Here is a 56,195-nt window from a genome sequence, read left to right on the forward strand (position 1 = left end):
AAACGTTTACTCAATTCCGATCCGAAGATCGGTGACGAGTCGCTTGCCTTGATGATGTGGTGACTGATCACCTCGTCATCGACAAGCGCCCACATGAATTACCTGATCGATTGTTAAAGAGCGTCTCGCTGTTGCCGTGGCTCGTGAAGAGCCGCCGGCGCCCGGCGAGGAAGGCGTATTCTACAGAAGCAGCGTGGCGTGTCAAGCCGTGGCGGGGAGCGTCATATCGATAGAACCGATCTCGTCGCGCCCTGCCAGGCGCCTTGCGACGCACTGCCGAGTGATGCGCATTCTACCGTCTCCGGCGGCTCTGTCAATCGCTTTCTCTTTCGTATCGACAAGAAAAAACCCAACAAAACCAACTGCTTGCACCTCTCTTCACCGCTACCAACGTATGCCCGTCGGCAGCAGCGGATGCGTACTTTACGGCTTTACCTTGAGGCCCGCAAGCCCTCGGCGAAGAAAAACTTATCCACACCCCGCAAGCCGCGAGTGCCTGTGGATAGCCGGCCGCGAACAGCAGCCCGCCAGACGGGCCATGCAGACGACAACGCCCGCGCGAGGCGGGCGTTCGACCAAGGCGTAAAAGATCAGGCCTCGGGGGCGTGCTTCATCTTGCGCATCACCGCCAGCGCCGGCCCCGAGACCACATAGGCTCCGAACAGCAGCAGCAGCATCACCGAGGGCTGCACCGAAATCATCACGAAGCCGAGTACGATGGCTAGTAGCACCACGAAGGGGACCGGCTTCTTGAAGTCGATGTCCTTGAAGCTGTGGTAGCGAATATTACTAACCATCAGCACCCCGGCGGCGGCCACCACCAGCAGCATGAGCAGCTTGAAGCCTACCGCATCGGCATCGAAGCTGTTGAAGGTCCAAACGCTGGCGGCAACGAAGGCCGCCGCCGAGGGACTGGGCAAGCCGATGAACCACTTCTTGTCGGTGCTGCCGATCTGCACGTTGAAGCGGGCCAGGCGTAGGGCGGCGCAGGCCACGTAGAGAAATGCCACAACCCAGCCGGTCTTGCCAATGTCCTGGAGGATCCAGGTAAAAGCAACCAACGCTGGGGCCACGCCGAACGACACCATATCGGAGAGGCTGTCGTATTCGGCGCCGAAGGCGCTCTGGGTATTGGTCATGCGCGCCACCCGGCCGTCGAGGCCATCGAGCACCATGGCGATGAAGATCGCCACTGCGGCGGCGGTGAAGTCACCGTTAATGCCGGCCACCACGGCAAAGAACCCCGAGAACAGCGCCGAGGTGGTGAACAGGTTGGGCAGCAGATAGATACCCCGTCGCCGTACCTTCTTGCCATCCTCTACCGCCTCTTCGATGACTTCGGTCTCGCGCACGAAGGCCGAGGCGATGTCTTCGTCGGCACGCGACGGAGGCACCTGTTCGGCACGATCCTGCTCTGGCGTGTTCGGCTCTTGGCTCATAATTCTCTTTCCATTGCCCAAAAAAAGCGCCGCGGCGCCTTTTCCATTCTACACCCTGACTCGTATTACGATAGCGACAGGGCGCTGTCCAACGGCGGCAAGGCTCCAGCAACGACAAGGGCGCGGATATCCGCGCCCTTGTCAGCATGCAACACCGGTTCGATCAGTTCTTGGACTTGTCGACCAGTTGGTTGGCGGCGATCCACGGCATCATGGAGCGCAGCTTGGCGCCGACCTGCTCGATGTCGTGCTCGGCGTTGAGGCGACGACGCGCGGTCATCGACGGGTAGTTGCTGTTACCCTCGTTGATGAACATTTTGGCGTATTCACCGGTCTGGATGCGCTTGAGCGCATTGCGCATGGCGGCGCGAGACTCGTCGTTGATGATCTCGGGGCCGGTGACGTACTCGCCGTACTCGGCATTGTTGGAGATCGAGTAGTTCATGTTGGCGATGCCGCCCTCGTACATCAGGTCGACGATCAGCTTGAGCTCATGCAGGCACTCGAAGTAGGCCATCTCCGGGGCGTAGCCGGCCTCGGTGAGGGTCTCGAAACCAGCCTTGACCAGCTCGACGGCACCGCCACACAGCACCGCCTGCTCGCCGAACAAATCGGTCTCGGTCTCGTCCTTGAAGGTGGTCTCGATGATCCCACTGCGGCCGCCGCCAACGCCCGCGGCGTAGGAGAGCGCCAGCTCCTTGGCGGAGCCCGAGGCATCCTGGTGGATGGCGATCAGGTCGGGAATACCGCCGCCCTTGACGAACTCGGAGCGCACGGTGTGACCCGGGGCCTTGGGCGCGATCATGATCACGTCCAGATCCTTGCGCGGCTCGATCTGGTTGTAGTGGATGTTGAAGCCGTGGGCGAAGGCCAGGGTGGCGCCTTCCTTGAGATTCGGCTCGACCTCGTTCTCGTAGATCGCCTTCTGGTTCTCGTCCGGGGCCAGGATCATCACCACATCGGCGGTCTTGCACGCCTCGGGCACGGAGGCGACCTTGAGGCCTGCGGCCTCGGCCTTGACTGCGGAGGAGGAACCTTGGCGCAGCGCTACGGTGACGTCGACGCCGGATTCCTTGAGGTTGTTGGCGTGGGCGTGGCCCTGGGAGCCGTAACCGACGATGGTGACCTTCTTGCCCTGGATGAGGGACAGGTCGCAATCCTTATCGTAATAGACGCGCATTGGGATTCTCCTGAGATATTGCGGATATGGAATTCAGCGTTGATGGCCACCCGCACCGTCTGTCGCGGCGCTGGGCGTCGTCGAAACGATGACGACACCTTAAGACAGGCGCAGCGTTGCGTAAAACGCTATATTTGCAATACCACATTGCATCTATTGAAATACATCACATGGACATGCGTCCCCTCAAGCACTTCCTGGCCCTGGCCGACATGCTGCACTTCGGCCGCGCCAGCGATGCCTGCCATATCAGCTCCTCGACGCTGTCGCGTTCGATCCGCCAGCTCGAAGAAAACCTCGGCGCGCCGCTGTTCGAGCGCGACAACCGCCACGTCGCCCTGACCCGCCAAGGGCAGATGTTCCAGCACTATGCCCGCGATGCGCTGGAGCAGTGGGAGGCCATCCGCCACTCGTTGATGAGCGAGGCCCGTGAGCTGGCTGGCGAGATCAGCATCTACTGCTCGGTGACCGCCAGCTACAGTTTCCTCTACGCGCTGCTCAGCGAGTTTCGCCTGCGTCACCCGCGCATCGAGCTCAAGCTGCACACCGGCGACCCCGCCGAGTCGGTGGGGCGGGTACTGGCCGGCGAGGAGGACATGGCGATCACGCCCCGGCCACGCACCCTGCCCGATGGCCTGGCCTTCAAGCCGATGACCACCTCGCCGCTGGTGTTCATCGCCCCTCGCGAAGAGACCAGCTGGATGCCCAGCACGCCGCAGACCCCCAGCGCCGCCCAGTGGGCCGGCGTGCCGATGATTCTCTCCGAGTCAGGCCTGGCCCGGGAGCACTGCGACACCTGGTTCAAGGCGCTGGGCGTCACGCCGCAGATCTATGCCCAGGTCGCCGGCAACGAAGCCATCGTCAGCATGGTCGGCCTGGGCTTCGGGGTCGGCGTGGTGCCCAAGATCGTGCTCGACAACAGCCCGCTGCGCGACCGGGTGGCGGTCCTGCCGGTCAAGCCCGAACTGCCCCACTACGACGTCGGCCTGTGCGTTGCCAAGCGCCGCCTCAAGAGCCCGCTCATCCGTGCGCTTTGGGCGGAAGTGTAAAGAGCGCCTACGAAAAAGCCGCCCCGGAGGGCGGCCTATGGAGCCTATCGAGCGCAGTCGTAAATCAGAGCGACAGCACCTTATCGCCACGCGCTATCCCCGACACCCCGGTGCGCGCCACCTCGAGAATGCCCACCGGCGCCATGGCCTGCAGGAAGGCATCCAGCTTGCCGGCATCGCCGGTGATCTGCACCGTGTAGAGGCTCGGCGTGACGTCGACGACCTGGGCGCGGAAGATGTCGGCGGTGCGCTTGACCTCGTCACGCGCGGCACCCAGCGCCTTGACCTTGACCATCATCAGTTCGCGTTCGATGTGGTTGCCCTCGGTCAGGTCGACCAGCTTGACCACGTCGATCAGCTTGTTGAGATGCTTGGTGATCTGTTCAATCACCCGGTCATCGCCGATCGTGGTGACCGTCAACCGCGACAGGGTCGGGTCTTCGGTGGGCGCCACGTTGAGCGTCTCGATGTTGTAGTTGCGTTGGGCGAACAGCCCCACCACGCGGGACAGCGCGCCGGGCTCGTTTTCCATCAGGATCGAAATGATATGGCGCATCAGGTCCGCTCCGTCTTCGAAAGCAGCATGTCACGCATGGCGCCCAGCGGCACCTGCATCGGATAAACGTGCTCGCGCGGGTCGACATAGATGTCGAGGAACACCAGCTCGTTGTTGTCGGCGAAGGCCCGCTCGAGGGCGGGTTCGAGATCCTCGTGACGCTCTACCTTGATGGCGGTAAACCCGTAGGCTTCGATCAGCTTCTGGAAGTCGGGCAGCGACTCCATGTACGAGTGCGCATGGCGCGACTTGTAGTTGAGGTCCTGCCACTGGCGCACCATGCCCAGCGACCCGTTGTTGAGATTGACGATCTTGACGCCCACCCCGTACTGCTTACAGGTCGACAGCTCCTGCATCATCATCTGGAAGCTGCCCTCGCCGGTGATGCACACCACATCGTCCTGGGGGTAGCTCTTCTTGATGCCCATAGCCGCCGGGAAGCCGAAGCCCATGGTGCCCAGCCCCCCCGAGGTGATGAAACGGTTGGGCTTGTCGAACTTGTAGTACTGCGCGGCAAACATCTGGTGCTGGCCGACGTCGGTAGTCACGAAGGCCTCGCCGCGGGTAATCCTGCACACCGCCTCGATGACCTCCTGCGGCTTGAGCGCCTCGCCGGGCTCGGAGGGCTCGTAGAGCTTGCCGCGGCGCTCCTCGCGCCAGCCGTCGATCTTCTGCCACCACTCGCCGAGGGCGTCGGGATGGGCGATCTCCTTGCCCTGCACCAGGCTGATCATCTCGTTGATCACGCTGGCCGCCGGCCCGACGATGGGCACATCGGCACGCACCGTCTTGGACACCGAACTGGGGTCGATGTCGACGTGCACGATCTTGGCCGTGGGACAGAACTTGGAGGTGTTGTTGGTGACCCGGTCGTCGAAGCGCGCGCCAATGGCGATCACCAGGTCTGCATGGTGCATGGCCATGTTCGACTCGTAGGAGCCGTGCATGCCCAGCCAGCCGAGGCACTGGTCGTCGCTCTGCGGGAAGGCGCCGATGCCCATCAAGGTGGTCGTGATTGGGAAGCCGAGCTGCTTGACCAGGTCGGTGAGCCCCTCGCAGGCGCGACCGGTGATCACCCCGCCGCCGGTATAGAACACCGGCCGCTTGGCCTTGAGCATCAGCTCCACGGCCTTCTTGATCTGGCCGGTATGGCCGCGGGTCACCGGGTTGTAGGAGCGCATCTTGACCTTCTTCGGGTAGACGTACTCGTAGCGCTCGGTGGGCGCGGTCATGTCCTTGGGAATATCCACCACCACCGGACCGGGACGGCCGGTAGAGGCCAGATAGTAGGCCTTCTTGAGGACTTCCGGAATCTCGGACGGATGCCGGATCGAGAAGCTGTGCTTCACGATCGGCCGGGTCACGCCGATGATATCGGTTTCCTGGAAAGCGTCATCGCCGATCAGGTGGCTCATCACCTGGCCGCACAGCACCACCATCGGAATCGAGTCCATATAGGCAGTGGCGATGCCGGTCACGGCGTTGGTCGCGCCGGGTCCGGAGGTCACCAGCACGGTGCCTGGCTTGCCGGACGCGCGAGCATAGCCGTCGGCAGCGTGGGTCGCCGCCTGCTCGTGGCGTACCAGGATGTGCTTGACCTTGTCCTGGCGAAACAGCGCATCGTAGATATGCAGCGCTGCGCCGCCTGGGTAACCATAAATATATTCGACGCCCTCATCCTGCAGGAAGCGGGCGATCATGTCGGCGCCGGAAAGCAGTTCCACGTGTGTTTCTCCCCTGGAGGTCTCGAGTGCGATCCATGTCCCAGTGCGGGTCATGGGGTCGAGTGCGACAGTACGTCGCTGCCGGCAGTGCCGGCACCTGATGCCAAACCCTGGCTAATCAGCCCTGTTGGGGCCTGCACTCTCATTCGGCAGCATCGATCCATGCAGCATGAATCGGCGCTGCCTTTCACGGCGGTTCGCCGTGTCGGGGGCGTTGGCCAGACCGAGCGGTTAGCCCGGGCCGGAAGTCCTTCGGCGGGTAAAGGCCATTCGGCCTACCCTTCGCGCGGTGAGTGGGGATTGCCCGTATGGACCGCGCCCGCAATCAGGAACCGACAAGATTCCAATAGCGCGGCTGGGCTGTCAACCGCCAAACCGCCTTGGGTAGCCCAAGGTCGACAATTGAGCAAGGAGCAGACATTAAAAAGCCCGTCTCGATCAGCGAGACGGGCAAACGAGGTCGGACGCGACCGTTTAAACCATTATCGGCAGCTGCCTCATTTCCTGAAGTGTAGCTGACCCTCCTCGGCGCTGACCTTGATCACGTCGCCGGGCACGAACTTGCCGCCAAGCAGGTCCTGGGCCAGCGGGTTCTCGATGCGGCTCTGGATCGCCCGCTTGAGCGGCCGTGCACCGTAGACCGGGTCGAAGCCGACCACCGCCAGCTGGGCCATGGCATCGTCGCTGACCTCGAGCCCCAGCTCGTGCTCGGCGAGGCGTGCGCGCAGGCGCTCGAGCTGGATCCCGGCGATCGCCTGGATCTGCTCCTGGCCGAGGGCATGGAACACCACCACCTCATCGATGCGGTTGATCAGCTCGGGGCGGAAGTGGTCGGCGACCACCGCCATCACCATCTCCTTCATCTGTGCGTAGCCCTGCTCGCTGTCGTCTTCGCTGGCACCCATGCGCTGGATGATGTCCGAGCCCATGTTGGAGGTCATCACGATGACGGTGTTGCGGAAGTCCACGGTGCGACCCTGGCCGTCGGTCAGGCGGCCGTCTTCGAGCACCTGCAGCAGGATATTGAAGACATCGGCGTGGGCCTTCTCCACCTCGTCGAGCAGCAGCACCGAATAGGGCTTGCGGCGCACCGCCTCGGTCAGGTAGCCGCCCTCCTCGTAGCCGACATAGCCGGGAGGAGCACCGATCAACCTTGCCACCGAGTGCTTCTCCATGAACTCCGACATGTCGATGCGCACCATCGCCTCTTCGGTGTCGAACAGGAAGTTGGCCAGCGACTTGCACAGCTCGGTCTTGCCGACCCCGGTGGGGCCGAGGAACAGGAACGAACCGTTGGGGCGGTTGGGATCGGCCAGCCCGGCCCGCGAACGGCGCACGGCGTTGGCCACCGCAGTGACCGCCTCGTCCTGGCCGATCACCCGCTGGTGCAGGGCCTCTTCCATGCGCAGCAGCTTGTCGCGCTCACCCTCGAGCATCTTGGCCACCGGAATCCCGGTCCAACGCGACACCACCTCGGCGACCTCCTCCTCGGTGACGTTGGAGCGCAGCAGGGTGTGGGTCGAGGTATCTGCCTCGCCGGCCTCACTCTCGGCGATCTTGCGCTCGAGGTCGGGGATCACTCCGTACTGCAGCTCGGACATCTTGCCCAGGTCGCCCTGGCGCTTGGCGGCGTCGAGTTCGACCCGGGCCTTGTCGAGGGCATCCTTGTACTGTGCCGCGCCCTCGATGCTGGCCTTCTCGGATTTCCACACCTCTTCGAGGTCGGCATATTCGCGGGCCAGCTCGTCGATCTGCGCCTCGAGGGTTTCAAGACGCTTCTTCGAGGCCTCGTCGGTCTCCTTCTTGAGGTGCTCGCGCTCCATCTTGAGCTGGATCAGCCGGCGGTCGAGGCGGTCCATCTCCTCGGGCTTGGAGTCGAGTTCCATGCGGATCCGCGACGACGCCTCGTCGATCAGATCGATGGCCTTGTCGGGCAGCTGGCGGTCGGTGATATAGCGCGCCGAGAGCCGCGCCGCGGCAATGATCGCCGAGTCGGTGATATTGAGGCGATGGTGGACCTCGTAGCGCTCCTTGAGGCCGCGCAGGATGGCGATGGTGTCCTCTTCGGAGGGCTCATCCACCAGCACCTTCTGGAAGCGACGCTCGAGGGCTGCGTCCTTCTCGATGTACTTGCGGTACTCGTCGAGGGTGGTGGCGCCCACGCAGTGCAGCTCGCCGCGGGCCAGCGCCGGCTTGAGCATGTTGCCGGCGTCCATGGCACCCTCGGCCTTGCCGGCACCGACCATGGTATGCAGCTCGTCGATGAACAGGATCACCCGCCCCTCTTCCTGGGCCAGCTCGTTGAGCACCGCCTTGAGGCGCTCCTCGAACTCGCCACGGAACTTGGCACCGGCCAGCAGTGCGCCCATATCCAGCGACAGCACACGCTTGTCCTTGAGGCCTTCGGGCACCTCGCCATCGACGATGCGGTTGGCCAGCCCCTCGACGATGGCAGTCTTGCCGACGCCGGGCTCACCGATCAGCACCGGGTTGTTCTTGGTGCGCCGCTGCAACACCTGGATGGTACGGCGGATCTCGTCGTCGCGGCCGATCACCGGGTCGAGCTTGCCCTCGGCGGCCCGCGCGGTGAGGTCGAGGGTGTACTTGTTGAGCGCTTCGCGGTTGTCCTCGGCGTTGGCGTCGTCGACGCGCTGGCCGCCGCGCAGGCTGTCGATGGCGGCTGCCACCGCCTTGCGGGTCAGGCCGGCCTGGGTCAGTGTCTTGGCCAGGCTCCCGCCCATCTCCAGCGCCGCCAACAGCACCAGCTCGCTGGCCACGAACTGGTCGCCGCGCTTCTGGGCCTCGCGGTCGGCGAGGTTGAACAGCCGCACGAAATCGCGGGATGGCTGCACCTCGCCGTCGAACTGGCCCACCTTGGGCAGGTCGTCGACATACTGCACCAACCCCGCACGCAGGCGGCCGCTGTCGCCGCCGGCTTGCTGGATCAAGCCCTTGATGCCACTGTCGCGGGCATCGAGCAGCGCCAGCAGCAGATGGCCAGGGTCGAGTTGGTTGTGGCCACGGCCCACCGCCAGCGATTGGGCATCGGCCACCGCGCTCTGCAGCTTGCCGGTAAATTTATCGGGTCGCATTTACTCTTCCTCCATCGGGGTGACGGCGCGTTCGGACGCACCGCTTGGCCCTGTCAATAACGTCTTGACATCATCAATGGAGTCGGCGGGGGCCGCTTTCAAGAGGCGCGCGGGGAATAACCCTGAGAGTTGATATAGATCAAGAGGGAAGCCCGGTTAGCGCAGCCAGATCACGCTGGCCATGCGGCCGGTCTGGCCGTCGTCGCGGCGGTGGGAGTAGAAGCGCGGCTCGCAGGCGGTGCAGAAGTGCCCGCCGCTGATTTGATGCACCCCGAGGCGCTCGAGACGCAGCCGCGCCAGCTTGTAGATATCGGCCATGTAGTGGCCGAGCCGATAGGGGCTGGGTTCGAAGGCCGATGCCGCCTCCGGCTGTACCGCGACGAAGGCCTCGAACACTTCGGGGCCGACCTCGAACTGGGCGTTGGAGATCGCCGGACCGAGCCACACCAGCAGCTCATCGGGTTCGATATCCAGCGCGGCCATGGTGGCCTCGAGCACGCCGCCGGCGAGGCTGCGCCAACCGGCGTGGGCCAGCCCCACCTTAGTGCCCAGGCGGTCGCAGAAGAACACCGGCAGACAGTCGGCAGTCTGGATCACGCAGGCGTAGCGCTTGTCGTCAGCCACCGCCGCGTCAGCCTGGGGCACCTCGGGATCGTACGCCTGCTGCACCGCCGCGCCGTGCACCTGGTCGAGCCACAGCAGTGGCCGGTCGTCGTCGAGCTGGGCGCGCAGCAGTTCGCGGCAGCGCTCGACCATGGCCGGGTCGTCGCCGACGTGCAGCGCGGTATTGAAGGCCGCGAAAGGCCCCTGGCTAGGGCCGGTCTCGCGGGTGGTGACGAAGGCGCCGACCCGGGTCGGCGCCGGCCAGTCGGGCAGGATCAGCGTCGGGTGTGGGTGCAGATCGTCGGCGGCGTGCATCGCGGGCTCCTCAGCGCATGGTGGCGTGGTCGTCACGCAGATAGTCGAGCAGCATCAGCATGTCGTCGGGCAACTCGGCACGGTACTCGACCCGCTGGCCGCTGGCCGGATGAACGAAGGCCAGCTTGCGGGCGTGCAGCGCCTGGCGCGGAAAGCCGCGCAGCAGCTCCTTGAGCGCATCGTCGGCGCCCGGCGGCAGCTTGAGGCGCCCGCCGTAGAGCGCATCGCCAATCAGCGGGAAGCGCTTGTGGGCCAGGTGCACGCGGATCTGGTGGGTACGCCCGGTCTCGAGCTTGCAACGCACATGGGTATGGTGGCGGAAGCGCTCGGTGACCCGGTAGTGGGTCACCGCCGGTTTGCCGTTGCCAGTCACCGCCTGGCGCTTGCGATCCTTGGGGTGGCGGCCGATGGGCGCATCCACCGTACCGCCTGAGGTCATCACCCCGGTGACCACGGCGTCGTACTCGCGGGACATGCTACGCGCCTGCAGCTGCTCGACCAACGCGGCCTGGGCGGCCAGCGTCTTGGCCACCACCATCAGCCCGGTGGTGTCCTTGTCGAGGCGGTGCACGATGCCGGCACGGGGAATGCTCGCCGCCGCCGGGTGGTGGTAAAGCACGGCATTGAGCAGGGTGCCGTCCGGGTTGCCCGCTGCGGGGTGGACCACCAGCCCCGCCGGCTTATTGATCACCAGCACCTCGGCATCTTCGAAGACGATATCCAGCGCCATGGCCTGAGGCTCGAAGCGAGTGTCGTCCTCGAGCTCGGCGCGCAGCAGCAGCTGCTCGCCGCCATGGAGCTTGTGCTTGGGACGCAGCTGCTCGCCATCGACGGTCAGCGCCCCCTGCTGGATCCAGCCCTTGAGGCGCTCGCGGGAGAAATCGTCAAACAGCTCGGCAGCCGCCTGGTCGAGGCGCTGGCCGGCCATGGCGTCGGGGACGCGGGCGTCACGGTGTAGGGTCTCGGACATGATGAAACGGCGGGGCCTGTGTGTTTTGCAAACGGGTGCGTTATAGTGAGCCGATTGTGGCAGATTGCGAACGATTCTAGCATGGCCACCCGGGTTGTTTGATACGAGGATCAAGATGCGCGTTATGCTTACCGGCACCCGGTTCGGTGCCTTCGCCCTCGCCGTGACCCTGCTCAGCGGCTGTGCCCTGTTCGGCGGCGGCAGTGACGACGAAACGGAGTCAGACGACGACCTGCCCCAGGTGTCGGAACAGGAGCTCTACCAGCAGGCCCGCGCGTCGCTGGAATCGGGCCGCTACTTAGCCGCCGTGGAAGAACTCGAGACGGTAGACAGCCGTTTTCCGTTCGGCGACTACGCCGAGCAGGCCCAGCTCGAGCTGATCTACGCCTACTACGAGACCGACAATTGGGAAGCGGCGCGCGCCGCCGCCGGGCGCTTCATACGCCTGCAGCCGGACCACCCCCAGGTCGACTACGCCTACTACATGCGCGGCCTGTCGGCCTATCAGGCCGGGCGCTTCAGCCTCGAGCGGCTGCGGCTGGTCGACCTGTCGCGCCGCGACCTGGGCGCCTCGCGTGATGCCTACAGCGACTTCAGCGAGCTGATCCAACGCTACCCGGAGAGCGAATACGCCCCGGACGCCCGCCAGCGCATTATCTACCTGCGCAACGTACTGGCCGCCCAGGAGCTCCACGTGGCCGACTTCTACCTGCGCAAGGGCGCCTATCTGGCCGCCGTGCAGCGCGGTCGCTGGGTGATCGAGAACTACCCGGAGGCCACCGCCAACCGCGATGCCCTGGCGGTGATGGTGGAAGGCTACCTGGGTCTCGGCATGCGTGACCGCGCCCGCGAGGTGCTGGCCACCCTGATCGAGAACGACCCGCGCCATGAGCGCCTGAGCGGGCGCACCTTCCGCCCGCTGCATGTCGACGCCGACTCGATTTCGGCCTGACAGCATGGGGCTGCGAGCCAACGAGCCCACGGCATAAAGCAGAGCGCCACCGCCCATTGGGCCGGTGGCGCTTTTTTGGCCCGTAGCCCGTAGCCCGTAGCCCGCGAGCCTACTCCCCCGGCTGCCAGCCATTGACGATCGGGTAGCGGCGGTCACGCCCGAAGCCACGTGGCGTCACGCGCACGCCGACCGGCGCCTGGCGCCGCTTGTACTCGCAGCGATCGACCAACTGCACCACGCGATAGACATCCTCACGGGCGAAGCCCGCCTCGATGATCGCCTCGGCACTCATGTCGCCCTCGATGTAGCGCGCCAGGATGGCGTCGAGGGTATCGTAGTCGGGCAGCGAGTCGCTGTCCTGCTGGTCCGGTGCCAGCTCGGCGGAGGGCGGGCGGGTGATGACCCGCTCGGGGATCGCCGGCTCCTGGATGTTGCGCCAGCGCGCCAGGCGGTAAACCCAGGTCTTGTAGACGTCCTTCAGGGCGTTGTAGCCGCCAACCATATCGCCATAGAGCGTCGCATAGCCCACCGCCATCTCGCTCTTGTTGCCGGTGGTCAGCACCATCAGGCCCTTCTTGTTGGAGATCGCCATCAGCAGCACGCCGCGCACCCGCGACTGCAGGTTCTCCTCGGTGGTATCGCGCTGGGTGCCGGCGAAGCTCTCGGCCAGCGTCTCGCTGAACGCCTCGACCATCGGCGCGATCGGCATCACCTCGTAGTTGACGCCCAGCAGACGGGCCTGTTCGGCGGCGTCCTGCTGGGAGATCTCGGCGGTGTAGTGGTAGGGCATCATCACCGCGTGGACGCGCTCGGGGCCCAGGGCATCCACCGCGATGGCCAGCGACAGCGCCGAGTCGATGCCGCCGGACAGTCCCAGCACCACGCCCTTGAAGCCACTCTTGTTGACGTAGTCGCGCACCCCAGTCACCAACGCACAGTAGAGGCTCTCCTCGGCCTCGACCTCGGGCTCGGTCTCACCGCCGCGGGGTACCCAGCCGGCTTTCTCCTTGACCAGTTGCACCGGCATCAGCCCCACCTGCCAGTGCGGCGCCTGCACCTGCAGCTTGCCCTGGGCGTCGACGCAGGCCGAACCGCCATCGAATACCAGTTCGTCCTGGCCACCGATCTGGTTGACGTAGACCAGCGGCAGCCCCACCTCGGCGGCGCGCTCGGCAAACAGCGCCAGGCGCTCGGCGGGCTTGTCCTGGTGGTACGGTGAGGCGTTGAGAGTCACCAGGATCTCGGCGCCGGCCTGCTTGGCGAGGCGCGCCGGCGCTTCCTGCCACATGTCCTCGCAGATCAGGATGCCGAGCTTGGCGCCCTTGTGCTCATACACCAACGGCTCGCTGCCCGGCGCAAAGTAGCGCTGCTCGTCGAATACCTGATAGTTGGGCAGCGCCTGCTTGGCATACTCGGCTACCCATTCGCCCTGGTAGAGCAGGCCGGCGAGATTGTAGCGCTGCCCCTCGCGCATGCCCGGGTAGCCGACGATCACCAGCACCTCGCGGGACATCTTCTCGGCCATCCGCGCCCGCGCCTCACGCAGCCGCGTCTCCATCGACGGACGCAACAGCAGATCCTCCGGCGGGTAGCCGGTCAGGAACAGCTCCGGCAGCACCACGATATCGGCACCATGCTCGATACGCGCCTCGCGTACCGACTCGATGGCGCGCTCGGTATTGCCGGGAATATCACCGACCAGCGGGTCGAGTTGGGCCATCACCAGCGTCAAGTCTTGCATGGGCGTGAAAATCTCTCGAAACTCATAGATAGCCCATTGTCCCGCATGGCCGCACCGCTGGCAAAGCCGCGACGCGTGCCCGCCTCCCGCAAGGAGTCATAGAAGGATGAACCTGTTGATCATTCGCCTGATCATTTTCGCCGTGCTGTTCTTCGCCGGCCTCAAGCTGTACCGCATGTACCGCGAGTGGAAACTCGACCGCGAGGAGCTGCTGGACCATGATGCAGGCGACAGCGACGCCAACCAGATCGTGCGCTGTACCTACTGCAAGGTGCACCTGCCCGAAAGCGATGCCCTGCGCGAGCGCGGCGAATGGTTCTGCTCCAGCGCCCACCGCGACAAGTATCTCGAGGAGCAGAAGGACGAGTAGCGAGGGGCTTCGAGCACCCAGGGGTGGGGTCGCAGCGTGTCCACAGCGCCCTGTCGCCGGCAAGCCACGGGGCATCGGCGTGAGTGCTGTGTCACGCAGTAGCGCTCAGGCGCCCTTCCAGCCGATAGGGACTCGGGTCGAGGATCGCTTCGCGTCCCAGCAGCTGATCCACCAGCAGCCGCGTCGAGGCCGGCGCCAGCACCAAGCCATTACGGTAGTGGCCGGCATTGACGCTGAGGTTGTCGAGCCCCGGCACGCGGCCGATAAAGGGCGTGCCATCCGGCGAGCCCGGCCGCAGCCCGGCCCAGTGGTGCTCCACCTCGCACTCAGCCAGTGCCGGCACGATACGCGTGGCACTCTCCCACAGCGACTCCCTGGCCGCCCGGTCGGTGCCCTTGTCGAAGCCCGCCTCTTCCAGCGTCGAGCCGGCCAGCACGCGGCCATCGCCACGTGGAATCACGTAGCGGCCATCCATCAGTACCACTCGCTGCACCAGTCCCGGCGGCGCCCTGAACAGGATCATCTGCCCCTTGACCGGGCGCACCGGCAGGCCCACGCCGAGTGACCCGAGCAGCTCGGCGGCCCAGGCGCCACCGCAGACCACCACCTCACCTGCAGTGAAACGCTCAGCGCCAGCATTTACCGCCGTGATACGCCCTGCCGCGTGCGAAAGCCCGGTCACCTCGCAGCCCTCCATGAGACGCACCTTGGGCATCGCCAGCAGGCGTTCGCGCAGCGCCTTGACCAGCCGCGGATTGCGAATGCTGCCCAGCGTCGGCATCCACAGCGCGCCATCGCAGCCCGGCACCGCCGCCGGCTCCTTGGCGTAGAGGAAATCGGCCGCGACTCGCTCCAGCGGCTTGCCCACCGCTCGCGCCCAGCCCAGCGCCCGCGCCTCGTCATCGACGCGCAGGTACAGCAACCCCTTCTGGCGATACTCTGGGTCGATACCCGTCTCTTCCAGCAGCCGCAGCGCAAGCTCGGGGTAGTAGCCTTCCGACCAGGTCGAGAGACGCGAGATCGGCGCCGAATAGCGCCACGGGTAGAGTGGCGAGACGATGCCGCCGCCGGCCCAGGAGGACTCGCGGCCGCACGCGCCGCGCTCGAGCAGGGTCACCTCGTGGCCGGCATCGGCCAACTGCAGCGTGGTCATCATGCCGATGACACCGCCGCCTACGACTAGGAAATCACTCACAGCAGAATCCGATATGGCTTACACAGGCTTGGGCTAGGGTGACAGTAGCGGCACCAGGGATGGAACGCGCCTGCCAGGGAGGCACCCATGCACCCACCGAGCCACCAAGACTATCACGAGACGCCAGCGGCAAACCGCCAGCGCGTACGTCATCTAACTCAGGGGTTTACGCTGATCGAGCTGCTGGTCGTCATCGCCGTGGCGGTGATCATGGCCACCTGGGCCATTCCCAACTACCAGCAGTTTACCGCACGCAATCAGGTCGCCGCTGAGGTGATGCGACTCAAGTCGGCATTGGCAATGACAAGAAGCGCGGCCATCATGCGCCGCAGTCAAGTAACCCTCTGCCCCAGCCCAACCCTACAGTACTGCGACGTCGCCGCTGGCTGGGAGAGTCCCCTCGCGATCTTCGCCGGAAGCGGCGACGATGGGGATGCCGAGTTATTGCGCACTCTAGGCAAAAGCCGCCTAGAGTCGCTGACCTACCGTAAAGACAACCGACCTGTGCGCTATCAAGCGCTGGGGCGGTCAACAGGATATAATGGGACTTTTCGATTGTGTGGCCGAATGGAAACAGGTTCACATGTTATCGTCAATAACACTGGTCGCATCCGTAGTTATAACAGAAGGCCCAGCACTTGCTGAGCAATAAAACATGAATTGCAGCAAGCACTGCAATATTATAAAAAACCTTCCCATATCGAGAGAACAGGTCACCGCCAAGACATCACCTTAAGCTCGTCAGTTTTCTTCATATCACTAATATCTATCAAACCATCTGACACAGGCTCCAAAAGCCGCGCAACAGTGTCGAGAACTTCTACTGAATGGACAAAAGAAAAGTCACCCCCGCCATTCAAGTTAGAAGTAACACTAGCTTGCCCAATGCCAAAGCTCCAATCCCCCTCTCTAGCTCCTGGTGACCCTGCAATAGACGCGTGAACTAACGCCCCTCTTATAGAACCTCCACCACCATTGTATGCCAAGGTTTGGCCAAGAACGACAATAAGGCCCTCATATGTATTATTGCCACTCCAACTAAAATTTCCATCAACAACTAGAATGCCTGACTTTGCCGATGACTCATTATAAGAATATGTTCCACTTTCAGGCTGGACATATGATATCTTTGGGCTATCAGGTGTGCCAAGCACCGCCAGCGCATCCGCATCATTTCCATAATGATCAACAACATTGTCAACCAGCTCTTGCAAAGCGGTGGCGCTGGAGAAAATCGGATACCCACCCTCTATATAGACCACATACTCCCCATCCACGTTTGTCGCATAATTACCAGACTTGTCGGGGCCACCTTCAATCGCAGACATAACTGCAGAGACATCACTTTCTCTTGATACTGAAATAGATGTACCAATATTACCGTCCCCCTCACGCCCCATCTTAAAACGGCCACTACTAAGCGCCTCAAAGTCATATAGATCGCTTGTGACGGTTAATGGGTCAAGGTCACTAAGCGGGACAAGTCCGACACTCACCTGTGCCAAAACAGGATGACTCAAGGCCCCAGTTCCCCCGGCCAAGCCAACAATGTAAACACCCTCGCGCAAGCCAGCATCATTATCACCATCAACATATATAATACTGTAAACACAGACATCTACCTCAGAGCAATCCAAAGAGCTATCACTGTAACCGAAATAACTATGCCAAGTATCATTTGAGAAAATATCGGAATATGAAAAACTTGAACTTGGTGAAAGCTCTTCAGCTATTTCTTCGACACTTTTCTCCGAAAATTCATCACCCCACAAGCTCCTGAAGCTATCCAACCCTAGGGACACGGCTCCTTCTGCGCCCATTTGCGCCGAGGCTTGTGCTTTATAATTTCCGGCTAACCGTTCATCAATCTGCGAGGACTGCATGCTCGATAGACCAAGCATCAACGAAACGACTAATAAGGATAGAACGACTATTAGCGCTGCGCCTTTCTGGTGTTTCATTACCGCACCCCGAGGAGTCATATCGGCTTCATCTACGCTACGCTTACTCATTCGTTACCGCCGCGGTGCGATTAACAGCATGAAATTCGACAGAATCAGGCGCACCATCAGCAGTAGATATAAGTGACAACTTCACTACAAGAACTCCCCGATCCCGTAAATTATCGTCTATGATGAACGCCACATCATTATCTTCAAAACCGGCAACCACCTGATCGAAATCGCCGGCCTGCACAGAGTCACCACACCTCTGGCCCATTTCTAGCGCCCGTCCCAACTTTGGCCCAACCTCTGTGCTACTGATTCTGTAAGCTTTATGGACATCGCCAGATCCAGGACAGCTAACAAGATCTCCCCTGTTAGGCACTATCAAGGTTAGCATCTCACCGTTCCAGTTAATGCTTGCGGGATCAGCGCGACGAATATCTCTTAGCAAAATCTCAACGGAAAAATTCACTGCCGCCTGCTTTTCGCTTAGCGTTTCCACCTGGCGATTGGTCTGAAAGACTGTCAAAAAAAGCCGCCCAGCTCCCAAAATGATAACCAAGCCAATCACCATGGCAACCATTAGTTCGACCAAGGAGAAGCCGCCATTTCTTTTCATTTTCAACTCCCCGGCAAGCGAATCGTATATTCGAATACCGGGGCATCTTCATTTTCAAACCGGCGATCCGACCAGCCCACGGAAATATCAAACTGGCAACCTCCGCTGTCACTGACAGGGCTGCTATTCAGCTCGGGAAGAAACGCTACCCACTGAGCATGCCAGCTGCTTCCGCCAATGTTCTGCGCTTCCTCCCAACTGGGGCATACCAGCTCATCCGGGGCGTTGGCCATAACTGCCCAAAGCCTTTCCTGGGCATCCTGAGCAGCCAGAGAAGCAAGCGAGCGCTGGTACGCCGCATGCGCACCCTGCAGGGCCTTGAGCTGCATCACGGCCACACCAAGCATCCCGATGGACAGCACCAGCAAGGCAACCAGTGCTTCAATCAGAGTGAAACCCGCCTGCGCTTTGGGTAAATGGCACTGTTTCTTCACTCTTCTACCTTTTCAGGATCATTATCAGAAGCCTTGCCGGTACGCCCCATCACCGTTACCTGCATACGCCTGCAACACGCCGCTATCTTCTACCGCACAGCCTACACGGTGCCCGAGAGCATTAGTCACCGTCGCCAAAATGACGCCAACGGTCAGCATTACCAACACTCACTTGGGCTCCTCACACCCTGGTGATTCAGCGTCAGGTCGCTGTTACATCGATCGGGCTGGGCCGTGGTTGCGGTTAACGTGAAGGTGCTGGCCGTCCTTTCAACAGAAATCGTGTAGATCCCATCTGCTGAGGCATTGGTGAAATCACAGTCCTCATAAGACGCCTGCACGGTATAGCAGCGTTCGAGTTGCTGGGCTGCCTGCATCAGCCCCGACTGGCCGTCGGTACGGCGCGCGTCCTGCACATAGCGCTGGTAGCTGGGATAGGCGATCGACGCCAGGATGGCGATGATCGCCACGGTGATCATCAGCTCGATCAGAGTGAAGCCCCCCTGCCGCGCCGGGCGCAGGGAGGCGAAGCCAGTAGCTTGCCCTGCGCTCACTGCGGTGCCCCCCGCCTGCGGTTGCCCTGCCTCGTCGCACCACCTCTCACTGGAGCCTCCATCGCGCGCCGCGTCTGACAGTCTTCAGGCGCAAAAAACCGGGCAATGTGCCCGGTTTCATGACCAGTCTATTTCGTCAGAATAGCCCACTCCGGGCTAGTACTCATTCGCTAACGATAACACGCTCTCTCAACTCGCGCGGCATGGAAAACGTAATCGTCTCGGCGCGGCCTGAGAGCTCCTCGGGAACGTTGGCGCCAAGCTGCTGCAGCCGCTCGATGACGCCCTTGACCAACACCTCCGGGGCGCTGGCCCCGGCAGTAAGGCCGATGGCAGTGACGCCGTCGAGCCAGGCCGGGTCGACCTGGCTGGCGTCATCGACCAGGTAGGCCGGGGTACCGACCCGCTCGGAGAGTTCGCGCAGGCGGTTGGAGTTGGAGCTGTTGGGGCTGCCCACCACTAGCACCAGATCGCTCTCTGCGGCCAGGCCACGCACCGCGTCCTGGCGGTTCTGGGTGGCGTAGCAGATGTCATCCTTGCGCGGCCCTTCGATCTGGGGGAAGGTCGCGCGCAGGGCATCGATGACCTTGGCGGTGTCATCCATCGACAGCGTGGTCTGGGTGACGAAGGCCAGCCGGCTGGGGTCCTTGACCTGGAGCGCGGCGACGTCGGCCTCGTCCTCGACCAGGTAGATGGCACCGCCGTGGGCGGTGTCATAGCGGCCCATGGTGCCTTCCACTTCGGGGTGGCCGGCGTGGCCGATCAGGATGCACTCCTGGCCGCGCTTGGCGTAGCGCAGCACTTCCAGATGCACCTTGGTCACCAGCGGGCAGGTGGCATCGAATACCTTGAGGCCACGCTGCTCGGCTTCTTCCTGTACCGCGCGTGACACGCCGTGGGCGGAGAAGATCACGATAACGTCGTCGGGCACCTCGTGGAGCTCCTCGACGAAGACCGCACCGCGCTCACGCAGGGTGTCGACCACGAAGCGGTTGTGCACCACCTCATGACGCACGTAGATCGGCGCGCCGAACACATCGAGGGCGCGGTTGACGATATCGATGGCGCGGTCGACGCCGGCGCAGAAGCCGCGGGGGTTGGCCAACTTGATGTGCATGGCGTTCTCTCTTGCCGTGGGCATCAATGAGTGGTGGCCGGGCGAACCTGAATCACCTCGACCTCGAAGGTCAGGGTACGCCCCGCCAGCGGATGATTGAAGTCGACCTCGACCTGCTCGCCGTCGATGCTGGCGATCACCCCGGGCAGCTCGCCGCCGGCAGCATCGGCAAACGACATCACCGTGCCCACCTCGGGCTCGACGTCGTCGAAGTCGTCACGCTTGAGCAGCTGCACGTTCTGCGGATTGTGCTGGCCGAAAGCGTGCTCCGGGGAGATCTGGTAGCTGCCGGTGTCGCCGTCGGTAAGGCCTGCGAGGGGCGCCTCGAAGCCCGGCGGCAGGTTGCCGTCGCCGACCTGAAAGGTGGCCGGGCGCTTGTCGCGGGTCGAGTCGACCACGGTGCCATCCTCGAGCTTGAGGGTGAAGTGCAGGGTGACTTCCATGCCGTCAGCGACGCGATGGACGCTAGCAGGTTGATCGCTCATCTGTGTCTCTCTTGCCGTGGGCGGGGCGCTGCCGTGGACTGGTTGGATGCGCTGGCCGCCGTGAGGTTCAGCGCCGTGCGTCGCGAATCGATTCGAAAATCAGGCCCACGGCACCGAGGGTAATACCGATATCCGCGACGTTGAAGGCCGGGAAGTACCAGCCGGCAGCGTGGAAGGAGAGAAAGTCCACCACGTAGCCGTGCACCAGGCGATCAAAGAGGTTGCCCAGCGCGCCGCCGATGATCAGCGCCAGCGACGGCGCCAACAGCACCTCATGCGCCCTGAGGCGACGCAGCCAGATCGTCAGGCCGATGCTGGCGCCAATGGCGATCAGCGCAAAGAACCAGCGCTGCCAGCCCGGGTGCCCGGCCAGGAAGCTGAACGCCGCGCCGGGATTGTGCAGCAGCGTGAGGTTGAAGAACGGCAACACCTCCACCGGGCGGGCGTAACTCAGCCAGGCGCTGGCGGCGGACTTGGTCGCCAGGTCGAGCACGACCACCGCCGCGGCCAGCCATAGCCAGCGCAGCGGTTTGTGCATCGGAGGGGCGGAGCTCTTGTCGGTCATTTCGGCAGTCTCAGGCATCGTAGCTCTCAGGCATAGCGCCGGGTTTCACCCGGGCCGTCGGGTAGGTTGCTGATACAACGCCCACACAGTTCGGGGTGCTCGGGATGGCTGCCCACGTCCTCGCGGTGGTGCCAACAGCGGTCACACTTGCTGTGCTCGCTGGCGGCCACGGCCACCTTGAGGGTGTCCAGTTCGGTGGCCTCGGCGGCGCTGCCGTCGGCGAGCGGCGCCAGGTGCACGTCGCTGGTCAGCAGCACGAAGCGCAGCTCGTCACCCAGCTTGGCCAGCGTCTGATGCAGGCCGTCGTCGACGTAGAGGGTCACCTCGGCGGCCAGGCCGCTCTTGATCTGCTTGGCGTTGCGCGCGTCTTCCAGGCACTTGTTGACCGCCTGCTTGACCTCGAGCACCTGCTCCCAGAAGTCGCGACCCAGCGGCGCATCGTCGGCCAGGGTGGCGAGGCCCGCGTAGTACTCCTCGAGCAGCACGCTGTCGGCGCGCTTACCGGGGATGTGCTCATAGATCTCCTCGGCGGTAAACGACAGGATCGGCGCCACCCAGCGCGCCAGCGCCTCGACCACATGATAGAGCGCGGTCTGGCAGCTGCGGCGGGCCAGCGAGTCGGTCTGGGTGGTGTACTGGCGATCCTTGATCACGTCGAGGTAGAAGCCGCCCAGCTCGCGAGAGCAGAAGGTGTGCACCTGCTGGTAGACGTCGAGGAAGCGGTACTCGTCATAGGCGGTCTGGATGCGCGCCTGCAGCTGGGCGGCACGGTCGACCACCCACTGGTCCAGCGCCAGCATATCGTCGAAGGCCACCGCATCGCGCTCGGGATCGAAGCCGTTGAGGTTGCTGAGCAGGAAGCGCGCGGTATTGCGGATACGCCGGTAGACGTCGGCGGTACGCTTGAGGATCTCGTCGGAGACCGCCATCTCGCCAGAGTAGTCGGTGGACGCGACCCACAGCCGCAGGATATCGGCACCGAGCTTGTCCATCACTTCTTGGGGCGCGACCACATTGCCCACCGACTTGGACATCTTGCGGCCCTGGGCATCGACGGTGAAACCGTGGGTGAGCAGGCCGCGATACGGCGGGTGGCCGTCGATGGCGCAGCCGGTCAGCAGCGAGGAGTGGAACCAGCCGCGGTGCTGATCGGAACCCTCGAGGTAGAGGTCGGCACGCGGCCCCTCGGCGTGGCCGAGCTGGTGGGAGTCGCGCAGCACGTGCCAGTGGGTGGTGCCGGAGTCGAACCACACGTCGAGGGTATCGGTGACCTTGTCGTAGTCCGCCGCCTCGGCGCCGAGCAGCTCGGCGGGGTCAAGGCGGAACCAGGCGTCGATGCCCTCCTTATCGACGCGGCTTGCCACCTCTTCCATCAGCTCGACGGTGCGCGGGTGCAGCTCACCGCTGGCCTTGTGCAGGAAGAACGGGATCGGCACGCCCCAGTTGCGCTGGCGCGAGATGCACCAGTCCGGCCGGTTGGCGATCATCGAGTGCAGCCGCGCCTTGCCCCAGGCAGGGGTGAACTGGGTGGCCTCGATGCCCTCCAGGGCGCGCTGGCGCAGGGTCTTGCCGTCGTTGCCCTCGAGATCCATGCCCACGAACCACTGCGCCGTGGCACGGTAGATCACCGGCGTCTTGTGGCGCCAGCAGTGCATGTAGCTGTGGGTGATGGTCTTGTGGGCCATCAGCGCGCCGGCATCGGCGAGCTTCTCGACGATCTGCGGATTGGCCTTCCAGATCATCTGGCCGCCGAAGAACGGCAGGTCGTCGGCGTAGACGCCGTTGCCCTGCACCGGACTCTTGATCTCATCGAAGCTCATGCCGTGAGCGCGGCAGGTGACGAAGTCGTCGACCCCGTAGGCCGGCGCCGAGTGCACGATGCCGGTGCTGCCCACCTCGGACTCCACGTAGTTGGCGAGATACACCGGCGACAGCCGATCGTAGAGCGGATGGCGAAAGTCGATCAGGTCCAGCGAGGCGCCCTTGGCGGTGGCGACCACCTCGCCGCTGAGGCCGAAGCGCTCCAGGCAGCTCTCGACCAGGTCGGCGGCCAGCAGCAGCAGGCGCTGGCCAACGTCGACCAGCGCATAGTCGAACTCGGGATGCACGTTGAGCGCCTGGTTGGCGGGGATGGTCCAGGGCGTGGTGGTCCAGATCACGATGGCGGCCGGCTTGGGCAGCTGGCCCAGCCCAAAGGCCGCGGCCAGCTTGTCGTCGTCGGCGCAGGGGAAGGCCACGTCGATGGCGTCGGACTGCTTGTCCTGGTACTCCACCTCGGCCTCGGCCAGCGCCGAGCCGCAGTCGAAGCACCAGTTGACCGGCTTGAGCCCCTTGAACACGTAGCCACCCTTGACCATCTCGGCCAGGGCGCGGATCTCACCGGCCTCGTTGGCAAAATCCATGGTCTTGTAGGGGTGCTTCCAGTCGCCGATCACCCCCAGGCGGATGAAGTCGCGCAGCTGCTCCTGGATCTGCTCACCGGCGTACTCGCGACACAGGCCACGCGCCTTTTCGGGGTCGAGGTGCTTGCCGTGGGTAGTCTCGACCTTGTGCTCGATGGGCAGGCCGTGGCAGTCCCAGCCCGGCACATAGGGCGCATCGAAGCCGGCCAGGCTCTTCGACTTGACGATGATGTCCTTGAGGATCTTGTTGACCGCATGGCCGATATGGATGCTGCCGTTGGCGTAGGGAGGGCCGTCGTGGAGCACGAAGCTCTCGCGGCCGCGGCGCTCGTCGCGCAGCCGCTGATTGATATCCAACTGCTCCCAGCGCGCCACCCGGTCGGGCTCGCGCTTGGGCAGCATGCCGCGCATCGGGAAGTCGGTTTCGGGCAGGTTCAGGGTGTGCTTGTAGTCGCTCATGAGTGTCCGTCAGCGTCGCGCCCGGCAGCCGCATCGGCGGCCGAGGAGTCGTAAGTCGCAGCCTCGCGCGCCAGCGGCGCCGATGCCAGGGGAAGAGTATCGTCGAGCCCGCCTGCATGGCGGGCAAAGTAGCGCCGCGCCTGGGCCTGGTCGCGGGCAATCTGGGCCTTGAGCGGCTCGAGGCCATCGAAGCGTATCTCGCCGCGCAGGCGGGCGCAGGGCACCACCGTCAGCCGCGCACCGTAGAGGTCGCCGTCGAAGTCGAACAGGTGCACCTCGAGTACCGGACGTGTGCTGCCCATGGTGGGACGCCAACCGACATTGGCGACCCCAGGCAGGCGGCGCCCGTCGGGCAGCATCACCGCCACTGCGTAGACCCCGCGCAGCGCCAGCGGCAGGCGCAGCAGCGGCAGATTGGCGGTGGGCACGCCGATGGTGCGCCCCAGCTGCTGGTCGCGCACCACCCGGCCGCTCAGTACATAGGGCCGGCCCAGCATACGCTCGGCCTGGGCGAAGTTGCCGCAGGCCAGCAGGGTGCGTACCCGGGTGCTGGAGACCCGCTCATCGTCCAGCGTGAAGGTACGGGTATGCTCGACGCCCACGCCGCGCTCGGCGCCGACCTCGGCGAGCAGCGTGAAGTCGCCGCTGCGGTCGCAGCCGAAGCGGAAGTCATCGCCTACCACCAGGTGCTTCACATCGAGGCCGTCGAGCAGCACGCGGTCGATGAACTGCTGGGCGGTGAGGCTGCGCAGCGCGTCGTTGAACGGCAGGCAGAGCACGAAGTCGGCGCCGTGCTCATCGAGCAGGGCGACCTTGTCGCGCAGCCGGGTCAGCCGCGGCGGCGCCTGATCGCCGGCGAAGTACTCCCGCGGCTGCGGCTCGAAGACCACCACGGTCACCGGCACGCCAAGCTTGCGAGCGCGCTCGCGGCACTGCTCGAGAATCGCCTGGTGGCCGCGGTGGACGCCATCGAAGTTGCCGATGGTGGCCACGCAGCCGCGATGCTCGTCGCGCAGGTTGTGCAATCCTCGAATCAGTTGCATGCGTTGCTCGCGTACTCCGTGCCGTACCTCAGCGAATAAAACCATCGATTATAGCGGCCCACACTACGGGCGCCTATGCCGCCGCCTAACCATTCAACTTGAACTGGCTGGGCCGCACGCCCAGCGCCAGCAGCCAGGCGAAATAGGCCCCGGCGCCGGCCACTACAAGGGTCGCCAGCCAGCCGACCCGGGTCCAGACGCCCCAGCCCAGCCAGGCCTGCCAGTCCGGCGCCAGCCCCCACAACAGCGCGCCCATCACCGCACAGCCGCCGCCCAGCTGCAACGCGAAGCGCCCCCAGCCGGGCTGGAACGTCAGCACCCCTTCGCGGCGCAGCAGATAGCCCAGCAGCCCGGCGTTCATGAATGCCGACAGCGCCGTGGCCAAGGCCAGGCCGGCATGCGCCAGCGGCCAGATCAGGATCAGGTTGAAGATCATGTTGGCCGCCATGGCGATGATCCCCACCTTGACCGGGGTCTTGGTGTTCTGGCGAGCGAAGAAGCCCGGCGCCAGTACCTTGATCAGCATGAAGGCGACCAACCCCAGCGAGTAGGCGCGCAGGCTCATCGCCGCCATACGGATGTCGTGTTCGGTCATGGCGCCATAGTGGAACAGCGAGATCAACAGCGGCTCGGCCAGCATCACCAGCGCCAGCGCCGCCGGCAGCCCCAGCAGCAGCACCGCGCGGATCGCCCAGTCGAGCATTCGCGAAAAATGCTGCGGCGACTGCTCGGCGTGGCGCTTGGAAAGCGCCGGCAGGATCACCGTACCGATGGCAATGCCGAACACCCCCAGCGGCAGCTCCACCAGGCGGTCCGAATAGTAGAGCCAGGAGACGCTGCCCGGCGTCAGCAGCGAGGCCAGCACGGTATCCAGCAGCAGGTTGATCTGCGATACCGAGACCCCGAACAGCGCCGGCGCCATCAGCAGCAGGATGCGCTTGACGCCGCTGTGGGCGAAGTTGGGCCAGGGCCGCGGCATCAGCCCCAGGCGCACCAGGAACGGCACCTGGAAGGCCAGCTGCGCCATGCCGGCGATCAGTACCCCCCAGGCCAGCGCCATCGCCGGCTCGCTCATCAGCGGCGTCAGCAGCACCGCCGCGCCGATCAGCGACAGGTTGAGCAGCACCGGCGTGAAGGCCGGGATGGCGAAACGGTTCCAGGTGTTGAGCACACTGCCGGAGAAGGCGGTCAGCGAGATCAACAGCAGATAGGGGAAGGTCAGCCGCAGCATGTCGGCGGTCAGCGCCAGCTTGTCCGGGTCGCGCCCGAAGCCCGGCGCAAACACCCACACCAGCCAGGGCGCGGCAAACATCGCCAGCGCCGTGATCAATAGCAGCACCACCGCCAGGCTGCCGGCCACCGCGTCGAGCAGCTCGCGCACCTCCTCGCGACTGTTGCGTGCGGCGTACTCCGAGAGCACCGGGATAAAGGCCTGGTTGAAGGCGCCCTCGGCAAACAGCCGACGCATGAAGTTGGGGATCTTGAAGGCAACGAAGAAGGCATCGGCGCCGTTGCCAGCGCCAAACAGCGCAGCCACGACCACGTCGCGGGCCAGGCCCATGACCCGCGACAGCATGGTCATGGCACTGACGATCAGCCCCGAACGCATCAGCCCGACCCGCGCCGGTGGCTGAGCGCCCGCGGCGGGAGCTGGGTGGGGCGGCGGCTGAGATGAGGAGTCGTCGTTGGCCACGTCGAGGCGTCACTTCCAGGGCTGATGAATAGCAGAACCAGGCACAAAAAAACCGGCCGCAGCCGGTTCTTTTGCAGAGAGCGTCCGGCTTACGCAGCCAGCGCCTTAATTCGCTTGTTCAAGCGGCTCTTCATGCGCGCCGCTTTCTTCTTGGACAGCACGTCCTTGTCGGCGATGCGGTCGATGACCGGCTGCGCCTGCTTGAAGGCGTCCATGGCCTGGGCGTGGTCGCCGCCGTTGATGGCCTTGATGACGCGCTTGACGTAGGTGCGAACCATGCTGCGCTGGCTGGCCTTGAGGACGCGACGGTTCTCGGCCTGACGGGCGCGCTTACGGGCTTGCTTGCTGTTAGCCACTTACTGTCTCCTTGGAGAATTATTTCACCGACTTACGGTAACTAGTTGACCAAGCTGGGATTATGCTACCACTCCCAACCGGTTTGGCCGTACTGGGTTGCACTCAACCACCGGGCCGTGTCTGAGAGGATGGCATATCCTATCATGCTGTTGGCGCGCTTGCTACTGCGAAACCCGCACGGCACGGGCCTCACAGCACCACCAGGTTGTCGCGATGGATCAGCTCCGGGGCTTCCATGTAACCGAGCAGCGCCTCGATCTGATGACTTGGCTTGCCGAGCAGCCGTGCGGCGTCTTCGGCACCGTAGTTGACCAGCCCCTTGGCGACCCGCTCGCCGTGCTCATCGACGCACACCACCATATCGCCGCGCACGAAGCTGCCGCTGACCGCAGTGACCCCCACCGGCAGCAGGCTCGAGCCGCGCCCACGCAGCACCTTGACCGCCCCGGCATCCAGGGTCAGGCTGCCGCGCACCTGCAACTGCCCGGCCAGCCAGCGCTTGCGCGCGGCGAGCGGCGCCTGCTCGGGGCGCAGCAGGGTGCCCAGCCGTTCGCCCTCGATCAGCCGCGTCAGCACCTCAGGCTGGCGGCCACTGGCGATCGCCGTGACCGCGCCGGAGCGCGCCGCCAGCTTGGCCGCCAGTACCTTGGTGGTCATGCCGCCGCGCCCCAGCGCACCGCCGCCGCCGGCCATCGCGGCCAGCGCCGGATCGCCGGCGCGGCCCTCGTGGATCAGCTTGGCGGTCGGGTCGTGGCGCGGATCGGCGTCGAACAACCCCTCCTGGTCGGTGAGGATCACCAGCGCATCCGCCTCGAGCAGGTTGGCGACCAGCGCACCGAGGGTGTCGTTGTCGCCGAAGCGGATCTCGTCGGTGACCACGGTGTCGTTCTCGTTGACCACCGGCACCACCCGCAGATCGACCAGGGTGCGCAGCGCCGAGCGTGCATTGAGGTAGCGCTTGCGGTTGGAGAGGTCATCGTGGGTCAGCAGGATCTGCGCGGTGAGCAGGTCGTGGCGGGCGAAGTGGCCCTCGTAGCACTCGGTGAGGCCGTTCTGACCCACCGCCGCGGCGGCCTGCAGCTCATGCACCGCCGAGGGCCGTGCCTGCCAACCCAGGCGCACCATGCCCGCCGCTACCGCGCCGGACGACACCAGCACCACCTCGATACCGCGGCGATGCAGCTCGGCGATCTGGTCCACCCAGCCGCCGATGGCCGGCTCGTCGAGACCACGGCCGTCGTTGGTCAACAGCGCGCTACCGATCTTGACCACCACGCGGCGGGCGCCGCTCAGCGCCTCACGACCGGGCGTCTGCGGGTTGCTTTCCACTTGGCTCTCCAAGGCGATCATCCTGTAACTCAGAGCAACGACACGGACGAGTTACTGCACGTACTCCACTTCGACATCATAATCGTCGTCGTCGACGTCGTCGTCATCCTCGTCGTGGCGCTTACGCTTGCGGCCCAGCCGCGCCTCGGTGCGCGCCACCGATTCGGCCTCCATGCGCGCGCACATCTCACGCTCGCGCTCGGCGGCGGCTTCGTCTTCGTTCTCGAGGCGGCGCTGCTCGGTCAACCAGCGGTGCGCAGCCTGCACCAACGCCTCGGTGCCGTCGCCGGAGATCGCCGAGATGCGATACACCGGCCCATCCCAGGCGAGCCGCTCGAGAATCGCCTGGGCGGCGGCCTCGCGCTCCTCCTCGGGCAGCAGGTCGAACTTGTTGAGCACCAGCCAGCGCGGCCGCTCGGCCAGCGTCGGCGAAAACTGCTCGAGCTCATGCACGATTGCCTCGGCGGCCTCCACCGGGTCCGACTCGTCGAACGGCGCCACGTCGATCACGTGGAACAGCAGCCGGGTACGGGTCAAATGCTTGAGGAAGCGCAGCCCCAGGCCAGCCCCGTCCGAGGCGCCCTCGATCAGCCCCGGCACATCGGCCATCACGAAGTGCTCGTGCATGCCGAGCTTCACTACCCCGAGATTGGGCACCAAGGTGGTGAAGGGGTAGTTGGCGACCTTGGGCTTGGCCGCGGAAACCGAGCGGATCAGTGTCGACTTGCCGGCATTGGGCATGCCCAGCAGGCCGACGTCGGCCATCACCTTCATTTCCAGGCGCAGGTTGCGCCGCTCGCCCTCGGTGCCCGGCGTGGTGCGCCGCGGCGCGCGGTTGGTCGAGGACTTGAAGTGGATGTTGCCCAGCCCGCGGCGGCCACCCTGGGCGACCAGCACCACCTGGCCGATCTCGGTGACGTCGGCGATCACCTCGAGGGTGTCCTCGTCGATCACCGTGGTGCCCACCGGCACCTTGACATGCAGGTCCTCGCCGGCCTTGCCGCTCATCTGGCGACCCATGCCACCCTGGCCGTTCTGGGCCTTGTAGAAGCGCTGATACTTGAAATCGATCAGGGTATTCAGCGCATCGTCACCGATCAGGTAGACACTGCCGCCGTGGCCGCCATCGCCGCCGTCCGGGCCACCCTTGGGCACGTATTTCTCACGGCGGAAGCTCAGGCAGCCGTTGCCGCCGTTGCCGGCTTCGGCGATGATCGAGGCTTCGTCGACGAACTGCATGTTTCACTCTCCTGACGGGCATGGCCGTCATGATACGCAAAAGGCCCCGCCGTGGCGGGGCCTTTTACAGCAAGTTCATAGCGCTCTCAGGCAGAGACGACGCTGACGAACTTGCGGTTTTTCGGACCCTTGGTCTCGAACTTGATCACGCCATCGTTCAATGCGAACAGGGTGTGATCACGGCCGAGGCCGACGCCATTGCCGGCGTGGAACTTGGTGCCGCGCTGACGCACGATGATGTTGCCAGCTGTCACTACCTGGCCACCAAACAGCTTGACGCCAAGGCGTTTGGATTCGGAATCGCGGCCGTTGCGCGTGGAGCCGGCTGCCTTCTTATGAGCCATTGCAAATACCTCGCTCTATCAGGGGGCGTGTCCGCTTAGGCGGAGATCCCGGTGATCTTGACTTCAGTGAACCACTGGCGGTGGCCCTGACGCTTCATGTGGTGCTTGCGGCGACGGAACTTGATGATGGTCACCTTGTCGCCACGGCCGTGGGACACGACCTCGGCGGCAACCTTGGCGCCATCGACCAGCGGTGCGCCGACCTTGATGTCGTCGCCGTCGCCGACCAGCAGCACCTGGTCGAATTCCAGCGTTTCACCGGTGGCGATTTCCAGCTTCTCGAGCTTCAGGGTTTCGCCTTCCTGAACGCGGTACTGCTTGCCACCGCTCTTGATAACTGCATACATGTCGTAACTCTCCAGACACTCATCGGGGTTGCGCTCTTCATCGGCCTGCGGCGAGTGGCGCCCCTTTCGGCAGCCATCTGACAGGGAGCATGATGAGTTGGGTCGCGGATTATAGCCGCCAGGCACGCGTGACACAAGCCCTGCGGGTGGTGCCCATCCTCGCTTGACGCCCCCATGGGGCGCCCATAGCATAGCCCTCAATCCAAGGTCGGCCCGCTTCCGGGCGACAGGCCCCACCCCTTACAAGCAGCGCGCCCATGCAGCCGACAGCATCGCCCCTTCACGCGACGGTGGCAGAGGATTTCGCCGCCGTCGACCGCACCATCCTGGCCAAGCTCTCCTCACGGGTGCCGCTGGTCGAGTCCATCGCCGGCTATATCGTCGAGAGCGGCGGCAAGCGGCTGCGCCCGCTGCTGGTGCTGCTCGCCGCCCGCGCCCTGGGCTACGACGGTGACAAGCATATCACCCTGGCCACGCTGATCGAGTTCATGCACACCTCGACGCTGCTCCACGACGACGTGGTCGATGAATCGCACATGCGCCGCGGCAAGGCCACCGCCAACGACGCCTGGGGCAATGCCCCCTCGGTGCTGGTTGGCGACTTCCTCTATTCGCGCTCCTTCCAGATGATGGTCGAGGTCGGCTCGATGCGCGTCATGGAGGTGCTCTCAGCGGCGACCTGCACCATCGCCGAGGGCGAGGTGCTGCAGTTGACCAATGTCGGCAACCCCGACATCGACGAGGCCGCCTACTTCGACACCATCCAGGGCAAGACCGCCATGCTGTTCGAGGCCGCCAGCCACAGCGGCGCGATCATCGCCGCGGCCGACGCCGAGCAGGAAGCCGCGCTGCAGCACTACGGCCGCTACCTGGGGCTGGCCTTCCAGCTGGTCGACGACCTGCTCGACTACCAGGGCGACGCCACGGCGATGGGCAAGAACGTCGGCGACGATCTTGCCGAGGGCAAGCCGACCCTGCCGCTGATCCACGCCATGCGCGAGGGCACCCCGGAGCAGGCCAAGCTGATTCGCCAGGCGATCCGCCAGGGCGGCCTCGAGCGCCTCGATGAGGTGCTGGCGATCGTCGATCAGACCGGCGCGCTGACCTATACTCGCCAGCGTGCCGAGGAGATGTCCGCCAAGGCCCTCGAGCAGCTCGAGCGGCTGCCGCCGAGCCGCTATCGCGACAGCATGGCAGAGCTGGCCCAACTGGCCGTGGAACGCACCACCTGAGCCGCCTGGACACTTGCATCACGGCACAAAATCCGTATACTTCCGCATCGTTGAGGCGCTAGCCCAACCGCGTCGGAGCGTAGCTCAGCTTGGTAGAGCGCTGCCTTCGGGAGGCAGAGGTCGTAGGTTCGAATCCTGTCGCTCCGACCAAAGAACATAGAAAAAACCGCCACTTAGCTCATAGCAGCAGTGGCGGTTTTTCGTTACCGGGCCGCCAGGTTCCAAATAGGTTCCACGCATCTGAGTTTCGCGAGTCAAGGACCGTCCCTGCCGCTGCCCCCTGCATCCCCTGACGCGGAACCCTTCGGCGCTTGCCGACATCCGCAAGCTCGGCACGCGCCCGCCTGCCCAGCAGTGGCCTCACGGATCATCCGCCCTGGAGGGAGGTGGTCATCATGACAATCGGGCATGGCCTTCCCGCCCCAAGTTTGATGAGATAGGTGCCAGTCACCACGGCCGCTCGATGCGGCCGGCTCATCGCAAAGGGAAGCGCCAGACCATGATCCTCACCCTCAACCAGCTGGAGCGGCACCTCTTCAGGGCCGCCGACATCCTGCGCGGGCGCATGGACGCCTCGGAGTTCAAGGAATACATCTTCGGCATGCTCTTCCTGAAGCGTTGCTCGGACGTCTTCGAGCAGCGCCAGGAGGAGGTCCGCGAGCAGCTCAAGCAGGCTGGCGCTGGGGAGATCGATATCGCTCACCAGGTCGAGTTCCCCGACTGGTATCGCGCCACCTTCTACGTGCCGCCGCAGTCACGCTGGCAGCACCTGCTGAAGGAGGCCCATCAGGGTGTCGGCAGTGCGCTCAACAAGGCGCTGGCCGGCCTGGAGGAGCACAACCCCAGCCTCGCCGGGGTGCTGGAGCACATCGACTTCACCCGCAAGGTGGGCTCCACCACCCTGCCGGACAAGAAGCTCCGCGACCTGATCGTCCACTTCAGCGAGTACCGGCTGCGCAACGAGGACTTCGAGTTCCCCGACCTGCTCGGCGCCGCCTACGAGTACCTGATCCGCGACTTCGCCGACTCCGCCGGCAAGAAGGGCGGCGAGTTCTACACCCCGCGCCCGGTGGTCCGCATGATGGTGCGGCTGATGGATCCCCAGGAGGGCCACAGCGTCTACGACCCCTGCATGGGTTCGGCGGGGATGTTGATCCATGCCAAGGAGTACCTGGAGGAGCAGGGCGGCGACCCGCGCCGGCTCAACCTCTTCGGTCAGGAGGCCTCCGGCTCGGTGTGGGCCATCGCCAAGATGAACATGCTGCTGCATGGCATAGGCTCCGCCAACCTGAAAAACGACGACACCCTTACCGACCCACAGCACGTGGAGGGCGGGAATCTGGTGCGCTTCGACCGCATCCTCACCAACCCGCCCTTCTCCATCGGCTACACGCCGAGCCAGCACTTCCCGGAGCGATTCCACTACGGCAGCGTGCCGGAAGGGGCCAAGAAGGCCGACCTGATGTTCCTGCAGCATATGGTCGCCTGCCTCAAGTCCGACGGCCGCCTGGCCACCGTCATGCCCCACGGCGTGCTGTTCCGCGGCGGCGACGAGAAGCGCATCCGCGCCAGCATGCTGGAGGACGACCTGGTGGAGGCGGTGATCGGCCTGGCCCCCAACCTCTTCTACGGCACCGGCATCCCGGCGAGCATCATGGTGCTGCGCGCCAAGGGCGCCAAGCCCGAGGAGCGTCAGGGCAAGGTGCTGTTCATCAACGCCGACCGCGAGTTCTTTGAGGGCCGCGCCCAGAACCACCTGCTGCCCGAGCACATAGAGAAGATCGCCAGCACCTACGACGCCTTCGAGGAAGTGCCCGGCTTCGCCCGGGTGGTGCCCATCAAAGAGCTGCGCGACAACGACTACAACCTCAACATCCGCCGCTACGCCGACAATACCCCGCCGCCGGAGCCCCAGGACGTGCGCGCCCACCTCAAGGGCGGCGTGCCGGTGGCCGAGATCGACGCCAAACGCCCGCTCTTCGACGCCCAGGGCCTCGACCCCATGGCGCTCTTTATCCCCAGGGCGAACGACCCCGACTATGTGGACTTCGCCGAGCTCCTGAACGAGAAGCGCGACCTCAAGCCCGCCATCGAGATGGATGCCGGCCTGCAGCACAAGGAGGCCAGCGTGATGACCGCCTTCGAGGCCTGGTGGGCCGAGCACGGCGCCAGCATCACCGGGCTGACCGGCAATGGTGGGCGCCTCACCCAGCTGCGCGATGAGCTGCTGGGCAGCTTCACCGCGGCCCTGGAGCCCACCGCCATGCTCGACCGCTTCGCGGTGCGCGGCATCATCGCGGGCTTCTGGTTCGACAACAAGAACGAGTTCCGCACCCTGCAGGCCCGCGGCTGCCTGGGCGTGGTGGACGCCTGGCGCACCAGTATCGTGAGCCTGCTGGAAGACGAGCAGAGCAAGGTCAACCCGCTGGACCACCGCCTGGTCCACTTCCTGCTGGAGGAGTACGTCGCCGAGCTGGAGGCGCTCGCCGCCCGCAAGGCGGAGCTGGACGCCCAGATCAAGGCCGCCGAGGCCAAGCCCGAGGGCGATGACGCTGACGAAGCCGACGCCGATAGCGGCGAGGACGACGACGCCCCGACGCCAGAGCAGATCAAGGCCTGGAAGAGCCAGCGCACCCAGGTGCGCAAACAGCACAAGGCCAAGGTCGCCAGCTTCGAGGAGCACCTCAACGCCGCCGTGGACGCCCTCGATGAGCCCGCCGCCGCCGAGCTGGTGGGCACTATCCTGCACAACGACCTGAAGGGCATTCTGGAGCGCTATATCCGCCAGCAGCGCCAGCAGGTGATCACCGCCTTCGAGACCTGGTGGGACAAGTACCGCGTCACGCTGACCGATATCGAGACCGAGCGGGATGCCGCGGCGAGAGAGCTGCAGCAGTATCTGGAGGGGCTGGGGTATGTCTGAGTGGACAACCATTGCAGAGCTGGCAGATACAAACCCAGGGTCACTTCCGGCGAATACGGACCGAGGTTTCAGGTTTAGATACATTGACCTCGGCTCCGTAGATGATGGTGCCATCGACTGGCAGAGAGTCCAGTATATTTCCTACAAAGATGCGCCAAGTCGTGCGCGACGTGTCTGCATAACTGGGGATGCTCTGTTTGGCACTGTTCGACCTAACCTACAATCCCACGGCTACGTCCCAGGTGGCCATATAGACCCCTTGGTGGCCTCAACAGGTTTTACTGTTATTCGGGCTCATGAAGACGTGGCTGATGGTAGATATATTTTCTTCTCCCTGCTCAGTGAAAACATCCTCAGGCAGTCAGTTAACGCGGCAGTAGGCTCCAACTATCCCGCCGTCACCGATAGGGACGTGCGTCAGTTTAGGTTGTTCGCTCCTCCTGTCGAGCAACAGTCAAAAATTGCTGATGTTCTTGCATCACTCGACACCCAGATCCAGAAGACCGAGGCGCTGATCGCCAAGCTGGAGAAGGTCAAGGAGGGCCTGCTTCAGGACCTGCTGACCCGCGGTATAGACGAGAATGGCCAGCTTCGCCCCAGCCCTGAGCAGGCACCGGAGCTCTACAAGGATTCGCCGTTGGGGTTGATTCCCATCAGCTGGGAGATTCGCAACTTAGATCAAATTGCAGATGTCGTTGATCCACAGCCAGATCATAGAACACCACCAGCCGTTGAAGATGGGGTTCCATATGTTGGAATTGGTGATTTCGACAGCGAGGGAGCAATTGACACAGCATCTTGCAGGAAAGTTTCTTTTTCTGCCTATGAGAAACAAAAGTCTAGTTTTTCAGTGACTCCTGGCGACATTATTTACGGAAAAATAGGAACGCTCGGCAGACCAAAAAAACTTCCAAATGGCACCTATGCTCTCAGCGCCAATGTGGTGCTAATACAGCCTTCCTCCTATAAAGCCCTCCTGTTTTATGCCCTTAATTCTTCACGTACTGAGAAGCAGATTCTTGACATAACAAATACCACCTCTCAGCCAGCCTTGGGGATAGAAAAGGTTCGGAAATTGCTTTTCCCCATTCCAGAACTAGGTGAAGCTGAAGAAATCTCTATCCGCCTTGAGAAGCTAAGTGACTGTATTCAGCGTGAGGCCTCGCGATTAATTAGCCTTAATCTTATTAAGCAAGGTTTAATGGATGACCTCCTTACCGGTCGCGTCCGCGTCACCCCGCTGCTCGACCAGGCCCAGGCCACCACCCCAGCATAGACCGGAGCTCTTACAACAACATCACAACACCAGGATCACATCGCACAGGGAGCCGCCATGACCACCTTCGACAGCACCAAACGCTCGCTGCCCGAGCTCCTCAAGGACATCACCACCGGCAAGATCCAGCTCCCCGACTTCCAGCGCGGCTGGGTGTGGGACGACGACCACGTGCAGAGCCTGCTGGTCAGCATCGCCCGCTCCTTTCCCGTGGGGGCGGTGATGCTGATGGAGACCGGCGGAGAGGTGCGCTTCGAGACCCGCCCGGTGGAGGGCATCGACCCCGACAGTGTGACCAAGCAGCCCGACCAGCTGATCCTCGATGGCCAGCAGCGCCTCACCAGCCTGACCCAGGCGGTGGGCCTGGACGCCCCGGTGAACACCCGCACCGCCAAGGGCAAGCCCATCAAGCGCCACTACTATTTCGATATTCGCACCGCCCTGGAGGGCGAGGATCGCCTCGAGGAGGCGGTCATCGCGGTGGACGAGAACCGCCAGACCCGCAAGAACTTCGGCCGCGACGTGGACATCGACCTCTCCAGCCGCCAGCTGGAGTGCGAGCAGCTCTACTTCCCCTGCGACAAGCTGCTGTCGCCCAACGACTGGGCCGGCGACCTGTTCAAGTACAACAAGGACGAGATCGGCACCTACTTCGAGTTCCAGGAGAAGATCATCAGCGCCTTCTCTGCCTACCAGCTGCCGGTGATCGAGCTGAAGAAGGAGACCTCCAAGGAGGCGGTCTGCCTGGTGTTCGAGAAGGTCAACACCGGCGGGGTGCAGCTCTCGGTGTTCGAGCTGATCACCGCCAGCTACGCCGCCGAGGGCTACAACCTGCGCGACGACTGGTTTGGCTCCGATATCCGCGATGTGCCCTCCCGCAAGGCGCGCTTCGAGGAGCACGAGCTGCTCCGCGACGTGCAGAGCACCGACCTGCTCCAGGCCATCACCCTGCTGCAGACCCGCGAGCGCAAGCTGGAGGACCTCAAGGCCGGCAAGACGGGCAAGCAGGTGCGCCCGGTCAGCGCCAAGCGCGCCTCGGTGCTGGATCTCCCTCTCGACGCCTACACGCGCTGGGCCAACGCCGTGGAGAAGGGCTTCGTCGAGGCCGCCTACTTCCTCAAGGGCGAGTGCTTCTACAGCCGCCGCGAGCTGCCCTACGCCACCCAGCTGGTGCCCCTCGCCGCGGTGATGACTCTGCTTGGCAACCGTTGGCGCGAGCCGCGCATCCACGCCAAGCTCTCGCGCTGGTTCTGGAGCGGCGTGCTGGGCGAGCTCTACGGCGGCGCCGTGGAGACCCGCATCGCCCTGGACCTGGAAGAGCTGATGAACTGGTTCGAGGACGACGCCGAGCTGCCCCGCACGGTGATCGACGCCTCCTTCGATCCCACCCGCCTGGAGTCGCTGCGCAGCCGCAACAGCGCCGCCTACAAGGGCATCAACGTGCTGATCCTGCGCGAGGGCGCCGAGGACTTCTTCTGGAAGGGCGATATCCAGGCGCTCGACCAGCAGGGGGTGGAGCTCGATATCCACCACATCTTCCCCCGCGCCTGGTGCGAGGCCCAGGGGCTCTCCTATCGCATCTACGACTCGATCATCAACAAGACGCCCATCTCCGCCAGGACCAACCGCATGATCGGTGGCGACGCCCCCTCGGCCTACCTGGCCCGCCTGCAGGATCATCAGCAGGTCCAGCTCGGCGACGAGGCGATGAACGCCCTGCTCGAGGGCCACCGCATCCCCGCCGAGACCCTCCGCGCCGATGACTTCGACGCCTTCTACCAGCAGCGCAAACGCCGCCTGCTGGAGATCATCGAGAAGGCCATGGGCAAGAAGCCGCTGCTGGGCTCCGACGAGGGAAGCCCGGAAGCTGTCGAGGAAGGAGCATACGAGGTCTAAGCCTCGTTGCATCGACAACCTCAATAGCGGCAGCGACAAGCGTGCCGCCCTCACTATCGAATGAAGGACTCAGGGATGAAGGAACTTACCGTCATCGGTGTGGGTGGAGCCGGCTTATCGCTGGCTCAGCAGGCTCACAAGCGGATTGGTGGTCGCTTCTTGGCCATCAATACAGATCGTGAACAGCTCAAAGGCCTGCCTGCGGGCCAGGGCCTGGTGATAGGTCCACACAGCTGTGGAGGCAAGAGTGCCGTATCTCCGGCTCGCGGTCGCAAGGCAGTAGAAGAGTCTCTGGGCGACATCAGGGCTCTATTGCCGGACAGCGGCAAGGCGGTGCTACTCGCTGGGCTGGGAGGTGGCGCCGGCACCGGGGCCATGCCTACCCTCGCCAAGGAGGTCATCCAGCGAGACCTGAATCTCCTGGTGGCCGTGACGCTGCCCTTCGGGCTCGAGGCTGAGAGACGCGAAGCCGCTCTGACAGGACTGAAGGAGCTGGAGGCAACCGGTGCCACCATCATCACTCATGATCACGCGAAACACCTCACCGGCTTCTCTGGCTTGGAGGAAGCTCTAGCAAGTAGCGCTGAAGCCCTCGCGGAGCGAGTTCAGCTCTGGATGGAGGGTGAATCCGATGCTCAATGACCTGTTCATGACCGATGCGCTCATGGAGGTCGTCAGCGATGCTCGCAGGAGGGCCAACAAGCATGGGGAGCGCTTCAATATCTTTTCCATTCTCAGAGTGCATAGAAACGAAGCCGAGACCCACTCTAGGTTCCTGCATGAGCTGCTGAAACCCCAAGGCCGTCACGGTGAGGGTGGCGCCTACTTGCAGCTGTTTCTCGAGGACGTGCTTGGTCTCCAAGCGTCTGGTGAAGATCCCTATCGCGTCAGCCGGGAGCTGGCTACAGAAGAGAAGCGTCGAGTCGATATTGTCATCGAGTCACCAGATGCCATCGTGGGTATCGAGCTAAAGATTGATGCGGCCGACCAGCAAGCCCAGCTTCATGACTACTACCAAGAGCTTGAGTGGCGCGCAGGCAGTGAAAAGCAAGTAGTCCTGGCGTACCTGACATTGGATGGCAAAAGGCCGTCGGCCATGAGCCTGAATGGGCTACACAAAGAGAAGGTAGTCTGCCTGTCTTTCGCAGATAACGTCTCACTCTGGCTCGAGGCCTGCATTGAGAAAAGCCAGCACAAGCCGGCTCTAGCTCATGCCATCCAGCAGTATCAACAGCTGATTCATAACCTGACAGGGAAGGGAGGAACGATGGGCGACTTGGTGGCCGGCGAGCTGAACAGTGACGTGGAGCGGTTCAAGGAAGCCCTGGAGGTCGAGAAGTCACTTCCCAAGGCGAAGGCATCCGTTCAGGAGCTGTTCTGGCAGGAGTTGAGAGCCGCACTCGAAGCCCAGTTTGGCGTCACTCCGAGCGTCTACGGTGGCAAGAGCATCGCGGCCATTTCCCAAGACTACTACTCGAAGAACAGAAACAACAAACATGTCGGCATCAAGCTGCCGATCTGCAGCCTGGAAAGCAGAAATGTCTATCTCTACGTCAACCTCTACCATGCCGTTCACTATGGCCTCCGTGTGGAAGACGAGTCAGGCACCGTCGTCCCCTCCCCTGACTTGAGGGAGATGGCCCGAATGGCGGTGGGAAAGGGAAATGCCGTGGCTGACGGCCATGCTGACTGGCTGGCCTGCTACTACTACAACCCGGCAGCGGGCGATGACGAGAAGATCATCAACTTCGATGCTTTCAATAGCGCCGCCGTCGGCCTGCTGGATCCCGAGGTGCGCCGCACATTGATCGCGGACATGGTGGCTCATCAGGCTGAGCTCGCCGCGAAAGCCAAAACACTACGTAGCCGATAACAGCAACGGACGCGCCAATGCCAACCTACGGAAACATCCTTCTCAAACAGGACGAGAACGGCGCCTTCACTACCGCCCGGCGGGCGCCGCTGGGCTTCACTGATGGCCGCAACGAGGCCTGGCTGCGCGATCTGCTCGCCGGCCACCCGGACCTGCTGCCCATCGAGGAGGTCGATCCCTCCTTCGCCCCGCTGGCGCCGCTCTGCACCGAGCTCTCCACCGAGGCCGGCCCGGTGGATGCGGTCTTCATCAGCCCTTCCGGCCGGCTGACGCTGGTGGAGTGCAAGCTGTGGCGCAACCCCGAGGCGCGGCGCAAGGTGATCGCCCAGATCCTCGACTACGCTCGGGCCGTCTCGGGCTGGAGCTACGCCGACCTGCAGCGCCGGGTCGCGACTGCTACGGGTCGCAAGGGCAACGTGCCCTTCGAGGCCGCCCGGGAGCTGCAGCCGGACCTGGATGAGTCCGCCTTCGTGGACGCCACCGCCCGCGCCCTGCGTGAGGGGCGTTTCCTGTTGCTGATTGCCGGCGACGGCATCCGCGAGGGCATCACCGGCATGGCGGACCTGATCACCCGCAACGCCGCACTCGGTTTCAGCTTCGGGCTGGTGGAGGTTGCCCTCTACCAGTTCGGCGAGCAGGGCCTGGTGGTGCAGCCGCGGGTAGTGGCCAGGACCGAGACCATCGAGCGCACCTTCGTTCACCTCCAGGCGGGTGAGGGTGGCGCGCTCCAGGAGGTCGCCGAGGAGGCCGAGGCGAGGGGGGAGGTCAGGGGCGAGTCTTCCACGATGGCCGATGAGCGCGCCTGGTGGGAGCCGCTGACGCGCATCCGCTTCGATGACCCGGAGCAGGAGGCACCGACCTACCGGCCCCGCAACCACGTTCGAGTGCCCATGCCCTACCCGGGGATCTGGCTCACCGCCTACCGCTCGATGGGGGATGGCGTCTGCGGCGTGTTCTTCACCGGGGCCAAGTCGGAGGCCAGGCAGGTGCTCGAACGCCTTAACGAGGAGCGTGAGCAGATCCTGGCCGAGCTTCCCGAGGGGAGTGATAACCGCCGCTCCAGCGGTGAGCTCGGCTTTGCCAGCTATGCTCAGCTCAGTGACTTCACCAGCGACGACGAATGCCGCGAGTGGCTGGCGCAGCAGCTCAACCAGTTCGTCAACGCCCTGCGCCCGCGGTTGAAGACGCTTGCCAGGTAAAGAGGGGCAGCTGCCGTTACAGGACCTCGATGAACTCACGCAGCCGGTCGGCCGTGACGATCAGGCCGCAGGCTGCCAGGGTGTCGAGGTACTCCTCGGCGCTCCTCGGTGGCCGACGCAGGCTGGCGCGATGGCGATGCACGGTCCTGAGCACCAGCCCCTCGTTCAGCTCGAACTGCTGCTCCAGAAAAGTATCGGGATGGACGGCCTCGATTCCGAAGCCGGCCAGGGTATCGGCGGGGAAGTCCTTCAGATTGAAGGTGACGATCAGCTGCGCCCCGGCGCGAATGGCCGCGGCCAGCACGTGACGGTCATCGGGGTCGGGCAGCTCGAGGGCCTGGATCAGCGGCTCATGCCCGGTAACGAGGGCATCCGGCACCGCCTGATCCATGAGCTCGACAGTTCGCGGTAACGCCTCGGCCAGCTCGGGGCGCTTCTTGAGCAGGTTGCGCGTCCACTCATCGTGGATCTGCTCGGTCCAGCGCGCCGCGTATAGCCCCGAAGTGGCCAGGCGCATCAGCAGATCCCTCAAGGGCGCGGGATAGAGTACGCAGGCGTCGTAGACAACCACGAAGCGCATCAGTAGCCCATATCCAGGTCCTGGGCTTGATCGGCCAACTCCTGTAGGGCAGCCTCGGATGCCTCCTCCTGCTGACGCTTGTAGGCAAGCAGGTCTTGAAGGCGAATCCGGCGATGCGTGCCCACTCGGGTGAACGGCAGGGCGCCCTCCTCCAGCAGCTTGACCAGGTGGGGCCGCGAAACATTGAGCAGGTTGGCGGCTTCCTGGGTTGTCACCTCGGCATGGGTGGGAAGGATGGTCACAGTATTGCCTTGGGCCATTTCTGTCAGCAAGTCACGCAGCAGCACCAGCGCCTTGCGGGGCAGCACCAGATCCGCTCCATCCAGCTTGATATGCGCACGGTCGCTCTCGGGCCGCTCGCGGAGCAGCTGGCTGAGCTCGGTGGCACTGGCCCTGGCCAAGCGGGTGAGCTCAGCGTCATGGGGCACGGTATCCTGGGCGTTATGGTTCATGGCATGACCTCCAGGCAACCTCCGCTAGTGTTGGTGGCTGTCTCGTGTTCCATCGTTACTAGCCAGGCTATTCGAAATAAACAAAAATCGCAATATTCGAAACGGGATATTGGCCTCTGGGCTGGTATGCTCAGCATAGTGAATTCACCTTGGGAGCCGCGGCATGGCAGGACCCGAGTACACGGATGTCGAGAAGCCCTTTATCGACCAGTTGGTCGGTCAGGGCTGGGAGTTCCTGGCCGGCTCGGTGGACGATCCCGCCGTGACCTATCGCGAGAGCTTCGCCCAGGTGGTGATGGAGCCCCTGCTGCGCGAGCGGCTGCGCGAGATCAACCTGCGTGATGGGCAGCCCTGGCTCGATGAGGCGCGCCTGGAGCAGGCCGTTGCCGCCATCACCCGGCTGCCGGCCAGCAGGGTGCTCGAGGCCAACCAGCAGGCCACCGAGCTGCTGCTGGGCGGCCTTCCGGTGGAGGGGCTCGAGGGCTGGGACGGCGGCCGCGGCCAGACCCTGCGCTACATCGACTGGGAGGAGCCCGCCAACAACGTCTTCACGGTGGTCAATCAGTTCAAGATGAAGTGCCCGCCCGGCCACGATGGCGCCAAGGGCCACGTGATCCCGGACCTGGTGCTGTTCGTCAACGGCATCCCGCTGGTGGTGGTGGAGTGCAAGAGCCGCAGCGTGCCGGAGGGGATCAGCCAGGCGGTGGACCAGCTGCGCCGCTACCACGACCAGCGCTTCCTGGAGGGCGAGGTCGGCGAGCACGAGGGGGCGCCGGCGCTGTTCGCCACCAGCCAGTTCCTGGTGGCCAGCAACTTCGATGAGGCCCGCGTCGGCACCATCGGCGCCCGCTTCGCTCACTACCTGAGCTGGAAGACGGTGGCGCCGATGCGCGAGGCGGAGGTGGCCATCGACCTGGGGGTGGCGGATCTCTCCGCCCAGCAGCGCCTGATCGCCGGCATGCTCACCCGGGCCAACCTGCTCGACATCATGCGCCACTACACCCTGTTCATGAACCTCGGCGGCCAGACCATCAAGCTGGTCTGCCGCTATCAGCAGTTCCGCGGCGTCACTCGGGCCGTCGAGCGCCTGAAGAGCGGCAAGACCCGCCGCCAGGACGGCGAGGCCGACCGGCGCGGCGGCATCGTCTGGCACACCCAGGGCAGCGGCAAGAGCCTCTCCATGGTGTTCCTGGTGCGCAAGCTGCGCACCGACCCGACGCTGCGCCGCTTCAAGGTGGTGGTGATCACCGACCGCAAGGACCTCCAGGCCCAGCTCTCCGCCACCGCCGAGCTCACCGGCGAGAGCGTCGAGAAGGCCGGCAACACCGCCCAGCTCAAAAAGCTGCTGGGCCGCGACGGCCCCGGCCTGGTGTTCGGCACCATCCAGAAGTACCGCGAACCGGATGCCGAGGGGGAGGAGGATCAGAGCGGCGAGGATGCTGGCGCCGGGCTCGACACGGGCCGCCGCGATGCCGCCGAGGCCCTCAAGAAGCCGACGCTCAGCGAGCCTTTCGAGGTGCTCAACACCAGCGAGGAGATCCTGATCCTGGTGGACGAGGCCCACCGCACCCAGGCCGGCGACCTGCACGCCAACATGATGCGTGCCCTGCCCAACGCCGCGCGCATCGGCTTCACCGGCACGCCCATCATCATGGGCGACAAGAAGCGCACCCACGATATCTTCGGCGAGTACATCGACCGCTACACCATCAAGGAGGCGGAGCAGGACGGTGCCACGGTGCCGATCCTCTACGAGGGGCGCACCGCCAAGGGCGCGATCAGGGATGGCGCCAGCCTCGACGGCCTGTTCGAGGACTTGTTCCGCGACCACAGCAAGGAGGAGCTGGAGGCGATCAAGAAGAAGTACGCCACCAAGGGGCAGATCTTCGAGGCACCGCAGCTGATCCAGGAGAAGGCCCAGGACATCCTACGCCACTACGTCACGAACATCCTGCCCAACGGTTACAAGGCGCAGCTGGTGGCCTACAGCCGCCGCGCGGCCCTGCGCTACTTCGAGGCCCTGGAAGCGGCCCGCGCCGAGCTGCTGGAGGAGGCGCTGACGCTCTCCCCCGAGGACAAGGCCCTGGACGACACCCAGCTGCTGACGCGCCCGCCCCGGGTCAAGGCGGCGATCCAGGCCTGGCGCTATCGCGACGTCTTGCGACAGTTGGAGTTCGCTGTGGTGTTCAGCAGCGGCAACAACGACGACGCCACCTGGGCCAAGTGGAGCGACCGCGGCGCGGTGGAGAGCCACATCAAGCGCTTCAAGAAGCCGCTGCCGCCACTGGACGGGGCAACCCCCAAGGACCCGGCCAAGCACGACCCGCTGGCCTTCCTGGTCGTCAAGAGCATGCTGCTCACCGGCTTCGATGCCCCGATCGAGGGTGTGATGTACCTGGACCGCTCCCTGCGCGAGGCGGAGCTGCTGCAGGCCATCGCCCGGGTCAACCGCACCGGCCACGGCAAGCGCCACGGCATCGTGGTGGACTACTTCGGCGTGGCTAACCACCTCAAGGAGGCACTGGCCGCCTACAGCGAGGAGGACATCGAGGGCGCCCTGCAGAGCCTCAAGGACGAGATTCCCCTGCTGCGCGACCGGCACCTGCGGGTGGTCGATGTGCTGCGCGGCCAGGGGGTGGATGACCTCGACGACACCGAGGAGGCGGTGCAGGCGCTCGCCGACGAGCGGGTGCGCGCCGAGTTCGCGGTCAAGCTCAAGGAGTTCAACCGCGGCCTGGACGACGTGCTGCCGCGCCCCGAGGGGCTCGAGTTCGTCAACGATGCCAAGCGGCTGGCCTACATCCACGCCTTGGCCCGCAACCGCTACAAGGACACCCCTGAGCTCGGCCGCGACATCGGCAACAAGGTGCGCAAGCTGATCGACGACTACGTGATCTCGCTCGGCATTGACCCGCGCATCCCGCCGGTGCAGCTCACCGACGCCGAGTTCGATGAGCACCTCGGCCGCCAGGTGGGGGACCGGGCCAAGGCTTCGGAGATGGAGCATGCCGTTCGTGCCCACACTCGCAAACACCTGGACGAGGACCCGGTGAAGTACGGCCGGCTCAGCGAGCGCCTGGAGGAGCTGCTGGAGCAGCTAGATGGCCAGTGGGCCGAGCAGGTGGAGGCGCTCAAGACCCTGATCCAGCAGTTGCGCGACGGCGCCCGGGTGGAGGGGGAGGAGATCCCCGAGATGCCGGCCCACGCCGAGCCCTTCTGGCGGGAGCTGGTGGCCAGCAGCGGCCTTGCCGTGGAGGAGCTAGACGAGGCCAGCGCCCAGAAGCTGCTCGAGGCCACCGAGGAGCTGGTCGGGCTGATCCAGCAGGAGATCGCCATCCCCGACTTCTGGAAGCCCTCCCACATCCCGGACCAGGAGGCGCTGCGCCAACATATCTTTTCCAGGCTGATGATCAAGCGGCTCGTGCCCTTCGACCAGGCCAGCGAGGTGGCCCAGCGACTGCTCGATCTCGCCCGCAGCAATCACGACAAGCTGGTGAATGCATGACACAGCTCGCCGTTGACGATCTGACCCTGGAGGTGCGCGAGAGCTCGCGCCGCAAGACCCTCGAGATCACCGTGGAACGCGACGGCGAGCTAGTCATCGCCGCGCCACGTGGCACCGACGAGCGGCTCCTGCGCGACTTCGTGATTGAAAAGCGGTTGTGGATCTACCAGAAGCTTGCCGAGAAGGCCGAGCGCCGCCGCCGGCTGCCGCGCAAGGAGTACATCAACGGCGAGGGCTTCCTCTACCTGGGGCGCAGCTACCGGCTCAAGCGCGTGCCCTCGGAGGCCCAGGACACCCCACTCAAGCTCGTCGCCGGGCGCTTCCAGCTGCGGGAGGATGCGCTTCCCGACGCCCGTGAGCACTTCGTTCGCTGGTACAGCGCCCGCGCCAGCGACTGGCTCGCCGCCAGGGTGAGGGAGCACGCCCGGCGAATGGGCGTCGAGCCCGCCGGAGTGAAGGTCCAGGACCTGGGCTACCGCTGGGGCTCATGCGGCAAGGGCAACCGGGTTTACTTCCACTGGAAGACCATCCTGCTGCCCCGGCACATCGCCGAGTACGTAGTCGTCCACGAGCTCGTTCACCTGCACGAACCTCACCACACCCCGGCCTTCTGGCGCCGCCTGGAGCGGGCCATGCCGGACTATGAGCAGCGCAAGGCCTGGCTCGCCCGAAACGGGATCGAGGTGGAGGGGGTCTAATTGTGATCTCTCGACCGTTACGATGAGGGACGCCTCACGGGAGCATCGTCAAAAATAACCGTCAACTCGGCACGTACATCTTCTCAAGGCTTGGAGACTCCGGGAATCCTGGCACAGTCCAAGCTCGCGAAAGCTACTCATCGACTCCCAGTGGCTGAAGCAGCTCCACGATATCCACGCCCAGCCCATTCGCAATCCGCTCCAGGCCATCGACGCTGATATTGGTCACACAGCGCTCCAGCTGTGAAATGTAGGTACGGTGAAAGTCTGCCAGCTCAGCCATCTGCTCCTGGCTCAACCCCCGCTCGCGGCGAAGTCGCTTCAGGTTCGCTGAAATCCGCTGCCGCGCGGTACAGGTAGGTGGTGAAGGCATGGTGTCGGTCATGCCGGGATACTGACCCTCTACTCCCCATGCATCTACAGACTAACCATCTACTGCTTATGAATCTCATTGTGCTAGCCTATGGGATAGGGTAACTCCATGCCTCTTGACCCTTGGCGCACCGCTACAGCTTTTCCAGGTCAGAGGCAGTCTTCATCAGCTGGGAGATAGCATAGTGACGGAAAATGTTGTAATAGCAATATTTTATTCTTTAATCTTTTTGCTACTTTTCTGGAGGGTTAAAGTAAACAACCACACTAGCCGCACTCTAATAGTGAGCTTTATTTTTGTAATAGGAGTTCTGCTTGCAGCGCTAACTGCCACTGGATTCCTTATTTGGCTTCTATATACCATTGCCGACATCCCAAGTTCTGAACCTGTCACAATGGGGTTTGCATCTCTAATACTGGCGGCCTTGATTCAAGCCTGGAGGTGGAGTATATCTATTATAAAAGCCACCCAAAAAGACTCCTAAAATGTCACAAAAGGCACAGGGAATGAAAAGACAAATATACTTTACAACAGAGCTCCTTGATAAGTGTGACTGGCATTTGAATAATGGAGAACGGAAATGTTTCACCCCCTTTGGAGAAGTCATAGAGGACCAGAGTGGAGAGTTATGGCTGTTGATGGGAAATGGAGCACGCAATGAAAAGCTCCACGTCATAGAAGAGAATGGATCTTTGCTAGTAGGCGCCCCGCGCTCCAGGGTGTACAGCTCGTTATTGCCAAAAGTTGAGTACGACACCTTCCTTGATGAAGTTGTGGACTGGATTAAAATATATAAATATCTTATATTTTTCGTCTATGTGGCAGCATGGGCGGTAGAACTTTTATCCGTGTCCAGGTTAGTATCCGCCGCAATCTCTTTTCTGGCAATACTAGTTGCTGTGCACATGGAAATGGGAGGAAAATCACTTTCCTCATTTATAAAATCCTGCGCATTCGCCTCTTTCATTTACATTGCAATATTATTCGTAATAACGTTTATTTTCGGTGTTTTGTTTATCACTCTGGCAGGCATGGGAATCATCTACATCAGTGAAGCTACAGAATTCCTCGTAGGGGATAGATCTATCCTGGATTTTTTTAATCGTTAAAGGGGCGAAAGGGCTGACATACTACAGATAACACCTGAGCATCTCAAAAACTTCGGTACATCCCGAATGTGATAAATACTCCGCTAACAGTGGATAATTTCTATAGGCGATTTGATCATCCGGGATCCTACAACTAACAATAGGGGGAGCCACACGATGACGCCAAAGGAAATACAGGCACAAATCCTGAATCATTGGTGGACACAGCACCGCAGGCAGGCATCGAAACTGGGCCCGGAGCAAAATCAGCGACAGTCGATGGCTCTTGCCCGGATAACACGGTCGGAGATGGACAGCCTGATAGCGATCGGTCTGGACGAGCGGACGGCGTGGAGCGAGGCGTCACGCCTGGCGCTGGTGCCGCCGCCGACATCCGAGGACATCGCAGCAGACCCCGACCAGATGCCGACGCCTGAGCCCACCGCCCCTGACTTCAGTAAAAACCGCATCTTCACTGCGGAGATGGCCGAGCAGGCCCGGGCCAGGCTCAAGCGTATGCTGGGCCAGTAATACCGCGGAGCCTGCCCTGACGTCAGTCCTCGTTCGGTAACAAGCTCTGCTCCTCCCGCTTGCCGCCTGTGGCGATGGCCTTCACCAGCGCTGTCAGTGAGTCGTCCTCCTTGATCCCGAGGTTCAGCTTGGCGTCCAGCATCCCAAGGTGCTTGGCGACGTTCTCCAGGGCCTTCGCCTGATCCTGAGTTTTGATCTCCATACCATCCTTGGTGGTCTTGAGCCCGGCGTACAGGGCACGCGCCTGGGGGCCGAGCCGGCGGGTGTCGGCCACAAACACGATGGCATCGCCTTCTCCGTCGCACTTCGGGCAGTCTGGATGCGGATCAGCGCTGCGGAGATAGCCGTAGCCTCCATCGTTGCTGGGCGCCTTGCGCGGCGTGCCGGCGGCCTCGGACTGGCGACAGGCTTCCTGCCACTCCTCCTCGTCGACCCACTGGTAGCGGTGATCATCGCCATAGCAATAGCGGCAGGCGCAGCGCCGATGCTGCACCAGCTCGTTGACGTCGGCAGTGGCGATCTCCCACCAGCGCCTCACGACAGTTTCTGCGTCGATCTCCAATCGGTGGGCGATCTCGGCCTGGCGCTCGCGGATGTAGGCGTCCACCTTCGGATTCCCGACAATCTCGCAGCCTGAGCGATATGGATCCTTTGCCTTGCCGCCGGCACGCCGATAGGCGGGTCCAGCTTTACCGTCGACCAAGTACTCGTCAGCGACGCGTTTCTGGAAGTCGGTGAGGTCATTTTCGTTCTTCTTCGTGGGGTTGGGCGCTCGCTGGGTTAAATCCTTCATGGCGGTGTCCTCAAGTTCAGGCGGCGGGTGGTGGGCAGTCGATAATGGCGTTGACCATGCCCTGCAGGTTGGTCAGGCGAATGCAGACATAAGCGGCCAAGGGCCCGTGCAGTCCCTCCCTGATCTCCTCCAAGGCAGCCAGACAACCCACCAGGGCCTCGTGGTCGGGTGCCCCCTGCAGGGTGGCCAGCACCTCCTCGGCTTCAGCGGTCCCGGCTCTCATGGCGCGCAGGTTGGCCAGCAGGCGGCGAGCCTCGGTGATGGCGTTATCCACGGCGGAGACCTCCTCCAGCAGGCCCGTCGAGTCACTTAGTGTGCCTGGGCCTCGGTACTGCCGCCGGGCCTCCTCGCCAACGGCAACGAGTTCTCCTCGCAAGGACAGACACCAGCCTCCGCAGCGCCCACAGGCGCCGCAACGCTCGTGCTGCAGCACCATGCCGGTTTTGCGCTCTGACGCCGGCACCGTGTGCCCACCGCACGGGCACCCCTTCATGTCGGCACCAGCGTGTAGGTCTGGCGGGCGGGATCGTATCCCAGCACCAGAAAGCCCTTGTCCACCAGCTCGATAGCTGCGTCGATGGCTTCCTCATCGGGTAAGTCCTGGCCAATACCAGTTTTCTTCAGGCATTCGCCCACGATCAGGCGCAGCGCCTTCTGGCTGCCGGGACTCAAATCCTCCGCCCCTTCCTTGGGCCAGGATGTGCGATGCGCTTTCGGTGATGAGGCGCGCGCCATGTTCAACCCTTTTTTACCCCTCAACTGCAACCCCATAGCTGCACCTCCTACCTGGTAACTTATCTGTGTAGTCCTCAGGCATACCGAGGAAATGGCAAAAACCGCTTTCTCGGTAGTCCTGAGGCTTACCGTCGGTAGTCCTGAAGAATACCGAGGACGCTTTCTCCGTAGTCCTGAGGCTTACCGTCGGTAGTCCTGAGGAATACCGAGATATTGAAACCACGATCATGCCTTCCAACTCATGTAGCACTTGGGTGCGATGGACTTATCGATGCTCTCCACCACCTCGTTGGTGAGTGCGTAGACGGTCGCGTGCTTGGTTTTCCGGTTGAAGGTGCCCTTCTCGAGGACCACAATGAAACCACGATCCAGCAGCTCGGCAAGCGCTCGCTCAGCAAGCTTCTGTCCGACATCAAGTCGGCGCATCACCTCGCGGACGCTCATGTAAATGCGGTTGTCCCGGTTGTACAGCGCCCGGAACTCCACCAGTAGCGCCCTTGCCGCCAGGCACAGTGATCGATAAGCGGGGCTCTCCAGTTCATGCCGGTAGAGCCGGACGTGAGGCTTGTCCTGTCTCCCTCTAGGCATCAGCCCCCCTCGGCGTAGCCATCAGCAAGGCGATAGCGCTTGATCCACTTCCCGGGGCGCCCTGGCCAAGGATGCCGCTCTGAGACGATCGAGAAGCCTTTCTGACGCAGCTCCCGCACCGCGGCAGGGGCGTGCGCTATTTCCAGGTTCCGTTGAAGCTCAGCAGCGCTCTGAGGCCCTGCCCGAAGAGCTACTAGGACACGGCCTGCGTGTGTGGCAGGCTCGACCTGAGAGGTGATGTTTGAGTTGGCTCGGGTCTGCTCCCCGGACTTTTTCATGATATTCATGATCACCGCCCCCTCATATCTCGCCGATGGTTGTGACGGATGAGGCGCCGGGTCAGCCAGCGCCAGCAAGCGGCGATAGCGAAGGCGGCTTCAAACATGGCACGGCCCTCCCTTGGCCAAGGAAGCCACAGCAGTGTTCGCATAGACATCACCATCGGCAAGCCAATCAAGAACGTCCTTAAGCCGATAGCGGACCATCCGTCCACGCTTCACGAATGGCGGTGCCGGCCGACCGAGTAAGCTGCCGGTGATGCGGGACTTTCGGGCGGTGGAAGGTTGGGCGGGAATAAGGCCAGGGAAGACAGCCGTCTCGGGCAGCTCGATCAGTGCCGGGTCGAAACCGTCACAATAGCGGGCCAGGGCGTTGGCGAGGATGTCGCCTGGTGGTTGTTTCTTGGTAGGCATCGAAGCATCTCCAAGTTGCTGGTTGATGCTTCAATGGTGGCTAAGGAACCGGTAATAGAATATGCCGTTAGCATGCAGACTGTACAGTTCAGAGCCCTACGCCTAGCCTCTTTTCCGCAGCCAGTCATAAATGGTTCTAAACTTTACAGGCTCTCTTTTCTCTATCTCTTGGGCAGCCGCTCTTAAGCTCTTAAAGCGACACCTGTTCTCATCATAATATTTATAAACGTCTTTCTTTATTAACTCTGTCTCAGCATGCCTCCCCCTTGCAGCTTTTGAAGCATTCTCTTTCACTGTATCGCGAACATGCTCCCACACTTTAAGCTGCTGCGAAAGCATTGATACCCAATGGTAGCCAGCGACACAATCGTCCCCCATGGCCCTTGAAATTATTAGACCATCAATAGCATGAAGTATAAATGAATGAATACCCAACTCTATCAAAACACGCGTAGCCTCACTTTCACTTTCCCACAAGTGGCACATCACGTTGACAGCAATGGCTGAACTGCCCATGTCATCAACCTCTTTTCTGGTCATAGGTTTACCTTGGGCATCAGTAAAACAACTGTTTCCATTAGAGTACGCGTCTCTAACCATCATCACATAGGGCACAATTGACAGATAGCAAATTTTCTCAACCTGATTATTTTCCTTAACCCCTCCTTCTAAAACACCATTTAAAAAATCAAATGACTCTTTACCTAAGCCCCATACCTCCGGGCTATAAAACTCCCGAGGACCATCGCAAAGAAAAAAGAACTCTGGACTTTCCCTTCTAAAAGTTTTGACCACATCAAGCACTTGTATAGCAAAATCAAAAACAGAAATCTTCTCTTTCTTGAGCTCTTCACTCAAATCAAAATCATCAAGCGCACCCTTACTTAATGTTACACACTTTTCATACATAAGCACCTCTCCTCGCTCTCTCAATCTAAGCGTGGCCAGCCAGTATGGTGGAATTCCCGCGCATTAGGCGAGCCACCCTAGCCCAGCCAACGAGACGGCTCACGCCATCCGCGCCAGCCCTATCAAACAAGTGCCCGTCGGGCATCATCCTTTGCTGTATCCGCCTCCTGGCCCGGCGCAAGCTTGGCAAACGCCTCCACGGCGTCGCGCTTGTGGTCTGGCGCCAGGTGAGCGTAGTGGGCGATGGTTGTCTGGATTTCGGCGTGTGCCATCAATTTGGAGACTGTCAGCAGGTCGGTACCGGCCATGACCAGTTGGGACGCGAAGTTGTGGCGGAGGGTGTAGAGCTGCAGGTCGTCGGGCAGCCCTCCCAGTTTGCGGACGGCAGCCCACGGCCGTTGCATCGCGGTCTGAGCCATTCGCCTGCCGTTGACGGACGAGGCGAACACCAGGCCGGCCATCGGCTCGCCCTGCTGCTTCCACCAGGTCTTGAGTACGACTACGGCTGCCCGGGACAGCGGGAAGGTCTGGGGCTCTGGGCGACTGTGCGCGGTCTTCTCGATCACCTTACGGATCGTGGCGAAGGCCAGGTTGACGTGCTCCCAGCGCAGGCCGAATAGGTCGCCGGGACGGAAGCCAGTGAAGTACATCACCTTGATGAACGGCGCGACATGATCGACGTAGGCCACCCGGTCCAGGTCGGGCAGATACGCCTTGCCGTGGGCTCGGCTGCTGCGCCGCTGCTCGCGCTTGAGCTCTTGATAGGTCTCCAGGCCGGCGAACAGCTTCTCGACCTCCTCCAGCTCCAGATAACGACGCTCGGCGCCCTGCTCGGCCAGCTCGTCCTCGGTCAGCGCCGGTTTCTGCAGCTTGATGCCCTTCAGCGGGTTGGCCGGGATTACCTTCCGCTCGGCGGCGTGCTCCAGCATCGTATAGAGGGCGCCGTAATCGCGCCTGAGGGTGGAGAAGGCGCGGGGACTGGATGGAGGCTCGCCCTTGTCCTTCGGCGGCTTCACGGCCTCCTGCTCGGCCTGCCAGCGCTCGACATCGGCACGGGTGAGGCTGCCCATCGGCTTGTCGAGCCAATCGAAGAAGGCATAGCGGATACGGCGCAAGGTGGCGGCCCCATCCTTCTTGCGTTTCTGGTAGGCGGTATAGGGGCCCTCCAGGTAGGCGCGGAGAGTCTGCTGCTGCTGGCGCTCGGCTTCGGCCTTGGCTTCCTCGAGCACGGCGCGTGGGTCGCCGCTCTGGGCAACTATGGCCAATGCCTCTTTGGCATCCTCACGAGCTTGGGCCGCCGTAAAGGGGGCGCCGTAGCGGCCGAGAGTCAGCACGCGACGCTGGCCAGCGGTGTTGTAGTAGGACACGCGCAGAGCCAGCCCTCGCTTTCCGGCACGGACGTGATAACCGGAGAGGTCAGCGTCCCATACTTCGTCGCCCTCGGGCAGCTCGCGCGCCAGTCGCTCGAGCACTCGGGTCGTCAGCTTCTCTGTCACCTTTGCCATGCCCCACCCTTTTCAGGTTCCAAATAGGTTCCAAATGTAGGATATAACGGGCAATACCAAGCAACAAAGGGAAATCTGCAATCACAACACAATTACTTGTTTTTCATTGAAAAATTCGTTGATCATTGGTGATGTTAGTTCCTGTGGATTTACAGTGATCACGCCTTCGGGAGGCAGAGGTCGTAGGTTCGAATCCTGTCGCTCCGACCATAGAATCCCCTAACGCCCTGCGATCACTCGCGGGGCGTTTTCGTTGTGCTAATCTGGCCACTCCACGCCGCTGCCGGAGCGTCAGCATGCTGACGGTTGCCCAACAACAGACGTTAACCACCCTGCTGCGCCAGGCGCTGCCCCCACTGCAGGCCATCTACCTTTTTGGCAGTCAGGCCAGCGATCAGGCCCAGCAGGATAGCGACATCGATCTTGCCATCCTGCTACCCAGGCCGGTGGACGCCGAAGCGCTTTGGCACCTCGGCGACCAAATCGCCGGCGCGCTCGGGCAGGATGTCGACCTGGTCGATCTACGCCAGGCAAGCACCGTGATGCGCCATCAGGTCATTACCCATGGTACCCGCCTATGGCAGCGCGACCAGGCAGCGGACGAATTCGAACTCAGCTGTTTGAGCGAATACTGGGACCTACAGATCATGCGCCGCGGCATCCTCTCCGATATTCGCCAGCGAGGCAGTGTCTATGACCGATGACGTGCTGCTCAACAAGGCAGCCACCATCGAGCGCTGCGTGGCTCGCGCCCAGCAGGAGTATCAAGCCGCAGGCGCAGGGTTCGCCCAGGACTTTACCCGCCAGGATGCTGCCATTCTCAACTTGCAGCGCGCCTGTGAGGCTGCCATCGACGGGGGCTCCCACCTGGTTCGCCGCCAGGCCTTGGGCGCACCGCAGAGCGCCCGCGAGGTGTTCGATCTGCTAGCCGCGGCCCAACTGCTCGACGCGCCGCTAGCCGACGTGCTGAAACGCATGACCGGTTTTCGTAACATCTCAGTGCACGACTACCAGAAGGTTCAGATCCCGATCGTTGTCGCCATCATCACCAAGCATAGTGACGACTTGCTGAGCTTCGCCCGGCGGCTGATCGAACTGAGCTGAGCTTGCTCGTCACTCCCCAGCCAAGATCCAGCGCGCCGCTTTCTCGGCAATCATCAGCGTCGGTGAATTGGTGTTGCCGCTGGTGATGGTCGGCATCACGCTGGCGTCCACCACCCGCAGGCCGTCGACGCCGTGCACCCGCAGGTGCGAGTCGACCACTGCCATGGGATCCTCGGCGCGGCCCATTTTCGCCGTGCCCACCGGATGGAAGATGGTGGTGCCGATGTCGCCGGCTAGCCGCGCCAGGTCCTCGTCGCTCTGGTACTCGATGCCGGGCTTGACCTCCTCCGGCTGATACTTGGCAAAGGCCGGCTGCTCGGCGATGCGCCGGGTGACCCGCAGCGAATCCGCCGCCACCTTGCGATCCTCTTCAGTGCTCAGGTAGTGGGGCGCAATGGCCGGGGCTTGCCGCGGGTCGGCGCTCTTGATGCGCACCGTGCCACGGCTGGTGGGGTTGAGATTGCAGACGCTGGCGGTGATCGCCGGGAAGTCGTGCAGCGGCTGGCCGAAGGCCGGCAGGCTGAGCGGCTGAACATGATATTCGAGATTGGGGTGGCGATAGTCGGCGCTGCTGCGGGTGAAGGCGCACAGCTGCGACGGCGCCATGCTCATCGGGCCGGTGCGGTGGAGCAGATACTCCAGACCGATCTTGGCCTTGCCCAGCCAGCTCGCCGCCAGGGTATTGAGGGTCTTGGCACCGCTGACCCGATAGACTGAGCGGATCTGCAGGTGATCCTGCAGGTTCTCCCCCACCCCCGGCAGTTCGCGCACCACCGCAATGCCGTGCTGAGCGAGCAGGTCAGCGGGGCCAATACCGGAGAGCTGCAGCAGCTGCGGCGAACCGATGGCCCCGGCGGCCATAATCACCTCGCGCTTGGCCGTCACCCGGGTGACGGCGCCTCCACGCTCCAGCTCGACGCCGCTGGCGCGAGGCTTTCCATCACTACCGCCCTCGTCGAACAGCAGCCGATGTACCTGAGCGGAGTGCCACAGGGTAAAGTTGCTGCGCTTCTCACACACGGGACGCAGGAAGGCCTTGGCGGCGTTCCAGCGCCAGCCGCCACGCTGGTTGACCTCGAAGTAGTCGACGCCTTCGTTGTCGCCGCGATTGAAGTCGTCGGTGCGCGGAATGCCCGCCTCCACCGCCGCCGCGGCGAAGTCGTCCAGCACCTCCCAGCTCAGGCGCTGCTTCTCGACCCGCCACTCACCGCCGTGGCCGTGAAAGTCGCGGTGGCCGGCATCGGCGTCGCCGCCTGCGTCCAGGCGCTGGTGATCCTCATGGGCAATGAAGTCCGGCAGGCAATTCTCCCAGCGCCAGGCCTCATCGCCCAGCGCCTCGGCCCAGCCGTCGTAGTCGCGCGCTTGGCCACGGATATACAGCATGCCGTTGATGCTCGAGCAGCCGCCCAGGGTCTTGCCGCGCGGGTAGATCAGCGAACGGCCGTTGAGCCCCGGATCCGGCTCGGTGCGAAACAGCCAGTCGGTGCGCGGGTTGTCGATGCAGTAGAGATAGCCCACCGGAATATGAATCCAGTGGTAGTTGTCGCGCCCGCCGGCCTCGATCAGCAGCACCCGGTTGGCCGGGTCGGCGCTCAAGCGATTGGCCAGCAAGCAACCGGCGGTGCCGGCGCCTACCACGATGTAGTCGAACTCTGCCGCATCACTGTGCATCGGCGCACCATCTCCCATCGCTGTGTCATGCGGCATCGACGCCGCTGGCCCACCCCAGCCTACCGGGATTCCCGCCGCCAACAATTGACCTTTCGGTTAGCGGGCGGGCGCGCGGTGAATGATAGAATGCAGAGCTCGCAGCGACGTCGGGGATAGCAGCGATGAAAGTGCTAGTGGTAGAAGATAATGACAATCTGGCGCGCTCCATCTCGGCGGCGCTCGAAGACACCGGATTCCAGGCCGAGGTGAGCCGCGATGGCCGTAGCGCCGAGCACTGCCTGGAGGTGGGCGCCTACGACCTGCTGGTCCTCGATCTGGGGCTTCCGGAGCTCGATGGCATCAGCCTGCTGCGTCGCCTGCGCCAGCGTCAGGACACTATCCCGGTGCTGATCATCTCGGCGCGGGATGCCCTCGATCAGCGCATCCTGGGGCTCGAAGAAGGTGCCGACGACT

Annotated in this window: 54 protein-coding genes and 1 tRNA gene (1 of these 55 running past the window's edge); 19 read left to right on the plus strand and 36 right to left on the minus strand. The window is 63.3% G+C overall.

The annotated features are described in order from the left end of the window. Positions 1–590: 590 nt before the first annotated feature. Positions 591–1,439 carry a CDP-diacylglycerol--serine O-phosphatidyltransferase gene (gene pssA / locus CK498_RS22505; RefSeq protein ID WP_095623107.1) on the minus strand — a complete coding sequence of 283 codons (849 nt, stop codon included), beginning with the start codon at positions 1,437–1,439 and terminating at the stop codon, positions 591–593. A gap of 163 nt (positions 1,440–1,602) precedes the next feature. Then, positions 1,603–2,619 (minus strand): ketol-acid reductoisomerase, encoded by a 1,017-nt coding sequence (gene ilvC / locus CK498_RS22510; RefSeq protein WP_095623108.1) that lies wholly within the window; start codon positions 2,617–2,619, stop codon positions 1,603–1,605. Between the two features lie 170 nt (positions 2,620–2,789). Here ilvC and ilvY point away from each other — a divergent pair, with 170 nt between their 5' ends. After that, complete coding sequence (ilvY, locus tag CK498_RS22515) at positions 2,790–3,668, plus strand: HTH-type transcriptional activator IlvY (RefSeq protein ID WP_095623109.1); 879 nt, start codon at positions 2,790–2,792, stop codon at positions 3,666–3,668. A 64-nt stretch (positions 3,669–3,732) separates the two neighbouring features. On the opposite strand, the gene ilvN is transcribed toward ilvY, so the two are convergent. From ilvN to rluD, 5 genes are all read right to left on the minus strand, one after another. Further along, a complete protein-coding gene (ilvN, locus tag CK498_RS22520; protein WP_095623110.1) occupies positions 3,733–4,224 on the minus strand; it encodes an acetolactate synthase small subunit in 492 nt (163 codons plus the stop codon). After that, a complete protein-coding gene (locus tag CK498_RS22525) occupies positions 4,224–5,948 on the minus strand; it encodes an acetolactate synthase 3 large subunit (protein ID WP_076749510.1) in 1,725 nt (574 codons plus the stop codon). Before CK498_RS22525 ends, ilvN begins: the two co-directional genes overlap by 1 nt. Positions 5,949–6,445: 497 nt before the next feature. After that, a complete protein-coding gene (gene clpB / locus CK498_RS22530) occupies positions 6,446–9,040 on the minus strand; it encodes an ATP-dependent chaperone ClpB (RefSeq protein ID WP_095623111.1) in 2,595 nt (864 codons plus the stop codon). 156 nt (positions 9,041–9,196) lie between these two features. Further along, a complete protein-coding gene (pgeF, locus tag CK498_RS22535; protein ID WP_095623112.1) occupies positions 9,197–9,958 on the minus strand; it encodes a peptidoglycan editing factor PgeF in 762 nt (253 codons plus the stop codon). A gap of 10 nt (positions 9,959–9,968) precedes the next feature. Further along, a complete protein-coding gene (rluD, locus tag CK498_RS22540) occupies positions 9,969–10,928 on the minus strand; it encodes a 23S rRNA pseudouridine(1911/1915/1917) synthase RluD (RefSeq protein WP_095623113.1) in 960 nt (319 codons plus the stop codon). Positions 10,929–11,043: 115 nt separating this feature from the next. Between rluD and CK498_RS22545 the strand changes: the two genes are divergently transcribed. Then, positions 11,044–11,880, plus strand: a complete 837-nt coding sequence (locus CK498_RS22545; protein WP_095623114.1) for an outer membrane protein assembly factor BamD — start codon at positions 11,044–11,046, stop codon at positions 11,878–11,880. A 109-nt stretch (positions 11,881–11,989) separates the two neighbouring features. On the opposite strand, the gene CK498_RS22550 is transcribed toward CK498_RS22545, so the two are convergent. Next, on the minus strand, positions 11,990–13,621 hold the full coding sequence (locus CK498_RS22550) for an NAD+ synthase (RefSeq protein ID WP_095623115.1): 1,632 nt from the start codon (positions 13,619–13,621) through the stop codon (positions 11,990–11,992). 106 nt (positions 13,622–13,727) lie between these two features. Here CK498_RS22550 and CK498_RS22555 point away from each other — a divergent pair, with 106 nt between their 5' ends. Continuing rightward, positions 13,728–13,991, plus strand: coding sequence for a PP0621 family protein (locus CK498_RS22555; RefSeq protein WP_095623116.1), 264 nt, complete (start codon positions 13,728–13,730; stop codon positions 13,989–13,991). A gap of 91 nt (positions 13,992–14,082) precedes the next feature. On the opposite strand, the gene thiO is transcribed toward CK498_RS22555, so the two are convergent. Next, positions 14,083–15,186, minus strand: coding sequence for a glycine oxidase ThiO (gene thiO, locus CK498_RS22560; protein WP_095623117.1), 1,104 nt, complete (start codon positions 15,184–15,186; stop codon positions 14,083–14,085). 87 nt (positions 15,187–15,273) lie between these two features. Between thiO and CK498_RS22565 the strand changes: the two genes are divergently transcribed. Further along, positions 15,274–15,831, plus strand: a complete 558-nt coding sequence (locus CK498_RS22565; RefSeq protein WP_095623118.1) for a GspH/FimT family pseudopilin — start codon at positions 15,274–15,276, stop codon at positions 15,829–15,831. A 68-nt stretch (positions 15,832–15,899) separates the two neighbouring features. Here the strand turns inward: CK498_RS22565 and CK498_RS22570 are convergent, their stop codons facing one another. The 15 genes from CK498_RS22570 to rplU all read right to left on the minus strand — a co-directional run bounded on the left by CK498_RS22570 (position 15,900) and on the right by rplU (position 30,119). Next, the gene (locus tag CK498_RS22570; protein ID WP_095623119.1) at positions 15,900–17,198 is read right to left on the minus strand and encodes a pilus assembly PilX family protein; all 1,299 of its coding nucleotides are present in this window, start codon (positions 17,196–17,198) and stop codon (positions 15,900–15,902) included. Then, complete coding sequence (locus tag CK498_RS22575) at positions 17,191–17,751, minus strand: PilW family protein (RefSeq protein WP_095623120.1); 561 nt, start codon at positions 17,749–17,751, stop codon at positions 17,191–17,193. Before CK498_RS22575 ends, CK498_RS22570 begins: the two co-directional genes overlap by 8 nt. A 2-nt stretch (positions 17,752–17,753) precedes the next feature. Beyond that, positions 17,754–18,185 (minus strand): type IV pilus modification protein PilV, encoded by a 432-nt coding sequence (gene pilV, locus CK498_RS22580; protein ID WP_095623121.1) that lies wholly within the window; start codon positions 18,183–18,185, stop codon positions 17,754–17,756. 158 nt (positions 18,186–18,343) lie between these two features. After that, positions 18,344–18,739, minus strand: a complete 396-nt coding sequence (locus CK498_RS26740; RefSeq protein WP_267873766.1) for a type IV pilin protein — start codon at positions 18,737–18,739, stop codon at positions 18,344–18,346. Between the two features lie 163 nt (positions 18,740–18,902). After that, positions 18,903–19,856 (minus strand): 4-hydroxy-3-methylbut-2-enyl diphosphate reductase, encoded by a 954-nt coding sequence (gene ispH / locus CK498_RS22590; RefSeq protein ID WP_095623122.1) that lies wholly within the window; start codon positions 19,854–19,856, stop codon positions 18,903–18,905. A 23-nt stretch (positions 19,857–19,879) separates the two neighbouring features. After that, complete coding sequence (gene fkpB, locus CK498_RS22595) at positions 19,880–20,341, minus strand: FKBP-type peptidyl-prolyl cis-trans isomerase (protein ID WP_095623123.1); 462 nt, start codon at positions 20,339–20,341, stop codon at positions 19,880–19,882. 67 nt (positions 20,342–20,408) lie between these two features. Beyond that, positions 20,409–20,924, minus strand: a complete 516-nt coding sequence (lspA, locus tag CK498_RS22600; RefSeq protein ID WP_095623124.1) for a signal peptidase II — start codon at positions 20,922–20,924, stop codon at positions 20,409–20,411. A gap of 8 nt (positions 20,925–20,932) precedes the next feature. After that, entirely contained in the window at positions 20,933–23,767 is a 2,835-nt protein-coding gene (ileS, locus tag CK498_RS22605; protein ID WP_095623125.1) for an isoleucine--tRNA ligase, read from the minus strand. Continuing rightward, complete coding sequence (gene ribF, locus CK498_RS22610; protein ID WP_095623126.1) at positions 23,764–24,810, minus strand: bifunctional riboflavin kinase/FAD synthetase; 1,047 nt, start codon at positions 24,808–24,810, stop codon at positions 23,764–23,766. The genes ileS and ribF overlap by 4 nt, the downstream gene beginning before the upstream one ends. An 85-nt stretch (positions 24,811–24,895) precedes the next feature. Further along, positions 24,896–26,419 (minus strand): murein biosynthesis integral membrane protein MurJ, encoded by a 1,524-nt coding sequence (murJ, locus tag CK498_RS22615; protein WP_095623127.1) that lies wholly within the window; start codon positions 26,417–26,419, stop codon positions 24,896–24,898. A gap of 173 nt (positions 26,420–26,592) precedes the next feature. Further along, positions 26,593–26,859, minus strand: coding sequence for a 30S ribosomal protein S20 (gene rpsT, locus CK498_RS22620; protein ID WP_095623128.1), 267 nt, complete (start codon positions 26,857–26,859; stop codon positions 26,593–26,595). A 190-nt stretch (positions 26,860–27,049) separates the two neighbouring features. Further along, positions 27,050–28,210 (minus strand): glutamate 5-kinase, encoded by a 1,161-nt coding sequence (gene proB / locus CK498_RS22625; protein WP_176475884.1) that lies wholly within the window; start codon positions 28,208–28,210, stop codon positions 27,050–27,052. A 30-nt stretch (positions 28,211–28,240) separates the two neighbouring features. Then, positions 28,241–29,428, minus strand: coding sequence for an Obg family GTPase CgtA (cgtA, locus tag CK498_RS22630; RefSeq protein WP_095623129.1), 1,188 nt, complete (start codon positions 29,426–29,428; stop codon positions 28,241–28,243). Positions 29,429–29,514: 86 nt separating this feature from the next. Beyond that, positions 29,515–29,772: a 50S ribosomal protein L27 gene (rpmA, locus tag CK498_RS22635; RefSeq protein WP_095623130.1), complete on the minus strand. Its 258-nt coding sequence runs from the start codon at positions 29,770–29,772 to the stop codon at positions 29,515–29,517. A 35-nt stretch (positions 29,773–29,807) separates the two neighbouring features. Further along, on the minus strand, positions 29,808–30,119 hold the full coding sequence (gene rplU / locus CK498_RS22640; RefSeq protein ID WP_095623131.1) for a 50S ribosomal protein L21: 312 nt from the start codon (positions 30,117–30,119) through the stop codon (positions 29,808–29,810). 257 nt (positions 30,120–30,376) lie between these two features. Here rplU and ispB point away from each other — a divergent pair, with 257 nt between their 5' ends. The 8 genes from ispB (at position 30,377) to CK498_RS22680 (ending at position 40,518) form a co-directional block, all read left to right on the plus strand. Beyond that, complete coding sequence (gene ispB, locus CK498_RS22645) at positions 30,377–31,351, plus strand: octaprenyl diphosphate synthase (protein WP_095623132.1); 975 nt, start codon at positions 30,377–30,379, stop codon at positions 31,349–31,351. A 73-nt stretch (positions 31,352–31,424) separates the two neighbouring features. Further along, positions 31,425–31,501, plus strand: a tRNA-Pro gene (locus CK498_RS22650). Between the two features lie 349 nt (positions 31,502–31,850). Then, positions 31,851–34,274, plus strand: coding sequence for a type I restriction-modification system subunit M (locus CK498_RS22655; protein ID WP_095623133.1), 2,424 nt, complete (start codon positions 31,851–31,853; stop codon positions 34,272–34,274). Further along, positions 34,267–35,550, plus strand: a complete 1,284-nt coding sequence (locus CK498_RS22660; RefSeq protein WP_176475885.1) for a restriction endonuclease subunit S — start codon at positions 34,267–34,269, stop codon at positions 35,548–35,550. The genes CK498_RS22655 and CK498_RS22660 overlap by 8 nt, the downstream gene beginning before the upstream one ends. Positions 35,551–35,607: 57 nt before the next feature. Beyond that, positions 35,608–37,446, plus strand: coding sequence for a GmrSD restriction endonuclease domain-containing protein (locus CK498_RS22665; RefSeq protein ID WP_095623135.1), 1,839 nt, complete (start codon positions 35,608–35,610; stop codon positions 37,444–37,446). A gap of 75 nt (positions 37,447–37,521) precedes the next feature. Next, the gene (locus CK498_RS22670) at positions 37,522–38,088 is read left to right on the plus strand and encodes a hypothetical protein (RefSeq protein ID WP_176475886.1); all 567 of its coding nucleotides are present in this window, start codon (positions 37,522–37,524) and stop codon (positions 38,086–38,088) included. Next, a complete protein-coding gene (locus tag CK498_RS22675) occupies positions 38,078–39,319 on the plus strand; it encodes a PDDEXK-like family protein (protein WP_095623137.1) in 1,242 nt (413 codons plus the stop codon). Before CK498_RS22670 ends, CK498_RS22675 begins: the two co-directional genes overlap by 11 nt. Before the next feature lie 17 nt (positions 39,320–39,336). Next, positions 39,337–40,518 (plus strand): hypothetical protein, encoded by a 1,182-nt coding sequence (locus CK498_RS22680; RefSeq protein ID WP_095623138.1) that lies wholly within the window; start codon positions 39,337–39,339, stop codon positions 40,516–40,518. Between the two features lie 16 nt (positions 40,519–40,534). Here CK498_RS22680 and CK498_RS22685 read toward each other — a convergent pair whose 3' ends face one another. Together CK498_RS22685 and CK498_RS22690 are read right to left on the minus strand one after the other, a co-directional pair. Then, on the minus strand, positions 40,535–41,098 hold the full coding sequence (locus CK498_RS22685; protein ID WP_095623139.1) for a PIN domain-containing protein: 564 nt from the start codon (positions 41,096–41,098) through the stop codon (positions 40,535–40,537). Beyond that, positions 41,098–41,550: a helix-turn-helix domain-containing protein gene (locus CK498_RS22690; RefSeq protein ID WP_095623140.1), complete on the minus strand. Its 453-nt coding sequence runs from the start codon at positions 41,548–41,550 to the stop codon at positions 41,098–41,100. The genes CK498_RS22685 and CK498_RS22690 overlap by 1 nt, the downstream gene beginning before the upstream one ends. A 163-nt stretch (positions 41,551–41,713) precedes the next feature. Here CK498_RS22690 and CK498_RS22695 point away from each other — a divergent pair, with 163 nt between their 5' ends. Then, positions 41,714–45,055, plus strand: a complete 3,342-nt coding sequence (locus CK498_RS22695) for a type I restriction endonuclease subunit R (protein ID WP_095623141.1) — start codon at positions 41,714–41,716, stop codon at positions 45,053–45,055. Further along, positions 45,052–45,753, plus strand: a complete 702-nt coding sequence (locus CK498_RS22700; RefSeq protein ID WP_095623142.1) for a M48 family metallopeptidase — start codon at positions 45,052–45,054, stop codon at positions 45,751–45,753. The genes CK498_RS22695 and CK498_RS22700 overlap by 4 nt, the downstream gene beginning before the upstream one ends. A 133-nt stretch (positions 45,754–45,886) precedes the next feature. Here the strand turns inward: CK498_RS22700 and CK498_RS22705 are convergent, their stop codons facing one another. Further along, a complete protein-coding gene (locus tag CK498_RS22705; protein WP_095623225.1) occupies positions 45,887–46,126 on the minus strand; it encodes a helix-turn-helix domain-containing protein in 240 nt (79 codons plus the stop codon). A gap of 485 nt (positions 46,127–46,611) precedes the next feature. On the opposite strand from CK498_RS22705, the gene CK498_RS22710 reads away from it, so the two are divergent. Continuing rightward, the gene (locus tag CK498_RS22710) at positions 46,612–47,235 is read left to right on the plus strand and encodes a hypothetical protein (RefSeq protein ID WP_141246993.1); all 624 of its coding nucleotides are present in this window, start codon (positions 46,612–46,614) and stop codon (positions 47,233–47,235) included. Positions 47,236–47,391: 156 nt separating this feature from the next. Next, positions 47,392–47,745 (plus strand): hypothetical protein, encoded by a 354-nt coding sequence (locus CK498_RS22715; RefSeq protein ID WP_095623144.1) that lies wholly within the window; start codon positions 47,392–47,394, stop codon positions 47,743–47,745. Positions 47,746–47,767: 22 nt separating this feature from the next. On the opposite strand, the gene CK498_RS22720 is transcribed toward CK498_RS22715, so the two are convergent. The 8 genes from CK498_RS22720 to CK498_RS22750 all read right to left on the minus strand — a co-directional run bounded on the left by CK498_RS22720 (position 47,768) and on the right by CK498_RS22750 (position 52,967). Continuing rightward, positions 47,768–48,538: a terminase small subunit gene (locus CK498_RS22720; RefSeq protein WP_095623145.1), complete on the minus strand. Its 771-nt coding sequence runs from the start codon at positions 48,536–48,538 to the stop codon at positions 47,768–47,770. Between the two features lie 16 nt (positions 48,539–48,554). Next, positions 48,555–48,812 (minus strand): hypothetical protein, encoded by a 258-nt coding sequence (locus tag CK498_RS22725; RefSeq protein WP_095623146.1) that lies wholly within the window; start codon positions 48,810–48,812, stop codon positions 48,555–48,557. A gap of 215 nt (positions 48,813–49,027) precedes the next feature. Further along, entirely contained in the window at positions 49,028–49,309 is a 282-nt protein-coding gene (locus CK498_RS25945) for a hypothetical protein (RefSeq protein WP_141246994.1), read from the minus strand. Positions 49,310–49,498: 189 nt separating this feature from the next. Further along, positions 49,499–49,861, minus strand: a complete 363-nt coding sequence (locus CK498_RS22735; protein WP_095623148.1) for a helix-turn-helix domain-containing protein — start codon at positions 49,859–49,861, stop codon at positions 49,499–49,501. Further along, positions 49,861–50,148, minus strand: a complete 288-nt coding sequence (locus CK498_RS26915; protein WP_141246995.1) for a helix-turn-helix domain-containing protein — start codon at positions 50,146–50,148, stop codon at positions 49,861–49,863. The genes CK498_RS22735 and CK498_RS26915 overlap by 1 nt, the downstream gene beginning before the upstream one ends. A gap of 90 nt (positions 50,149–50,238) precedes the next feature. Continuing rightward, entirely contained in the window at positions 50,239–50,553 is a 315-nt protein-coding gene (locus CK498_RS22745) for a hypothetical protein (RefSeq protein WP_095623150.1), read from the minus strand. A 102-nt stretch (positions 50,554–50,655) separates the two neighbouring features. After that, entirely contained in the window at positions 50,656–51,462 is an 807-nt protein-coding gene (locus tag CK498_RS25950; RefSeq protein ID WP_141246996.1) for a hypothetical protein, read from the minus strand. Between the two features lie 122 nt (positions 51,463–51,584). Next, a complete protein-coding gene (locus CK498_RS22750) occupies positions 51,585–52,967 on the minus strand; it encodes a tyrosine-type recombinase/integrase (RefSeq protein ID WP_095623151.1) in 1,383 nt (460 codons plus the stop codon). A gap of 296 nt (positions 52,968–53,263) precedes the next feature. Between CK498_RS22750 and mntA the strand changes: the two genes are divergently transcribed. Together mntA and hepT are read left to right on the plus strand one after the other, a co-directional pair. Further along, on the plus strand, positions 53,264–53,671 hold the full coding sequence (mntA, locus tag CK498_RS22755; RefSeq protein ID WP_095623152.1) for a type VII toxin-antitoxin system MntA family adenylyltransferase antitoxin: 408 nt from the start codon (positions 53,264–53,266) through the stop codon (positions 53,669–53,671). After that, on the plus strand, positions 53,661–54,071 hold the full coding sequence (hepT, locus tag CK498_RS22760; protein ID WP_095623153.1) for a type VII toxin-antitoxin system HepT family RNase toxin: 411 nt from the start codon (positions 53,661–53,663) through the stop codon (positions 54,069–54,071). Before mntA ends, hepT begins: the two co-directional genes overlap by 11 nt. Before the next feature lie 9 nt (positions 54,072–54,080). Here hepT and CK498_RS22765 read toward each other — a convergent pair whose 3' ends face one another. Further along, positions 54,081–55,742, minus strand: a complete 1,662-nt coding sequence (locus tag CK498_RS22765) for a GMC family oxidoreductase (protein WP_095623154.1) — start codon at positions 55,740–55,742, stop codon at positions 54,081–54,083. A gap of 161 nt (positions 55,743–55,903) precedes the next feature. Between CK498_RS22765 and CK498_RS22770 the strand changes: the two genes are divergently transcribed. Continuing rightward, positions 55,904–56,195, plus strand: the start of a protein-coding gene (locus tag CK498_RS22770) for a response regulator transcription factor (protein WP_095623155.1). Its footprint extends 380 nt past the window's final position; the window shows 292 of its 672 coding nt (coding positions 1–292); its start codon is at positions 55,904–55,906; its stop codon lies off the right edge, out of view.

This window comes from Halomonas salipaludis (assembly GCF_002286975.1).
Taxonomy (GTDB): Bacteria; Pseudomonadota; Gammaproteobacteria; order Pseudomonadales; family Halomonadaceae; genus Franzmannia; species Franzmannia salipaludis.

Bases quoted from the DNA above. Each gene is read 5' to 3' on its own strand.
- pssA (WP_095623107.1), bottom strand. From the start codon at position 1,439: ATGAGCCAAGAGCCGAACACGCCAGAGCAGGATCGTGCCGAACAGGTG.
- ilvC (WP_095623108.1), bottom strand. From the start codon at position 2,619: ATGCGCGTCTATTACGATAAGGATTGCGACCTGTCCCTCATCCAGGGC.
- ilvY (WP_095623109.1), top strand. From the start codon at position 2,790: ATGGACATGCGTCCCCTCAAGCACTTCCTGGCCCTGGCCGACATGCTG.
- ilvN (WP_095623110.1), bottom strand. From the start codon at position 4,224: ATGCGCCATATCATTTCGATCCTGATGGAAAACGAGCCCGGCGCGCTG.
- clpB (WP_095623111.1), bottom strand. From the start codon at position 9,040: ATGCGACCCGATAAATTTACCGGCAAGCTGCAGAGCGCGGTGGCCGAT.
- pgeF (WP_095623112.1), bottom strand. From the start codon at position 9,958: ATGCACGCCGCCGACGATCTGCACCCACACCCGACGCTGATCCTGCCC.
- rluD (WP_095623113.1), bottom strand. From the start codon at position 10,928: ATGTCCGAGACCCTACACCGTGACGCCCGCGTCCCCGACGCCATGGCC.
- CK498_RS22545 (WP_095623114.1), top strand. From the start codon at position 11,044: ATGCGCGTTATGCTTACCGGCACCCGGTTCGGTGCCTTCGCCCTCGCC.
- CK498_RS22550 (WP_095623115.1), bottom strand. From the start codon at position 13,621: ATGCAAGACTTGACGCTGGTGATGGCCCAACTCGACCCGCTGGTCGGT.
- CK498_RS22555 (WP_095623116.1), top strand. From the start codon at position 13,728: ATGAACCTGTTGATCATTCGCCTGATCATTTTCGCCGTGCTGTTCTTC.
- CK498_RS22565 (WP_095623118.1), top strand. From the start codon at position 15,274: ATGCACCCACCGAGCCACCAAGACTATCACGAGACGCCAGCGGCAAAC.
- CK498_RS22570 (WP_095623119.1), bottom strand. From the start codon at position 17,198: ATGAGTAAGCGTAGCGTAGATGAAGCCGATATGACTCCTCGGGGTGCG.
- CK498_RS22575 (WP_095623120.1), bottom strand. From the start codon at position 17,751: ATGAAAAGAAATGGCGGCTTCTCCTTGGTCGAACTAATGGTTGCCATG.
- ispH (WP_095623122.1), bottom strand. From the start codon at position 19,856: ATGCACATCAAGTTGGCCAACCCCCGCGGCTTCTGCGCCGGCGTCGAC.
- fkpB (WP_095623123.1), bottom strand. From the start codon at position 20,341: ATGAGCGATCAACCTGCTAGCGTCCATCGCGTCGCTGACGGCATGGAA.
- lspA (WP_095623124.1), bottom strand. From the start codon at position 20,924: ATGCCTGAGACTGCCGAAATGACCGACAAGAGCTCCGCCCCTCCGATG.
- ileS (WP_095623125.1), bottom strand. From the start codon at position 23,767: ATGAGCGACTACAAGCACACCCTGAACCTGCCCGAAACCGACTTCCCG.
- ribF (WP_095623126.1), bottom strand. From the start codon at position 24,810: ATGCAACTGATTCGAGGATTGCACAACCTGCGCGACGAGCATCGCGGC.
- murJ (WP_095623127.1), bottom strand. From the start codon at position 26,419: ATGCGTTCGGGGCTGATCGTCAGTGCCATGACCATGCTGTCGCGGGTC.
- proB (WP_176475884.1), bottom strand. From the start codon at position 28,210: ATGATCGCCTTGGAGAGCCAAGTGGAAAGCAACCCGCAGACGCCCGGT.
- cgtA (WP_095623129.1), bottom strand. From the start codon at position 29,428: ATGCAGTTCGTCGACGAAGCCTCGATCATCGCCGAAGCCGGCAACGGC.
- rpmA (WP_095623130.1), bottom strand. From the start codon at position 29,772: ATGGCTCATAAGAAGGCAGCCGGCTCCACGCGCAACGGCCGCGATTCC.
- rplU (WP_095623131.1), bottom strand. From the start codon at position 30,119: ATGTATGCAGTTATCAAGAGCGGTGGCAAGCAGTACCGCGTTCAGGAA.
- ispB (WP_095623132.1), top strand. From the start codon at position 30,377: ATGCAGCCGACAGCATCGCCCCTTCACGCGACGGTGGCAGAGGATTTC.
- CK498_RS22655 (WP_095623133.1), top strand. From the start codon at position 31,851: ATGATCCTCACCCTCAACCAGCTGGAGCGGCACCTCTTCAGGGCCGCC.
- CK498_RS22660 (WP_176475885.1), top strand. From the start codon at position 34,267: ATGTCTGAGTGGACAACCATTGCAGAGCTGGCAGATACAAACCCAGGG.
- CK498_RS22665 (WP_095623135.1), top strand. From the start codon at position 35,608: ATGACCACCTTCGACAGCACCAAACGCTCGCTGCCCGAGCTCCTCAAG.
- CK498_RS22670 (WP_176475886.1), top strand. From the start codon at position 37,522: ATGAAGGAACTTACCGTCATCGGTGTGGGTGGAGCCGGCTTATCGCTG.
- CK498_RS22675 (WP_095623137.1), top strand. From the start codon at position 38,078: ATGCTCAATGACCTGTTCATGACCGATGCGCTCATGGAGGTCGTCAGC.
- CK498_RS22680 (WP_095623138.1), top strand. From the start codon at position 39,337: ATGCCAACCTACGGAAACATCCTTCTCAAACAGGACGAGAACGGCGCC.
- CK498_RS22685 (WP_095623139.1), bottom strand. From the start codon at position 41,098: ATGCGCTTCGTGGTTGTCTACGACGCCTGCGTACTCTATCCCGCGCCC.
- CK498_RS22690 (WP_095623140.1), bottom strand. From the start codon at position 41,550: ATGAACCATAACGCCCAGGATACCGTGCCCCATGACGCTGAGCTCACC.
- CK498_RS22695 (WP_095623141.1), top strand. From the start codon at position 41,714: ATGGCAGGACCCGAGTACACGGATGTCGAGAAGCCCTTTATCGACCAG.
- CK498_RS22700 (WP_095623142.1), top strand. From the start codon at position 45,052: ATGACACAGCTCGCCGTTGACGATCTGACCCTGGAGGTGCGCGAGAGC.
- CK498_RS22705 (WP_095623225.1), bottom strand. From the start codon at position 46,126: ATGCCTTCACCACCTACCTGTACCGCGCGGCAGCGGATTTCAGCGAAC.
- CK498_RS22710 (WP_141246993.1), top strand. From the start codon at position 46,612: ATGTCACAAAAGGCACAGGGAATGAAAAGACAAATATACTTTACAACA.
- CK498_RS22715 (WP_095623144.1), top strand. From the start codon at position 47,392: ATGACGCCAAAGGAAATACAGGCACAAATCCTGAATCATTGGTGGACA.
- CK498_RS22720 (WP_095623145.1), bottom strand. From the start codon at position 48,538: ATGAAGGATTTAACCCAGCGAGCGCCCAACCCCACGAAGAAGAACGAA.
- CK498_RS25945 (WP_141246994.1), bottom strand. From the start codon at position 49,309: ATGGGGTTGCAGTTGAGGGGTAAAAAAGGGTTGAACATGGCGCGCGCC.
- CK498_RS22735 (WP_095623148.1), bottom strand. From the start codon at position 49,861: ATGCCTAGAGGGAGACAGGACAAGCCTCACGTCCGGCTCTACCGGCAT.
- CK498_RS26915 (WP_141246995.1), bottom strand. From the start codon at position 50,148: ATGAATATCATGAAAAAGTCCGGGGAGCAGACCCGAGCCAACTCAAAC.
- CK498_RS22745 (WP_095623150.1), bottom strand. From the start codon at position 50,553: ATGCCTACCAAGAAACAACCACCAGGCGACATCCTCGCCAACGCCCTG.
- CK498_RS25950 (WP_141246996.1), bottom strand. From the start codon at position 51,462: ATGTATGAAAAGTGTGTAACATTAAGTAAGGGTGCGCTTGATGATTTT.
- CK498_RS22750 (WP_095623151.1), bottom strand. From the start codon at position 52,967: ATGGCAAAGGTGACAGAGAAGCTGACGACCCGAGTGCTCGAGCGACTG.
- mntA (WP_095623152.1), top strand. From the start codon at position 53,264: ATGCTGACGGTTGCCCAACAACAGACGTTAACCACCCTGCTGCGCCAG.
- hepT (WP_095623153.1), top strand. From the start codon at position 53,661: ATGACCGATGACGTGCTGCTCAACAAGGCAGCCACCATCGAGCGCTGC.
- CK498_RS22765 (WP_095623154.1), bottom strand. From the start codon at position 55,742: ATGCACAGTGATGCGGCAGAGTTCGACTACATCGTGGTAGGCGCCGGC.